Annotated in this window: 41 protein-coding genes, 1 tRNA gene and 2 pseudogenes (2 of these 44 running past the window's edge); 23 read left to right on the top strand and 21 right to left on the bottom strand. The window is 45.0% G+C overall.

Features of this window, described 5'->3' with window-relative positions:
• The 3 genes from AAIR98_RS07965 to AAIR98_RS07955 form a co-directional block, all read left to right on the top strand.
• Positions 1 to 139: the 3' portion of a hypothetical protein gene (locus tag AAIR98_RS07965; RefSeq protein ID WP_423971660.1), read on the top strand. Its footprint begins 122 nt before the window's first position; the window shows 139 of its 261 coding nt (coding positions 123–261); its start codon lies beyond the left edge, outside the window; the stop codon is at positions 137 to 139.
• Positions 136 to 633 carry a D-Ala-D-Ala carboxypeptidase family metallohydrolase gene (locus AAIR98_RS07960; RefSeq protein ID WP_423971659.1) on the top strand — a complete coding sequence of 166 codons (498 nt, stop codon included), beginning with the start codon at positions 136 to 138 and terminating at the stop codon, positions 631 to 633. Before AAIR98_RS07965 ends, AAIR98_RS07960 begins: the two co-directional genes overlap by 4 nt.
• A gap of 63 nt (positions 634 to 696) precedes the next feature.
• Positions 697 to 978 (top strand): hypothetical protein, encoded by a 282-nt coding sequence (locus AAIR98_RS07955; RefSeq protein ID WP_423971658.1) that lies wholly within the window; start codon positions 697 to 699, stop codon positions 976 to 978.
• Between the two features lie 115 nt (positions 979 to 1093).
• Here AAIR98_RS07955 and AAIR98_RS07950 read toward each other — a convergent pair whose 3' ends face one another.
• The 3 genes from AAIR98_RS07950 to AAIR98_RS07940 all read right to left on the bottom strand — a co-directional run bounded on the left by AAIR98_RS07950 (position 1094) and on the right by AAIR98_RS07940 (position 3311).
• Positions 1094 to 2269 carry a nucleoside recognition domain-containing protein gene (locus AAIR98_RS07950; protein ID WP_423971657.1) on the bottom strand — a complete coding sequence of 392 codons (1176 nt, stop codon included), beginning with the start codon at positions 2267 to 2269 and terminating at the stop codon, positions 1094 to 1096.
• On the bottom strand, positions 2155 to 3048 hold the full coding sequence (locus AAIR98_RS07945) for a FeoB small GTPase domain-containing protein (protein ID WP_423971656.1): 894 nt from the start codon (positions 3046 to 3048) through the stop codon (positions 2155 to 2157). The genes AAIR98_RS07950 and AAIR98_RS07945 overlap by 115 nt, the downstream gene beginning before the upstream one ends.
• An 89-nt stretch (positions 3049 to 3137) precedes the next feature.
• Positions 3138 to 3311 (bottom strand): indolepyruvate ferredoxin oxidoreductase subunit alpha, encoded by a 174-nt coding sequence (locus AAIR98_RS07940; RefSeq protein ID WP_423971655.1) that lies wholly within the window; start codon positions 3309 to 3311, stop codon positions 3138 to 3140.
• Positions 3312 to 3629: 318 nt separating this feature from the next.
• Between AAIR98_RS07940 and AAIR98_RS07935 the strand changes: the two genes are divergently transcribed.
• Together AAIR98_RS07935 and AAIR98_RS07930 are read left to right on the top strand one after the other, a co-directional pair.
• Positions 3630 to 4607, top strand: a complete 978-nt coding sequence (locus AAIR98_RS07935) for an ankyrin repeat domain-containing protein (protein ID WP_423971654.1) — start codon at positions 3630 to 3632, stop codon at positions 4605 to 4607.
• Between the two features lie 68 nt (positions 4608 to 4675).
• A complete protein-coding gene (locus tag AAIR98_RS07930) occupies positions 4676 to 5503 on the top strand; it encodes a prohibitin family protein (protein WP_423971653.1) in 828 nt (275 codons plus the stop codon).
• Positions 5504 to 5812: 309 nt separating this feature from the next.
• On the opposite strand, the gene AAIR98_RS07925 is transcribed toward AAIR98_RS07930, so the two are convergent.
• Genes AAIR98_RS07925 through AAIR98_RS07915 form a run of 3 tightly spaced genes read right to left on the bottom strand, consistent with a single transcriptional unit; the run spans position 5813 to position 10375 of the window.
• Complete coding sequence (locus AAIR98_RS07925) at positions 5813 to 7255, bottom strand: FGGY family carbohydrate kinase (RefSeq protein ID WP_423971652.1); 1443 nt, start codon at positions 7253 to 7255, stop codon at positions 5813 to 5815.
• A 2-nt stretch (positions 7256 to 7257) separates the two neighbouring features.
• The gene (locus AAIR98_RS07920; RefSeq protein ID WP_423971651.1) at positions 7258 to 9180 is read right to left on the bottom strand and encodes an LTA synthase family protein; all 1923 of its coding nucleotides are present in this window, start codon (positions 9178 to 9180) and stop codon (positions 7258 to 7260) included.
• Between the two features lies 1 nt (position 9181).
• Positions 9182 to 10375, bottom strand: coding sequence for a RecB family exonuclease (locus AAIR98_RS07915; protein WP_423971650.1), 1194 nt, complete (start codon positions 10373 to 10375; stop codon positions 9182 to 9184).
• A 65-nt stretch (positions 10376 to 10440) separates the two neighbouring features.
• Here AAIR98_RS07915 and AAIR98_RS07910 point away from each other — a divergent pair, with 65 nt between their 5' ends.
• Positions 10441 to 10941: a DNA-deoxyinosine glycosylase gene (locus tag AAIR98_RS07910; protein WP_423971649.1), complete on the top strand. Its 501-nt coding sequence runs from the start codon at positions 10441 to 10443 to the stop codon at positions 10939 to 10941.
• On the opposite strand, the gene AAIR98_RS07905 is transcribed toward AAIR98_RS07910, so the two are convergent.
• Positions 10932 to 11414 (bottom strand): type IV pilin protein, encoded by a 483-nt coding sequence (locus AAIR98_RS07905; RefSeq protein ID WP_423971648.1) that lies wholly within the window; start codon positions 11412 to 11414, stop codon positions 10932 to 10934. The genes AAIR98_RS07910 and AAIR98_RS07905 overlap by 10 nt on opposite strands.
• Positions 11415 to 11576: 162 nt before the next feature.
• On the opposite strand from AAIR98_RS07905, the gene AAIR98_RS07900 reads away from it, so the two are divergent.
• Positions 11577 to 11651 (top strand) — tRNA-Arg (locus AAIR98_RS07900).
• Between the two features lie 57 nt (positions 11652 to 11708).
• On the opposite strand, the gene AAIR98_RS07895 is transcribed toward AAIR98_RS07900, so the two are convergent.
• From AAIR98_RS07895 to AAIR98_RS07875, 5 genes and pseudogenes are all read right to left on the bottom strand, one after another.
• On the bottom strand, positions 11709 to 12842 hold the full coding sequence (locus AAIR98_RS07895; protein ID WP_423971647.1) for a hypothetical protein: 1134 nt from the start codon (positions 12840 to 12842) through the stop codon (positions 11709 to 11711).
• 29 nt (positions 12843 to 12871) lie between these two features.
• Positions 12872 to 14680, bottom strand: coding sequence for a DNA helicase RecQ (recQ, locus tag AAIR98_RS07890; protein WP_423971646.1), 1809 nt, complete (start codon positions 14678 to 14680; stop codon positions 12872 to 12874).
• 336 nt (positions 14681 to 15016) lie between these two features.
• Positions 15017 to 16068, bottom strand: a pseudogene (locus AAIR98_RS07885) (MalY/PatB family protein).
• Between the two features lie 474 nt (positions 16069 to 16542).
• Positions 16543 to 18537: a vWA domain-containing protein gene (locus tag AAIR98_RS07880; protein WP_423971645.1), complete on the bottom strand. Its 1995-nt coding sequence runs from the start codon at positions 18535 to 18537 to the stop codon at positions 16543 to 16545.
• On the bottom strand, positions 18534 to 19028 hold the full coding sequence (locus AAIR98_RS07875; RefSeq protein ID WP_423971644.1) for an RNA polymerase sigma factor: 495 nt from the start codon (positions 19026 to 19028) through the stop codon (positions 18534 to 18536). Before AAIR98_RS07875 ends, AAIR98_RS07880 begins: the two co-directional genes overlap by 4 nt.
• A gap of 244 nt (positions 19029 to 19272) precedes the next feature.
• Between AAIR98_RS07875 and AAIR98_RS07870 the strand changes: the two genes are divergently transcribed.
• The 5 genes from AAIR98_RS07870 to AAIR98_RS07850 all read left to right on the top strand — a co-directional run bounded on the left by AAIR98_RS07870 (position 19273) and on the right by AAIR98_RS07850 (position 26817).
• Positions 19273 to 21690: a hybrid sensor histidine kinase/response regulator gene (locus AAIR98_RS07870; protein WP_423971643.1), complete on the top strand. Its 2418-nt coding sequence runs from the start codon at positions 19273 to 19275 to the stop codon at positions 21688 to 21690.
• A gap of 5 nt (positions 21691 to 21695) precedes the next feature.
• On the top strand, positions 21696 to 22850 hold the full coding sequence (locus tag AAIR98_RS07865; RefSeq protein WP_423971642.1) for a carbohydrate porin: 1155 nt from the start codon (positions 21696 to 21698) through the stop codon (positions 22848 to 22850).
• A gap of 328 nt (positions 22851 to 23178) precedes the next feature.
• On the top strand, positions 23179 to 23847 hold the full coding sequence (locus AAIR98_RS07860; protein ID WP_423971641.1) for a heavy metal response regulator transcription factor: 669 nt from the start codon (positions 23179 to 23181) through the stop codon (positions 23845 to 23847).
• A complete protein-coding gene (locus AAIR98_RS07855) occupies positions 23834 to 25246 on the top strand; it encodes a heavy metal sensor histidine kinase (protein WP_423971640.1) in 1413 nt (470 codons plus the stop codon). The genes AAIR98_RS07860 and AAIR98_RS07855 overlap by 14 nt, the downstream gene beginning before the upstream one ends.
• A 35-nt stretch (positions 25247 to 25281) precedes the next feature.
• On the top strand, positions 25282 to 26817 hold the full coding sequence (locus AAIR98_RS07850) for a mechanosensitive ion channel family protein (protein ID WP_423971639.1): 1536 nt from the start codon (positions 25282 to 25284) through the stop codon (positions 26815 to 26817).
• Here the strand turns inward: AAIR98_RS07850 and AAIR98_RS07845 are convergent, their stop codons facing one another.
• Positions 26818 to 27270, bottom strand: a complete 453-nt coding sequence (locus tag AAIR98_RS07845; protein WP_423971638.1) for an Rrf2 family transcriptional regulator — start codon at positions 27268 to 27270, stop codon at positions 26818 to 26820.
• A 315-nt stretch (positions 27271 to 27585) separates the two neighbouring features.
• Between AAIR98_RS07845 and nrdG the strand changes: the two genes are divergently transcribed.
• The 6 genes and pseudogenes from nrdG to AAIR98_RS07815 all read left to right on the top strand — a co-directional run bounded on the left by nrdG (position 27586) and on the right by AAIR98_RS07815 (position 36190).
• A complete protein-coding gene (nrdG, locus tag AAIR98_RS07840; RefSeq protein WP_423971637.1) occupies positions 27586 to 28101 on the top strand; it encodes an anaerobic ribonucleoside-triphosphate reductase activating protein in 516 nt (171 codons plus the stop codon).
• A 15-nt stretch (positions 28102 to 28116) separates the two neighbouring features.
• Positions 28117 to 30537: pseudogene (locus AAIR98_RS07835) on the top strand (anaerobic ribonucleoside triphosphate reductase).
• Between the two features lie 4 nt (positions 30538 to 30541).
• Positions 30542 to 32212, top strand: a complete 1671-nt coding sequence (locus tag AAIR98_RS07830) for a formate--tetrahydrofolate ligase (protein WP_423971636.1) — start codon at positions 30542 to 30544, stop codon at positions 32210 to 32212.
• Between the two features lie 239 nt (positions 32213 to 32451).
• Positions 32452 to 33750 carry an MATE family efflux transporter gene (locus AAIR98_RS07825; protein WP_423971635.1) on the top strand — a complete coding sequence of 433 codons (1299 nt, stop codon included), beginning with the start codon at positions 32452 to 32454 and terminating at the stop codon, positions 33748 to 33750.
• An 82-nt stretch (positions 33751 to 33832) separates the two neighbouring features.
• On the top strand, positions 33833 to 35494 hold the full coding sequence (locus AAIR98_RS07820; RefSeq protein WP_481128623.1) for a PTS transporter subunit EIIC: 1662 nt from the start codon (positions 33833 to 33835) through the stop codon (positions 35492 to 35494).
• Positions 35495 to 35737: 243 nt separating this feature from the next.
• Positions 35738 to 36190, top strand: coding sequence for a GNAT family N-acetyltransferase (locus AAIR98_RS07815; protein ID WP_423971633.1), 453 nt, complete (start codon positions 35738 to 35740; stop codon positions 36188 to 36190).
• Positions 36191 to 36403: 213 nt separating this feature from the next.
• Here the strand turns inward: AAIR98_RS07815 and AAIR98_RS07810 are convergent, their stop codons facing one another.
• From AAIR98_RS07810 to AAIR98_RS07785, 6 genes are all read right to left on the bottom strand, one after another.
• Positions 36404 to 37768 (bottom strand): MFS transporter, encoded by a 1365-nt coding sequence (locus tag AAIR98_RS07810; RefSeq protein WP_423971632.1) that lies wholly within the window; start codon positions 37766 to 37768, stop codon positions 36404 to 36406.
• Positions 37769 to 37822: 54 nt separating this feature from the next.
• Positions 37823 to 38182 (bottom strand): MGMT family protein, encoded by a 360-nt coding sequence (locus AAIR98_RS07805; protein WP_423971631.1) that lies wholly within the window; start codon positions 38180 to 38182, stop codon positions 37823 to 37825.
• Between the two features lie 9 nt (positions 38183 to 38191).
• Positions 38192 to 38947, bottom strand: a complete 756-nt coding sequence (locus AAIR98_RS07800) for an ATP-binding protein (RefSeq protein WP_423972043.1) — start codon at positions 38945 to 38947, stop codon at positions 38192 to 38194.
• Between the two features lie 17 nt (positions 38948 to 38964).
• Positions 38965 to 39960, bottom strand: coding sequence for a histidine kinase dimerization/phospho-acceptor domain-containing protein (locus AAIR98_RS07795; RefSeq protein ID WP_423971630.1), 996 nt, complete (start codon positions 39958 to 39960; stop codon positions 38965 to 38967).
• A gap of 11 nt (positions 39961 to 39971) precedes the next feature.
• Positions 39972 to 41132 (bottom strand): FIST N-terminal domain-containing protein, encoded by a 1161-nt coding sequence (locus AAIR98_RS07790; protein ID WP_423971629.1) that lies wholly within the window; start codon positions 41130 to 41132, stop codon positions 39972 to 39974.
• Between the two features lie 175 nt (positions 41133 to 41307).
• Positions 41308 to 45621 (bottom strand): response regulator, encoded by a 4314-nt coding sequence (locus AAIR98_RS07785; protein WP_423971628.1) that lies wholly within the window; start codon positions 45619 to 45621, stop codon positions 41308 to 41310.
• Between the two features lie 140 nt (positions 45622 to 45761).
• Between AAIR98_RS07785 and AAIR98_RS07780 the strand changes: the two genes are divergently transcribed.
• Positions 45762 to 46649: an SPL family radical SAM protein gene (locus AAIR98_RS07780; protein ID WP_423971627.1), complete on the top strand. Its 888-nt coding sequence runs from the start codon at positions 45762 to 45764 to the stop codon at positions 46647 to 46649.
• A gap of 250 nt (positions 46650 to 46899) precedes the next feature.
• On the opposite strand, the gene AAIR98_RS07775 is transcribed toward AAIR98_RS07780, so the two are convergent.
• Positions 46900 to 50883, bottom strand: a complete 3984-nt coding sequence (locus AAIR98_RS07775) for a response regulator (protein WP_423971626.1) — start codon at positions 50881 to 50883, stop codon at positions 46900 to 46902.
• Positions 50884 to 50989: 106 nt separating this feature from the next.
• Complete coding sequence (locus tag AAIR98_RS07770) at positions 50990 to 51889, bottom strand: NAD-dependent epimerase/dehydratase family protein (protein WP_423971625.1); 900 nt, start codon at positions 51887 to 51889, stop codon at positions 50990 to 50992.
• Between the two features lie 122 nt (positions 51890 to 52011).
• On the opposite strand from AAIR98_RS07770, the gene AAIR98_RS07765 reads away from it, so the two are divergent.
• The 4 genes in view from AAIR98_RS07765 to AAIR98_RS07750 are tightly spaced (at most 13 nt apart) and all read left to right on the top strand, a layout consistent with a single transcriptional unit that may run on beyond the window.
• Positions 52012 to 53934 carry an aconitate hydratase gene (locus AAIR98_RS07765; protein WP_423971624.1) on the top strand — a complete coding sequence of 641 codons (1923 nt, stop codon included), beginning with the start codon at positions 52012 to 52014 and terminating at the stop codon, positions 53932 to 53934.
• Positions 53935 to 53947: 13 nt separating this feature from the next.
• On the top strand, positions 53948 to 55165 hold the full coding sequence (locus AAIR98_RS07760; protein ID WP_423971623.1) for an NADP-dependent isocitrate dehydrogenase: 1218 nt from the start codon (positions 53948 to 53950) through the stop codon (positions 55163 to 55165).
• Position 55166: 1 nt separating this feature from the next.
• The gene (locus tag AAIR98_RS07755) at positions 55167 to 56411 is read left to right on the top strand and encodes an ATP citrate lyase citrate-binding domain-containing protein (RefSeq protein ID WP_423971622.1); all 1245 of its coding nucleotides are present in this window, start codon (positions 55167 to 55169) and stop codon (positions 56409 to 56411) included.
• A 1-nt stretch (position 56412) separates the two neighbouring features.
• A protein-coding gene (locus tag AAIR98_RS07750; protein ID WP_423971621.1) for a citrate/2-methylcitrate synthase crosses the window boundary here: on the top strand, positions 56413 to 57671 show its 5' portion. Its footprint extends 571 nt past the window's final position; the window shows 1259 of its 1830 coding nt (coding positions 1–1259); it begins with the start codon at positions 56413 to 56415; the stop codon falls past the right edge of the window.

Genomic DNA, 57671 nt, shown 5'->3' with positions numbered 1-57671 from the left:
TACCCCTAAAAGACTGGATAATATAGAACAGCGCCTCAGCCAGGTTGAGCGCAGTTACGCCGCTATCAACGCGCAGCTTACAAGCTCGTCCGAAGATATACGGGATATAAAAAATATTCTTATGAGGGAAAGAAAATGACAAACTTTCCTCTGTCAGAAAACTTTAGTTTTTTTGATTTATGCCCTACTAATACTTCCCTCCTTGAAGTAAACAAGCAAGAAGCGCTGGATTATGTGATTCCTTTAAAAATTTTGGCCGACACCCTTCTGGAGCCTGCCGCGGATATTTTAAAAACAAAAATAACCGTAACGTCAGGCTTTAGGGGCGGCAGTTTAAACAAAATTTTAAAGGGGTCACCGCGCAGCCAGCATACGCTTGGCGAGGCGGCCGATATTGTAGCGGCAAATTTAACCGCAGCGCAGGTGTTTGAGGCGTTGCGCGCGGCCAGGCTGCCCTACGGGCAGCTTATTTTAGAAGAAGAAAACGGTGTGACCTGGGTGCATATAAGCCTGGGCTACCCGTTTAGAAATTTAAATAAATCCCTTGAGTCTTTTACTTTAAAACAAGGGATTGTAGGAGATTATGTTAAAGAAAATAATTATGATTCTTTTCAAAAGAATTTTAGGAGGTAAAGTATCTGTTTCCGTTACAAGACCTATTAACGGTACCGGATACAGAGCCCCTAAGGAGAAACAATGATTAATAAAATATTTGGTTTTTTAGCCCCGTCAAAACTTATTAACGCCGTAAAAGGCGTAAAAGGTTTTTTGGCGGGGAAGAAAACTTACCTCGCGGGCGCTATAGTATTGTTAGAGTCCCTTTCAATGCTTGTAGAGCAGTTTTTAGGTATGGAGGGGGTAGCGGATATTGTTGACGCGGCAAAAAATTTTGCCACCAACGACGGCTTGCTGCGTATGGCGGAGGCGTTTGCTATTTTTGGCATACGTGCTGCACTTCCGTTCAATAAAAAATCCTAGTTGTAATTGTAATAAAGCCCCGCCGTTAGGCGGGGCTTTTCTTTATTGTTTTTCTATTCCTTATTCCACGGCGCTCCAGCTTCCAATTTTAGCTTTTTCTTTATTAATAATTTTTTTAAAAAGCTGCGAAAGCAAAGTGTGTCAGCGACGCTATTATTGTGGCCAGTATTAAACACAACGCCACAATTTTAAATGTGTCTTTAACGCCGGATTCTTTTAACATTACAAAGAACGTGGCTATACAGGGTACGTACATTGTCATAAACACACACGCCGTTACCAACTGCGCGGCGGTAAGGTTAAAGGGCTCCAGCAGCGCTATAGAAACGTCTTTACGTAAAAAGCCCAGTATCATTATAGACGCTGTCTCTCCGGGTAACCCGAATAAAAACGTAAGCGGCTTTTCCGTATGTCTTGTAATAAAATTAAGCAGGCCAAGCATCTCCGCTATATTAATAGCCAGCACGCCCAGTACGATAAGCGGCACCGCGTCCAGCAAATATTCTTTCATGCGGTACCATACTTTGGTGGCCCATTCTTTAGGCTTTGGCAGCTGCCAGGCGGGTATTTCCATAAACATTTCAGGCGGGTTGCCTTTCATTATTTTATTAAGCATGGCGCCGGCGGCAAGCCCCGTGGCCAGCAATATGCCAAACACTAAAAATACATAACCTATACCGTGCGGGGAGAGTATGCTTATTATCATAGCGCTTTGCGATATGCACGGCGCAAGCAGCAGTACAAGTACTACTGCTATTATTTTTTCTCTTCTGCTTTCAAGGGTTCTTACGCCCATTACGGCGGGCACTTTGCAGCCCATGCCCATCATTATAGGTATAGCGCCGTAGCCGTGTATGCCTATTTTATGCAGGAAGGAATCGAGCAAAACAGAAAGCCTGGGCAGGTAGCCAAGGTCAGCCAAAAACTCTAACAAGGCGTAGAATACAACCACGTAAGACATAACGTCTATTAAAGCTATTTGCAAAGCGTCCGTAAGTATACCGAAGGAGTTTTCCGTGCCGCCGCCCACAAGTATTTTGGTTATAAAGCCGTCGCCATTAAATATGCCCGTGATAAACGGCACATAGTACCCTTCATATAAAGGCGTAAGCAAGTCTATCAGCCCCTCACCTATTGTTCTTACAAGATAAAAACAAACCGCCAGCACTATAAGCGCTATTGGCAGGCCGGTAAGGGGCGGGTGGAAAGTTCGGCCATTCTTTCTAAAATGCTTGGGTGTTTGTGTTTTAGGGTTTGCGCTGTTTTGGATATTTCGCCTATCAGCTTCCATTTACCTTCGTCGGTTTGGGGGATGTCTTTGGGTACAAAAAGTTTTACAAAGTGTACCATTCTGCCAATGGCGCGCTCGGCCTTTTTAAAGCCTTCGCCGGTTAACGCTTCTACCGCCGCTACAGGCACGCCAAGCGTTCTGTGCAGTATTTTAGCGTCTATGGTAATACCGTTTCTTTTTGCCGATTCAGCCTTGTTTATTAAAAATATAATAGGCTTTTGCAGCCCCATAAGCTCAAGCGCGAAAAATAAAGAACGCTCCAAATGCATAGCGTCCAGCACGCATACTATAAGGTCATAGTCTTTGTTCTTAATAATGTTTACAGCTTCTTCGTCCGCTTTAGAGTTGGCTTCCAGGCTGTATACGCCGGGTACGTCATATACAATAAAATTTTTGCCGTCTATTTGGGATATACTTTGCTTAAGCGATACAGTTGTGCCGGGAAAATTGGAAGATACCGCTTTTACGCCAGTTAAGCGTGAAAATACCGCGCTTTTACCCACGTTAGGGTTACCCACAAGAACAATCTTTTTTACTTCAAAATCTACTTCCACCAGGCTTGCCATTTTTTTGCCAAGGGCCACCTCGGTGCCGGCAACTTCCAGCACCATAGGGTTACTTGCTTTTTTTACTTTTATGTTTGCGCCGGAAACTATGCCCATAGCGGCAAATTTTTTAATAATTTTGTTGTCTTCTGTATTAATTGCGGATACTGCGCATTTGTCGTCAGATTTAAGGGAGGAAAGCTTCTTTTTTATATTGGTGCTAAAGTCTGCCATTATAGTTAACCTATTTTAATAAAGTAAGTTCTGTCTAACTTGATTCTAACATAAAAGCCGCAACCTTGTCCAGGGCGGCCTTTAAAGTGCTAGGCGGCGCTTATGCAGCTGACGGGGCAGCTGGATACGCAGGCACCGCAGTCTATGCAGACAGCGGCGTCTATAACTCTTTTGCCGTCTTTCTCAGATATCGCGCTAACCGGGCAGGTGCTTTCGCAGGCGCCGCAGTTAATGCAAACAGCAGCATCAATTTTATGTGGCATACTAATTCCTCCTAAATAATATTATTTACATTATATCATTTATAAGCATTTATGTTCGGGAAAATAAAAAAGTTAGGCGTTGGGGCATAAAAAAGGACCAGAGGGGGTAAGTTCTGGCCCTTTATAAGATCCCTTCGGGGGTAAAGAACGAAGGGTCTGTGGGTAAAAATTGATAATATTATAATAACATCTATAAAGGCAAAATGCAATAAAATAATTAATTATAACTAAATAACAAAATTTAGTTAGTTAATTATTATAGCCTTACTCTAATGTTTGCTATAATTATTATAACATTAACAATAATTAGGGGGAAGTATGAAAAAATATGTTTTAAGTTTGCTTGCCTTAACAGTTGCGTCGGGCGCGTTTGCCCAGGGCACCGTGCTTGGCAAAACCTTAAATTATGAAACTCAAAAGACAGACGCCACGGAACAGCCCTACCAGGCCTACCCCAGCACGCAAGTGGGGGAGAAAAGCGGTGTGGCGGGTAAGTTTGTGTATGAAACCTCTTTAATGCGCGCCGTAAGCGGCAAAGATGTTGATAGTGTAAAAACCTTATTACGCGCCCGTGTTGACCCTAACGAAAAAAACGAGGAAGGCTTTACCCCATTATACAAAGCGGCTGAAAACGGCAGCCTTAACATAGTTCAGGTTTTAATTGAGGGCGAAGCCAAAGTGGATGAAGCTAACTCTTATGGCATTACGCCTTTAATGGCCGCCGCCGCTAACGGGCACAGTAACATTGTGGCATATTTGCTTAACAATGGTGCCGATGTTCACAAAATAGACGTTTTAGCTAAAAGCGCGTTGCACCACGCGGCAGCGGGCGGTGACGTTAAAACAACGGATGAACTTTTAAGATACGGCGCCCGCCTGGAAATGCCGGACAGATATGGCGAAACCCCTTTAATAATAGCGCTTAAAACTAAAAATGATTTGGTGGCGGCTGACTTTATTAAAAAAGACGCCAACCTTGAAGCCGCTGATTTAAACGGTGTAAGCGCGCAAAACCTGGTGCTTGCTTATAGCCCTAAAACGGAAGCCAGAAAAACTTATAATAATAAAGTAAAAGCGCAGGCGCAGGCCGCAAAGAACAAGGCCAAAAATAAAGCCGCCGACACAGCGGCCAACACCAAAGCCGCCGTACGCGGCGCGGTGCCCGTGGCGCATACAAATACGGCCAGCTTAAATTATGAAGATAATGTGGCAACGCAAAATAAACCCATGGCGCACAGCAGTCTTGTGGTGGAAAAGGTGGAAACGCCAAAGACAAAAACTAAGAAAAAGAAATAAATTTAAAATCCCTGAATTAATTCAGGGATTTTTTATATCATATATAAAAATAAACCCCGGAGGAATGAATGAGATTAAACGGAAGCCTTATATTTTTTGGTGTAATATTACTGCTTGTTATAGCTGTAATTTCGTCCAGTTTTGTAGTTGTGCAGCCTAATGAAAGAGGCGTTGTTGTAGTGCTGGGTAAAGCTAAAGAAACGCCTATCGGCCCCGGCCTTAACTTTGTTATGCCTATAATATCAAAGGTGCATAAGGTCAAAACAGCAAACTATAAATACAGTATAAAAACAATGGCGTTCTCGCAGGACTTGCAGAGTGTGGCCATGGTTGTTAACGTGGTAGGCCGCGTAGTGCCTGAACGCGCTGTAAGCATAGTGGTGGATTACAGAGACAGTTTATCCGATACGATTTTATTGCCGCAGCTTAGCGACACTATTAAAGAAGTTACCGCGCAGTACACCGCGGAAAAGCTGGTAAAATCACGCGAGGCCGTGCGCGCTAAAATTATGGAAATTTTAAAACAACGCCTGCAGCAGTATAATGTTTATGTTATTGAAGATGTTGTTATAGAAAATATAGACCTTTCCGACGTGCTTGAAAGAGCCATTGAAGAAAAAATGGTACAAGAGCAACAGGCCGAACGCGCCAAATTTGCCCAACAGCAGGCGCGTATTGAGGCGGAAACCAAAATTATAGCCGCCAAAGGCGAGGCCGAAGCGCTTAATTTAAGAGGCAGAGCCTTGGTAAATAATAAAGAAATTGTTGCCCTTAACGCGGTAGAAAAGTGGAACGGCGTAATGCCCACCACCTTGGTTACCGACGGGTCCGGCGGTATAGCCAGCATATTTGTAGGCGGCACACCCGGTACGCAGAGCTCAACAGCAAGAAGATAGTTTTAGTAAAATAAAATTATGTATAACAAAAAGCCCCGCCATACGGCGGGGCTTTTGTATGTTGTTATAAAATAAGGGGCCGTTAACTCAGCGTAGCGTGAAGGTCCCAAGCAAACGCAGTTATAAAAAAGATATTCTTAATATTCGTAAGGGTGGTATAGTGTTGTTGCAAAGCGAAGACATAAGAGGTATTTAACAAGTGAGGCGTTATGTTACACAACACATTTTGCTTGGGACCCTCACGCTCATACTTCGCTGAGGGAACGGCATTTTTTCTAATAGCACTTTTTACTAGTTGTTAGATATTTACTATTTAAAGCTGCGGCACCAGTCGAAAAACTTGCGCCATGCCATGTAGTCGGCCTGCGCCTCTTGCGGGGTAATTTGCGGCGTAAACTCACGGCTGGAGGTAAAGTTGTCCCATAGTTTTATGTCTATATTTTCATGCTGGGCCATTATTGCTACCGCGCCTAACGCAGTTGTTTCGCTCTCGCAGGTTTGTATAAGCTTTTGCTGTAAAATGTCTGACTGAAATTTAAGCAGACTGTGGTTTTTGGCAAACCCGCCTGATACCTTTATACCGCCCGTGTTTATGCCGTGTTGTTTAATATAGAACACAATATCGGCAAGCATAAAGCCAAGGCTGCGTACGCCGCCCGCCACAATGTCTTCCTTTTTAGTGGCGGTGGTAAAGCCGCTCATAACTGTTTGTGTGGTAAAGTCCCAATACGGTGCGCCTATGCCGCCAAACGCCGGCAAAAACCAAATTGGCTTTTGCGCTCTGGCAAACAAATCATCTATCTCGGTGGAGTCAAAACTTAATCCTACCCCGCCAAGCCACTGGAATATTGCGGCGGCCGCGTTAACCGGGCCCTCTAGCATAAAGTTTCTGTTTTGCTGAGCCGTTGTCGCGCCTACTGATGTTAATATGCCCGGTATACTGCGTAAATTGCTGCCTGTGTTGACAAGCAAAAACGCGCCCGTGCCGTAGTTTATCACGGCGTCGCCCTCATTGGCTACGCCTATGCCAATGGCGGCGGACTGCTGGTCCCCAATGCAAACTTTTATGGGTACGCCGTTGTAATCGCCGTAGTCATCGTAAGTATTTTTAATTTGCGGGAGACACTCTTTAGGTACGCCGAAAGCGGTTAAAAGTTCGTCGTCCCAGTTAAAGGTATTTATGTTAAAAAGTAAAGTTCTTTGCGCCAAAGTAGGGTCCGTAGCAAAAACTTTGCCGCCTGTAAGATGCCATATAATGTAGGTGGCCACAGGCGCTATAAGCAGGTTGCCATTGGCGGCGCATTCTTTGACCGCTGGGATATTGTTGAAGCACCAGGTTATTTTGGAAGCTGAGTAAAAGGGTGTTTTATAAAGGCCTGTTTTTTTATGTATTTCCTCTTGCGGCATTGCCACAGCCTCGGCCTCTTTATAGCCTCTGCCGTCCTGCCAGGTAAGCACGGGGGCCACGGCGCGGCCGGTGGTTTTGTCCCACAAAACTATAGTTGAACGCTGCGTGGTAACGGCTATGGAGGATACTTGGTTAGGCAAGTTTTCTAAGGCTTCTTTAAGCAGGGTGAGCTGGGAGTCAAGTAATTCCTGCCCGTCGTATTCCGCCAGGTTTAGGCCTAGGTGCTTGGAAACTATTTCTTTATGCTTTTTTAGCACAATCTCGCCGCGCTCGTTAACTAAAAATACGCGCGACCCGCTGCTGCCTTGGTCAAGTACCGCAAAAAGCGTTTTGTGTTTATCCATATTTAGTCCTGTTTAAACCACTTATTATCTTTTATTAAAACTGTTGAGGCCTTTTCTAAAGCTAAGGCCAGGTCAGCCGCCTGGGCGGCGTTAAATTGCGCATTATCGGCCTCTTCTTTTACTATAGTTTTGCCGTTGTGCATAATAGCGCCGTTGTCATTTATTATACCTATGTTTGTGCCCTCTGAAAAGAACGCGAAGCGGTTGGCGTCCGCGCGTAAGGCGCTTTTACCAAAAGCGGCATACGGGTCGCTTATATTAGCCAGGTCGTAAATAGTTGGCAGCAGGTCCATTTGTGAGACGGTGTGGTTAATAACCTGCGGTTTTAATATTTTGGGCGCGTACATTACAAAAGGTATGCGGTAGCGGTTTTTAAGCGTGCCGCGGTTAAGGTCGCCGGAACTATGGTCTGAAAGAAAAATAAAAATTGTGTTATCAAACCAGCCTTCTGTTTTAGCTTTTTTAATCAGTTCGCCTACTGAATAGTCAGCGTAATAAAGCGAATTTAAATAATCGTTTTCCCACGATACGCCCCTTGGGTACGCCTCAAACTGCGGTAAGGTAACGGTAAAAGGGTCATGCGTGATAGCGGTAAATGTAAGGGCCAAAAAATTCTTTTTATTTTTTAATTTGTCGGCGGTAAAAATAAGCGCGTCATAGTCAAAACCAAAGACGGCCTTTTCTTTATAAGGCAGCATCTCGGGCATGTCTTCACGCCCGTAACTGCCGCCAGTGCCTATTACGCCAGACGCCAGCGCGCACATGCGGTAAGAGTCGCGGTAAGAAGCCTGTGAAAATATTGTGTAGTAACCGTATTTATTAAACGCCGTGCCCATGCCTGTAAACTGGGAAAGTTCCAGCCCGTACCCCAGCATAGGCATGCCCGGCAGCATTGGTATGCCCAGGAACGCGCCGCTAAAGCCGAATATACTGCGCAGCCCCGCCGAATAGGCGTTTGTAAATACAACGGAGTCTTTAACAATAGCGTCAAACTCCGGCGTAACCTTAAATTTGCCGTTGCCTTCTAAAGAGTCCACATAATACGGGCTCCAGCCCTCTAAAAGTACCACGTAAAAGTTGTATCCGGTGCGTTCGCCTTTTACATTTAATGAGCGCATTAAAGGGTAGTCGGCATTGGGCACGGTTTCGTAATCTGTTATTAAATTTTGTTTGGCTATAGTTAGCGCGGTATCAAAAGGCATGGCGTTGTCAAACTCCACTTTGCCTTTGCGCAGCGTATGGTAAGAAGTAAAAATACCGTTAAGCGTAAGCGCGGCTTCCTCTGGCGAGGAGGCGTATGCGTACACATCGCCTATGCCTATGGTTTTGTGGGCGAATATCCTGCCCCTTATGCCAAATACCGTTACAACTGCTATTACCAAAAGCACCGCCGCTGTTTTTGCCCAGGAAAGGTTATCTTTAGCGGGGTCATAATATTTGTTAACAAATTTTATTATTAAAAATATTGCCGCGCCGTACGACGCAAGCAGCAGTATAAGGGGGATAAGTGCTGACGTTAAAGTGTATTTGACCAAAAAACCAACGTCGCTGGCTATTACCAAAAGTTCCTCTGCCATATGGCGTTTAACATAGTCAAAATAAATAAAATCGCCAACCAGTGTGCCCGCCATGATTATAAAGATGGTCGCCAATATTATAAGGAATGTTTTTACCCAGACTTTTGATTTTACGGGCAAATTAAGCAGCAGCACAAACACCATGGCAAACGTGCCAATCATTGACATGTCAAACCGTAAGCCGTTGGTAAAAGAGGAAAGTATATCAGCCCCGCTAAGCCCGGTAAATACACCGTGGTAACGCACAAAAATAGCCAGCCTGAAAAGCGTGAATAAACATAAAAAAAGGCCCACTGTAACTATGGAAATTTTTAGTTTAAAGTTGCCTTTTTTTAAGAATGAAAACATATTATTTATCCACTTTTTTAATTTGTAAATCCTGCGTGGTAACGGTGCGGCTCATGGCGCGCAGTTTATCTTTAACGTCTTGCGGTACGTCAGAGTCCGTAAGTAATGCCTCTATGGTGGACTGTGTGGGCACAAGCGTTTTTTTAAGCAGATTGCTTGCTTTAAGCATATCAACTACGGCTTGTTTATCTTCAAAATCAATAGCCTGTTTTTGCACAAGTTCCACTTTGTAATCGGTGCCAAAATGCTGGTTGTAGTTGCGTTCCTGCATTATGGCTATAATTTCTTTTTTAAGCGCGGCGTAACTTTGGCCGATTTCGGCCAGTTTGTCTATTTTGGCAGACAGCACGTCCTCTTCCATTTTTGGGGTAAGCATTATAGACGGCTTAGGCGTTTTGGCAAACTCTTCATACTCAACGCCCGTAAAAACGGGGCACATGGATTTATAGTCGCAAAATCTGCATTTGGATTCAGACGGGGATGGGGTGTAAACTTCCGCGCGTATTTCGTCGGCTGTTTTTAATACTCCGTCCCAATATACTTTTATTTCTGCCTCGGGGGCGGGGTCAAAATCCATTGCTTTTAGGGTGGGTAAATGGTAGAAAGACATGCGCTCAACTTTAACTTCTTTGGCGGAAGAATCTTTAGCCATTACCATGTTTTTAAGCACCGGCGAGGCTTCCATAACCTTTTGGTACATATAAAGCTGGTCCGGCTCACGCGCGACGGTTTTGCCTGTTTTGTAGTCTGTTATTGCCACGCGGCCCTGGCCAAGATAATCCACACGGTCAATAATGCTGATAAGTGAAAGCGAGTCTATAGCCAAAGTTGTGCGGAACTCCACCGCCAGCGGTACAAAAAGTTCTTCTTTATGCTTTTGGTAGTAGGAAACTAAAATGCGGCGGCCCTCGTCGTAGCCTTCAAGCTCTTTGGATATACTGGCGTAGCCTTTGTCTTCATAAGAGGTAGCGCGCCAATCGGCGTCAAAAAAGTCCAGCACCTGCTGTAATGTGGGGAAGGGGGGCTGCGATACACCGTAAAGATATTCCAGCGCTTTATGCATGGCATTGCCGAAGGCAAAGTAATACTTAGGCGCTTCCGGTATTTTGTGGATATAGCGGAATTTAAATTTTTGCGGGCACTCACGGTAGAGTGACATTTTGGAATATGAAAAACTGAGACTCTTTTTGGTCATTTTACTACCCTTATATAAGTTACTCTATTCTATCATTTTTAGAATATTATTTATAATATAAGAATATGAAAAAATGCTTTGCGCCGCTAACGGCCCCAAACCCTAAAATACTTATACTTGGCACTATGCCGGGGGAGGACTCTCTTGCTATGGAGGAATATTACGGGCACGGGCGTAACGCGTTTTGGCCTATCATGTTTAAGTTTTTTGGCGCGGAGTTTAGCGCAGATTATAATGTTAAAAAACGTTTGATAACGGGGGGCGGCCTGGCGCTGTGGGATACCGTGGCCTCGTGCAAAAGGGAAGGCTCTTTAGACAGTGATATTAAAGATATTGCGCCCAATGATATAAACGGGTTTATTAAAAAACACCCGTCTATAAGACAGGTGTTTTTTAACGGTAAAAGCGCGGAAAAGTTTTATTTTAAATATAATACCCGGCTTGAAGGTGTGGAGTATATCCCGCTGCCGTCTACCAGCCCGGCGTACGCCGCCAAAAGCTTTGACTTTAAGCTAAAAGCCTGGAGCGCGGCACTATGCAAAGGCTTGAGTAAAAACTATTTATAAGCGCCGCAAACCTTAGAAAGCGCACCTGTTTTGCTGGGGTAACATTTTACGGAACCGTCCGCGATGTTTTGTTCAAAATAATATTCCGGGTCGGGCGATTCCATATCGGCGTCGGTGCATGTGCCGGTGCATCTTAAGGCGCTTACATTGCCGCCCTGATAAAACGGTAGATATATAAAATGCTTAGTGCGGTACCCCCAGCCACAGCAGGTAGTATATGTCCAAGAGTTGCCGCCGCTTAAATCAATATCCCATACGTCTGCGGGGGAGGTGTTTTCATCAAGCGCGTTTGTGTTGCCCTGTGTAAGGTTGTATATGTTTATAGCTTTTACCATATTGCCCATATTAAGCACGGCTTCTGCCATGCGGGACTTTTCTACCGCTTTTGTATACTGCGGCAGCGCGATTGCGGCAAGTATGCCTATGATTAGAACTACCACAAGCAGTTCTATTAACGTAAAACCTCTTTTCATAACTCCTCCTTTAAACTTTATATTTTTATTATACCTAAATAGGCCGGGCGCGGTGAAAATAACTTTTATGCAAAAATAATTCAGATTTTGTAAAATATATATGTAGTTCGAGTCCAGCCCGGGGAGCCGGGCTTGCGCACAACAATAAATTCAACAATTTTTGGCCCCATAGCTCAATGGATAGAGCATCTGCCTTCTAAGCAGGTGATACAGGTTCGATTCCTGTTGGGGCTACCATTCAAAGTTACAGCGGCAGATTATATAATCTGCCGCTGTTTTTGTAATTGTTAAAAGTTATTTTACTATTACGGGTGCGGTGCCTTTCTTTATAAGGTATTGGTAGAACGCGCTGTCTGTTTGGCTGGTGGAGATGGGTAGATCATATTTTTTAATAATCTCTTTTGACCTTTCAGAAAAAAGTTTGAAGTCAGCGTTGTTATCAAAATCCTTCCACAAATCATACACCTCATTAAAAAATTTATCATAAACGGCATTGTTTTTAGTAGAGGAATCTATTTTTAAAAGAGCCGCCAGTATAGGCGCCTGCCCCTTATCAAGAGCTTCTTCATATGTTTGTGTGGCAAGTAAAAAGGCTAGCATCTCATTGTTTCTTAAAACAAGGTCCTCTTCTATAGACGCAAACGCCCACTCTTTTAAATATTTTGAAAGCAGTTCCAGCGGCGGGGTATTTATGTTTGAGTTTATATATGAGTCCACATTTTTTCTAAATTTTTTATCAGAAAAATACTGCGCGTGTAGAACCTCGTGGGAAATGGTAAAGATATAATCTCCGTTAGATATTGCGGTTATAAGAGTGTAATTATTTGCAAATTTATTTTTTATAGTCTTGAGGAAAGACAAAAAATCTTCTTCCTGTTTGGCGTAGATTTTTGTTTTTGCGTCTGTAAGCGCGGGCTTGGTGCTGTCGTTGTCATTGAGGGTTAAAAACATATTAATTTTTTGCCCCGGCAAATCATAGCCCCTTGCCCCGTAGTGTTTGCCGCCGTTGCCCAGCATTTCATTAATATAAGTTCTGGTAATGCCGCTTCTGTTAAATTTTTTGTCAGAATAAAAATCTTTTTTTGAAATATATTCTTTGCCGTCGGTATCTTCAACATAGATATTGGTTCTTAAAAGCACTTGGTTCATGGTTTTCTGGCTGTTAAAAACACAAATAACCGTGCTTTTTATTTCTTCAACTTCAAAGCATTTAACAAAAGATTCATGCTCTAATGGGTTAAAATCCCACGCGTTAATTACGCCGTAAGAAGCGGTTTGGGTGTATACTTTATCCAACACAGCTTTTTGTGTTATAGGCAGCGCTTCGCCGTCGTTATAATTTATTTTTAATGGCAGCGGATTGGCGAATAAAAATACCGATAATAAATAAGCGCAATTTAAGCTAAAAAATAATATTAGTTTTTTCATAATTCCAATATACTTTATTTTTGGCGTTATTACACTTCCGCGTTGATTTCTTCTAAAAAGACTTCTGCGTATTTTTGCAGTTTAAACTGGCCTACGCCGTTGATATTGGCAAAGTCCTCGGGCGTTCTGGGTTTTATGGCGGCCATTTCTATTAGCGCTTTATCGCTAAATACTACATAGGGCGGTATATTTTCCTCTTCAGCCAGTTTGCGGCGTAACTTTCTAAGTCTTTCAAAAAGTTCATTGTCAGCGGCCGGCATGGCGGCGTATTTATCTTGCTTTTTTTGTTTCTTTTCTTTTTTGCCTATTGGTTTTTCCAGTTTACGCAGCTGTACTTTTTCGGTGCCCTTTAGCACGGGCCATGCGGCGCGGCTAAGCGTGAGGGTGGAGTGTTGCGGGTCCATGTCGGCCAGCCCCATTACAATTGCTTGCCGGGCCAAAAACTTCCATTCGTCCTCGGCAGTGTCTTGGCCTATGGCGTAGGTGGATAGCTTATCGTGGCCAAACTTTTCTACTTTATCTATTTTTTTACCCAGCAAAATATCTATTATATGTTGCGTGCCAAAACCAAAGCCGCCGCCCCCCGTGCGGTAAACGCAGGAGAGGAACTTTTGCATATTCAGCGTGGCGTCGTAAGTTTGCGGCGGGGTAAGGCAGTTGTCGCAAGCGGGGCAGGACGCGGCGCCCTTTTCGGCAAAATAATTAAGCAAAATTTGCCTGCGGCAGGCCGAGCTTTGCGCGTACGCCACCAGCATATTTAGCTTTTGGCGTTCCACAATTTTTTGCTGCTCCGGCGCGGAGGACTGCTCTATAAAATTTCTTAACTGCGCTATGTCTTTAGTGCCGTAAAACAGCATTGCGTCAGAAGGCAACCCGTCACGGCCCGCGCGGCCGGTTTCCTGGTAGTAGGCCTCTACGCTTTTGGGCAGGTCCATATGCACAACAAAGCGTACGTCGGGCTTATGTATGCCCATGCCAAAAGCGTTTGTGGCGCACATTATTACGCCCTCTTTTTTAATAAAAATATCTTGGTTGCGGCGGCGGGCGTCCGCGTCCATACCGGCGTGGTAGGCAAGCGCGTTAAAGTTGTGTTCGCACAAAAACTCGGCAAACATCTCCGCGCGTTTGCGGCTGAGGCAGTAGATAATGCCGGAGTCACCCAGATGTTTGTTTTCTATAAAATTAATAAGCTGCTGTTTCTCTTTGTCTTTAAGCTGGGCCGAATATGTTATATTAGGGCGGTCAAAGCTGGCTATAAATACCTGCGCGTTTGGTATGTTTAGGTTTTTAATAATATCCTTTCTTGTCATTGCGTCCGCCGTGGCGGTAAGCGCTAGAGTGGGGATATTTGGAAAGCGCTGCCTAAGTACGGCCAGCTGCATATATTCCGGGCGGAAATCATGGCCCCATTGCGATATACAGTGCGCCTCGTCAATGGCAAAAAGCGATATTTTTATACGGGTAAGCACATCTAAAAAATCCGGCGTGACCGCTTTTTCGGGCGATACATAAAGCAAAGTTAACTGGCCGTTTACAAATTGTCTGAATGTTTCTCTGGATTCGCTGGCGGGCATAAGTGAGTTTAACGCCGCCGCTTTCACGCCCAAATCTTTTAAGGTGGAAACCTGGTCCTGCATAAGCGATATTAAAGGGGAAATAACTATAGCGGTACCGTTGGAGCACAGCGCGGGTATTTGGTAACAAAGTGATTTGCCGCCGCCCGTAGGCATAAGCGCAAGCGCGCTGTTGCCATGCATAACAGCGTCTATAATTTCTTTTTGTAAGCCGATAAACGAGCGATACCCGTAGATTTTGCTAAGCGCTTCTTGTGGTGTCATTACTATATTAAAGCATTTATTGAATACTGTTAAAAGGCAGGTGCCGGGGGAGTTTTTCGCTTTGGGGTTCTTGTAGGAAGGTGTTCGCTTCGTGTTTCGGGCATGCGTTTGGACTATTTCTCCTCTCCCTCTTAGGGGAGAGGAAGTTTTGCCGCGTTGTTTGCTACGCAGTAGCTGTGGCAAAGCAGGTGAGGGTGCTATTCTTATTTCAACATAAGTTTTACAACAAAATGTTTGTGTACATTACCCTCACCCTACCCTCTCCCCTAAGAGGGAGAGGAAAAAATTTAAAATCCTGTGAAATTTATTTATGCAACGGTATTGATAATGGCTTTTTTATTTAACGGCTTGCTTTAGGTTGGCCATGGCTTTGGCAAGCGTGGCGCGCGGGCAGGCTATGTTCATACGCATAAACCCAGCCCCGCCATTGCCAAAACTTACGCCTGTGTTTAGCCATATTTTAGCTTTGTTTGTGAAGAAGTCTTCCAGCTCTTTGTCATTTAGTTTTAAGGCGCGGCAGTCCAGCCACATAAGGTACGTGGCTTCGGGCTGTATCAATGATACACCGCAGTTAAGCTCTTTGAGAGATTTGTCTAAAAAATCCACGTTAGTTTTAAGGTAATCACGCAGCCTGTCCAGCCACTGTGCCCCATGTGTGTACGCGGCCTCTGCCGCTACGTAACCCATGGTGTTTATCATATGGTAGCCGGTGCCTTCGCACTGCTCTTTAAGCGCTTTTCTTAATACGGGGTTTTTGATAATTGTGTTGGAGTTTTGCAGCCCCGCCAGGTTAAATGTTTTGGTAGGCGCGGTAAGCGTGATGGTATTATCGGCCGCGTTTTCTAAAGAGGCTATTGGCGTGTGGGTGACGCCCGGCATAGTAAGATCGCAGTGTATTTCGTCGGATACTATCATTACATTATGTTTGGCGCAAATGTTTGCTATATTGGAAAGTTCTTCCTTCGTCCATACTCTGCCTACGGGGTTATGGGGGAACACAGCACGAACATTTTTACATTGTTTTTACGGATGTCGTTTTCAAAAGCGTTAAAATCAATGTAATACTTGTTGTTTTCAAGTTTAAGGTTATTAATAACAAGCGTTCTTTTTGCGCCTAAAATAATTTGCTCAAAAGGCGGGTAAACGGGCTGGCATATCATGACGGCGTCGCCGGTTTTTGTAAACGCGTGTATGGCGGCAGTCAGCGCGAAAAGCACGTTTGGCGTTTGCACGTTCCAGCCGGGTTTTATGTTCCAGTTATGTCTGGTTTTAAACCAGTTGCATAATGCTGTATCATACTCAGACCCGCTGTGCGAGTAGCCAAAAATTGCGTGCTCCGCGGCGGTTTTAAGCGCGGCGGTTACGGCGGGCGGCACCTTAAAATCCATGTCGGCCACCCACATGGGTATAATGTCAGCCGGTTTGCCAAACATAGCGGGGGCGTATTTAATAGAGCCCGTGCCCGCGCGGTTTATTATAGTATCAAAAAAGTCATCAGGTATTTGGTTATTCATATTGTTCCCCAGAAGTAATATTAAATTAATTTTAACATTATTTGCACATAAAAAATGCGCTCAGCACTCCTGCGGACTGCTGCTTTGCATCTTCCAAAAGTTGCTCTCTGCGCTCGCTTAAATTTCAATAAAAGGAAAAGAATTTCTTCGGTTTTTGGCGGATTTTGAACTTTTCCGCTTTCGCCACACCCACCGTGTTGTCCGCACCAAGTGTGCCGAAAACGGAAAAGTTCAAAATCCACTCAAAACCCTGTGAAATTCACTGCTATAACGGCACTAATAACGGCATAAAAATATCCCCCCGGTATTTCTGGGGGATATTTACTGATGTTTAGTTAGTTGTGTTAGTTACAGGTTTGCCTGGCTTAAATCAACTATTCTTATAAACTCCGCTCTGTAGCCTTCGTCATCTGTGCCTTTGGCTTTTTTGGCGGTGTCTAATACTTGTTTTACAGTCATGTCGCCTTTGTACTGGCTGCCCTTAAGTATTTGGCCAAACTGGGCCACGCTGGCTGCAAAGCGCATATCGTCTGATGACTTGTCAAAAGCTACGTAGGAATTTGCGTCAAGTTCTTTCTCCATAAGTTTGCTTTTGTCTGAAGAGGGCTCTTTATATCTTATTTTAACGGTCAGTAATTCACCGCTGCCAATGCCGTCTGATTTTTTGGCGTATTTAAGCGTGTCTATGTCAGGCGCAAGCTCGCTCTTTACGTCAACGGGGATAACCTCATACAGTATGGTTACGGTGTGCCCGGCGCCCATTTCTGCGGCGTCTTTTTTGTCGTCGTTAAAGTCCTGGTTTTCCAGCTTTCTTTTTTCATAGCCTACTAAACGGTAAGCGGCTACGTTTGCGGGGTTAAACTCTACCTGTACTTTAACGTCTTTAGCTACGGTAAACAGCGTTGCGCCAAACTCTTTTACAAGCACCTTTCTGGCTTCAAAAAGGTCATTGATATAGGCGTAGTTGCCGTTGCCTTTGTTGGCCAGTGTCTGTACTTTGCTGTCTTTGTAGTTGCCCATACCAAAGCCGAGTACGCTTAAAAATACGCCTGAGTCTTTGGCCTTGGTAATCTGTTCTTCCAGTTCGGCGTTGGAGCGGGGGCCTATGTTAAAGTCGCCGTCCGTGGCAAGTATTACTCTGTTATTACCCTTTCTTATAAAGTTCTTTTTAGCCGCTTCGTAAGCTTTTTCCAGCCCGCCCGCGCCGTAGGTGCCACCGCTTGCGTTAAGTGCGTCAATGGCTGTTAATATTTTTTCTTTATTAGAACCTTTTACGCCTGAAAGAACTTCATTGGTGCCGTCCGCGTAAGTTACTATTGATACGGAATCTTCTGCGCGCAGCTCATCTACCAACATTCTTAAGGCTTTTTTAACCAGCGGCAAGCGGTTGTCTGACGCCATGGAACCTGACACGTCTACCAAAAACACCAGGTTGCTGGCGGGCAGTTTGGCCTTTTCAATATCTTTGGCTTTAAGGCCTATTTTTACCAGTTTAAGGCCTTTGTTCCAGGGGGAATCGGTATATTCCATATTTATGCTTACCGGGTCTGAACCTGTGGGCTGAGGATAGTTGTAATCAAAGTAATTGATAAACTCCTCAATTCTAACAGCGTCCGGGTTAATACGGCGGCCGCTTTGTATGTCTCTTTTGACCATGCTGTAAGACGCTGTGTCAACGTCTGTAGAGAACGTGGACAGCGGGTCCGTGGCGGTGGAGAAGAACGTGTTTTCCACGTACTTGGCGTAGTCCTCGTCCTGCATGGCGTTGTAGTCAACATAAGCTGTTTGCGCCGCTATTATGCCCATGGGGGCTGGATGGCGGGCTTTAACCATTGACCCTCCGGCGGCATATGTAGAAAGTTTGGTCAAACGCATATCTTCTACCCTGCGCTCAGGTTCGGCCACGCTAGTTTGAAAGCGGTGCGCCGCTACAGCTTTATTAGAGGCGGATGCTTCTTTATATACCGGCGCCTGTGCAGGCGTGGCTTTGCTTTCCCCTTTGACAAGAACAGCGCTATTGCCTTGCGGCGGGGCCGCAAGTTCTGCAACGCGCAGTTGTTCTACGGTTAAACCGAAATATTCGTCTATCTCTACTGTGCCACTGCCGCCGAGTATTTTTTGTTTAGTGCTGTCCATAATCTCAGGCAACATATTTTTGCTTACAAAAATACCTGCCAGCAGTACCACGCAGAAGCTGGCCGCGAAGGCCAGTTTACGGCCGGGGCGGTAAGATTTTTTAGCGGGTGTTTTAACACGGTTTAAAACTTCCGCCTGTTTAGCGCCGTTTGCGTCAAAATCGAACTTTTGAAAGCGTTCTATAATGTCTTTATCTGTGTATTTCATTTTGCCTCCAGTGAAACTCTCAGTTTGCCAAGCGCACGGTTCATTATTGTGCTTACGTTGGTCTCGCTTATATTTACGGCCTGTGCTATTTCTTTGCCGCTCATGCCTGAGTAAAACTTAAGCGATACTACGTCACGCTCTTTGGCGTTTAGGCCGTCCATCGCGCGCAGCAGAGTTTCCTTTTCCTCATTGTCTATAAGAGACTGCGCCGCGTCTTTTTCTTTGCTTTGGCTGTTGTCCTCAAAGCCCGTAAGAGATAAAAACTTTTTTACGTAGTATAAACGGTGGTGCGAGTTTATCTCATTACGGGCTATGGTAAAAAGCCATTGGCGTATATTGCCCTTAGACTCGTCGAACGAGTTTAGGTTTTTGAGTACCTTCTGCCATGTTAGGGCGGCCAGGTCCTGGGCGGTGCCGTCGTCGCGCACCCGCATTATTATATAGGAGTATATAATCTTAAAGAATTCGTTATATATCTGTTCAAACGTCATGTTTACCTCTTTAAGTATAGTTAGTTGATATCAGCTCTACACTAATACTACGCATGGAAGTTGAAAATGTCACAAAATATTTTAGTGCCGTTAATAGCAATTATATAAACAATTATATAGCCGGGGTAAAAAAAGAAAATTAAACACCCTTTTATATAGCGCAAAACAGGCTTAATAAACTGATACTTTTTTGCCGATTATTATTGTATGATTTAATTAATTGTGTTATAAAGGAAATGAAATTATGCGTTTACTGAAAAATAGGACAATTTTTACAATTATTTTAGTGTCATGCTTACTCTCACTTACAATACCGTTTATACTTCTGTCTTATTTTGCCACAGCGCTTTTACATAACGAATCGGCCGCTACCGCCAGAAAAAACGCCGTTTTAGTTTCTGATTCTGTTTCAAAATCCATAAAATATTCTTTAACAAATACTACGGAGCTAATCTCTTTTGCCGCCGACGCGCTTGCCGCGCTGGACCCGCAGGACCCGGGTTCCGCGCCGAGAGCGTCTAATATTCTAAACACATTTATTTATACCGACGACGGTATTTACGACGCCTGGTTTATATTTGAGAAAGGCGTATATGGCGACGAATATTTTGCCCAGGATTTTATAAGAGAAGACGGCAAAGTTATACCTTTTGTGGATAATACCGAAGAACGTCTGGCGGACGAAAAGGGCGCGCACTGGTATTACAGGCCGCTAAGAAGCGGGCAAATATATTTTGACAACGAGGGCTCTTATGATTACGGCGAGGGGGATGTGGACGTTTTTACTATAAGCACGCCTATCAAAAGAGACGGCAAAATCGTCGGCGTAATAGGTATGGACATAATGCGCAGGCATTATTACAGGGTTATAAGTGATTTTAGAATAACCGGGGAAAGGGAAATATTGATGCTGTCCCAAAAAGGAAAGGTGCTCTATTCACCGGACGAGTCCCAGGACGAAAAATCAATATTTATTAACGCCGGCGCCGATAAAGAACGTATTCTAAATATAATAGCCTCTAATAAAAACTCTGTTGTTGAAGGTATTTCCCCGTTAACGGGTAAGCCTTCTCTTGTTTATATAAAACCGCTGGACCTGCCCAATGCCCAGCAGCCGGCTTATCTCTATTTAGAAATGTCTTCCGATATTTTGTACGCTAACGCCAATAAAATTATGTGGACAATTATTTTGGCCGCTGTAATAGCCGGCGGGCTGTTGTTTGTGGGGGTATTTTATTCCACCAAAAATATAGTGGGTATACTTAAGGAGCTTACCGCCGCCGCTAATGATGTGGCAAAAGGGAACTATAATGTAAAATTCGGCAGTGATTTTACCGGTAAAGAAAATACCCATAACGAGCTTTTCCTTTTACAGCGCTCTCTTAAAACCATGATTGTGCAGCTTAAAAATTATATTAAGGAACGCCAAGAATTTTCTAACACGCTTGAACAAAAAATTGAAGAACGCACCCAAGCTCTTACCCTTATGACGGCCGAATCTGAAAAAGCTAAACAAAAAGCCGAGGAAGCCAGCCGCGCAAAAAGTGATTTTCTGGCGCGTATGAGCCATGAAATAAGAACGCCTATCAACGCTATTATGGGTATGACAGCCATAGGCAAAAACGCCAAAGATATTGAAAAGAAAGACTATTGTTTTGGCAAAATAGACAACGCTTCCTCACACCTTTTAGGTATTATAAATGACATTCTTGATATGTCTAAGATTGAGGCTAATAAGCTGGAGCTGTCTTTTGCGGCGTTTGATTTTAGCGGGATGATTGCTAAAGTAACAGACCTTATAAAAGTAAAAGTGGACGAGAAAAAACAAACCCTTACCGTTAATTTGGACGAAGGTATAGCGCCGTATATAATATCGGACGAGCAGCACCTTTCCCAGGTTGTTTTTAACCTTTTATCTAACGCCGTTAAGTTTACGCCAGACGGCGGCAATATTTCCATACACGTCAGCCAGCAAAGCGCCGGCGCGGGCAAAGTTGCCCTTAAAGTTGAGGTGCGTGACAGCGGTATAGGCATAGCCAAAGAACAGCAGAGCGCTTTGTTCCAGTCTTTCCAACAGGCGGACAGCAGTATATCGCGCAAGTTTGGCGGCACGGGGTTAGGTTTGGCTATATCTAAACACATTATAAAGATGCTGGAAGGGGAAATTTGGGTGGATTCCGCCGCGGGCCAAGGGTCTGTATTTAGTTTTGTATTTAAGGCTAAAGTGGCTGAAGGCGCGGCGGCCGCCGCGCAGCCAGCCGCGCCGTCCACGGCAAGTTTTAAAGGTAAAAAACTTTTGCTGGTGGAAGATATTGAAATTAACAGGGAAATTGTGATATCTCTTCTTGAAGACACGGGTATTATAATTGACACCGCGGATAACGGCACAGACGCTGTGGATAAAGTAGCGCTTGCCCCCGGCGCCTATGACATGATATTTATGGATATTCATATGCCAGGCATTGACGGGTACGAGGCTACGCGCCAAATAAGGGCGCTGCCCGCGTCCGAGGCCAAAACCGTGCCTATAGTTGCCATGACGGCAAACGTTTTCCGTGATGATATTGAAAAGAGTATTGCCGCAGGCATGAACGCGCATTTAGGCAAACCTATAAATATAGAGGAAGTTAAAAAAGTTCTTGCCCAATATTTACTTAAATAAACATTATGATTAAATTAAATAAAGTTTTAGTTTTGTTTTTGGCGGCGTTATTTTCCGTGCCAGCTTTTGGCGCGGGGGGGAATACCGCCGGCTTGTTGGAAAAATATTCAGGCTTTAAAGAAAATCTTGAAAACGATTATGGCATAATGTTTGGCGCAAGCGTATCCTATATGGCGCAGCGCGCCGCCCCAAGCGGCAAACAAACCGCTTGGCAGACAATGTACTTTCCGTATTTAGAATGGAACTTTTTGCGTGACGGGTCTTTAGGCAGCGGCACGCTTGCGCTAAGCGATATTTTTGTGCACTATTGGGGCGCAGACGCCGCCGCTTTGGAGGAGCGTATTGGCGTGGCCAGTTATATTAACGATTATTCAGAAAATTCTAACCTCTTTTACCGTTTTACTTACTCACATACTTTACCCGGGGCTATGGACTGGCTGAGCGTAACGTTTGGGCAATACTCGCTGTTTGATTTTGACGGCGGCGCTTATAATAATGACCAACAGGTTTCTTTAATAAACTACGCTATGTCGCAAAATGCCGCGGCTACTTACCCGTGGGCTTCATTGGGCGCGTATGTTACGGTTGCTCCGTTTGAAGGTATTGAGTTTAGCGCGGGTTACCAGGACGCTAATAATATGAGCGGCAAGCAGTTGGACGCCGACACCGCCTTTGCCGGCGAGTATCTTGGCTTTGCTTACGCAGCTTACTCTAAAGATGATAGATATAAATATTCTTTTCTTACTTATTACCAGCCTTCGGTAGAAGAGCAGGAGCAGTACAGCGCGGGCTGGTCTTTAAACGCGGAGCAAAGCTTGTCTGATAAAATAGTTGTTTTTGGCCGCGCGGCGGGCACAAAAAATACTCCGGCGCAAATAAAAAATAGTTTTATGCTTGGCATGGCTTATAAAGACCCGCTTAACAGAAGTGAGTTTGACTCTATTGTCTTGGGCGCTTCTTACAACAGGCTGGAAAGGGCGAATATGGAAGAAGACGCCTATTATAGAACAGGCGAAACCGTGGCCGAGGTTCAGTGGAACTTTGCCCCAATAGAGCGCCTTATAATAACGCCGGACTTACAAGTTTTCCCGCGTGCGGGGCTTAGCGGCAGTGACAGCTGGGTGTTTGTGTCCTCACTGCGTTTTACGGTTGTTTTGTAAAAATAATTTTATCCAAGCCAAACACACCCCCGCTTATCACGGGGGTGTGTTTTATTACAAAAATGTAATCTTTTTGAAATAATTCTGAGCGGCCAATATTTCTATACTATCAATATAAAGAACTAACTTTTCTTCTTTTTAATACGATATCTCCTTGAAGATAAAGTTAAGACTACACGTCCCCCGCGTTCACTCTAGCGCGGGGGACATTTTAATATAAAGCTGAAATTCACTTTAGCAGCGGCACTTATAACAGCGTAAAATCCCCCTGCAATGCCCGGGGTAATCTTATTTGCCTTTTAGGCGGGAAAATAGTTAAATGGAATATATGAAAATACTTCTTGTTGAAGACCACTGCCCAACGGCCTCTTTTATTGTAAAAGGTTTGAAAGAGGCGGGCATAAACGCCAAAACCGTGGCCGACGGCGCTGCCGCGCTTGACACCATGATAAGTGAGGACTTTGACTGTATAATTTTAGACATAATGCTGCCCAAAATAGACGGCGTAACACTGCTTAAAACCTTCCGCGCTTCCAATAAAGCGACGCCTGTTCTTATGCTTACCGCTAAAGACACCGTGGAAGATAAGGTTGCCGGGCTTGCCAGCGGGGCGGACGATTATTTAGTAAAGCCGTTCGCGTTCTCTGAACTTCTTGCCAGGCTTAACGCCATTACCAGGCGGGCCGCGTCCCGCGCGCCGCAGCCCACGCTTGTTATAGAAGACCTTAATATAGACTCTATCAGGCACACCGTTACACGCGGCGGCAAAACTATAGATTTAACTAAAAAGGAATTCAGCCTTTTATGGCTGCTTGCCTCGCATAAAGAGGAAGTACTTAGCAGAACCTATATTTCAGAGCGTGTGTGGGATATAAATTTTGAGAGCGACACAAATACCGTTGACGTAGCAGTCAAGAGACTAAGAACAAAAGTAGACGACGGCTTTGACCGTAAGCTTATTCACACCATAAGGGGTATAGGCTATGTTCTCCGTTGAAGAAAAAACCTTGCCGTTATCCTGGCGTTTGGCGCTTTCCACTTTTTTAATATCACTTTTTACGCTTATAATAATGCTGTTTGTAATTTTGCACGCCAACGCGGCTAATTATAAAAAAGAACTTTTCTCACAAATGAAGTCCTACATAACAGAACTTAACGTTCTTATGAATGAACTGTACGAAATTACCACCCCCGAAGAAGACGAACTTTTATACAAATGGTTGGAAAGCGGCCTTAATAACAGAAATTATGAGACCATGCTTTTATACAGCGACCATAGTATTATAGACACTAGCCAAACATTATCGGTGCCGTATACGCAGTTTATGGAGGTTCTGCCAGAGGACTCACCAGGCGTATTTTGGACTGATGAAAACTGCAACCCGTACCTGCTGGCAAGGTCTACCGTGTATATAGAGGGGGGAGTGTTTGGTTATATTTTGGTGGCCAGAGATTTGGACGAGGGGTACGCTAAAATAAAGTCGCTTAAAATGGTGCTTTTTTGGATTTCAGTGGCGGTAAGTTTAGCTATATCAGGCCTGAGTTTTGTGTTTTCTAAAGCAACGTTAAGGCCTGTCAGCCAAATAAGCGGTTATATTAACACTATCGACGCTTCTGACCTGCACAGGCGCCTTAACGCGGCCGACTGGCCCAGAGAGCTGCGCCCGATAGTAAACTCCTTTGACAAAATGTTAAACCGTTTGGAGGACAACTTTGTGCGCCTTAACCAGTTTTCCTCAGACTTGGCGCATGAGTTAAGAACGCCTATCCACCAGCTAAAAATAGCGGTGGAGGTAACCCTTTCCAAAGACAGAACTCCGCAGGAATATACTGAAAGTTTAGAGTCCGTGCTTGACGGCGCGGAGCGTTTAAACAGAATTGTGGAAAACATACTTTTTATAGCCCGCGCGGAAGACCGCAAGACTGCCATCACCACCCAAGCGGTTGACACCGCCGCGCTGGCCGCCAGAGTAAAAGAGTTCTTTCAAATAGTGGCTGAAGAAAAGCATGTTGATATCAACACGTCCTCTGTCTCCGGCATTATAAACGCGGATGAGCAAATGCTTTCCAGAGCCTTAGTAAATATTGTGGGCAACGCCATGCAGTATGTAGGCGACGGGGGGCATATAGATATCGGCAGCCGCAGCGCAGAAGATAACTTTATAATATCTATTACAAACGATGGCCCCGCCATAGCGCCCGAACATATAGAAAACTTATTTGACAGGTTTTATAAGGCGGACTATTCGCGCGGAAACGGCGAGGATTACCAAGGCAGCGGGCTGGGGCTGTCTATAGTAAAATCTATTATGAAGCTGCACGGCGGCCGCGCGCAGGCGCGCAATTTGGACGGCGGCCACGGCGTAGCGTTCGATTTAATATTTCCGTTAAAATAAAATACAATATCTTTTAAGCTTTACTAAGGGGATTTATGAAAAAAATATTTTTATGTTTTGTTTTTATTTTGTTTGCCGGGCTTTCATTTGCCCAGGAGAGCGGCACCGTACATGGCGCGGGCGTGGCGCCGTTTGGCAAAACATTATTTAATATTTACGGCGGTATAGGCGCTGTGGATTCCCGCACCCGCGCGGAAGTGGTGGAGGCTAATATTCAGGCTTTGGCCGGGGACGTTTTGTTCGACCCCCAAGACCTTAAAATAACTCAGCAAGACGATGTTGAAACAATAATCTACCGCGGTAAAGTAATAGCCGGCATAACGGACTACCAGGGGCAGATAGAGGGCTTGCATAAAGCTGATCTGGCCAGAAAATACCGCGACGTTATACTAAGCGCCGTGCGGGAAGAGCAGGCCGCGCTGCAGTCAACACACCGGGTAAGAAAATATGTTATGGGCGGCGTGGTGTTTGTGTTAATGCTGTTGGCTATATGGGGCATATGCAAAGGGGCCTCTAGGCTTAAAGATTATATTATTGCCAAACAGTCCGCACAAAACGCTTTGCTTAACAATATTATAGATTCCCGCAGCAGCAGGACGTTTTTTATTTACATGCTTACCGCGCTTAAGTATGTTTTAATTATCACAGTATTTTACGCCGGCGCTCTTATTGTGCTTGAACTGCTGCCGCAAACGCGCCATTTTGCCGCCGCCTGTATAGAGTACCTTTTGATTCCCGTTAAAAAAGGCGCGTTGGCTTTTTACCATTATATACCAGACCTTCTTGATATTATATTTATAGTGGTGGCGTTTGCGCTGTTGCTTAAATTGCTGCGTAATTTAGCTAAAAAAACGGCCGAGGGTAAAATAAAACTTATGGGTTTTCACCCTGATTGGGCTTTACCCACTTACCATATAGCACGCATTATAATGGCGGTGTTTGTTTTTATATTAATTTTTCCGCATTTACCGGGGTCCGGGTCGGACGCGTTTAAAGGCGTTTCTGTATTTTTGGGCGTATTACTTTCACTGGGGTCAACGTCGCTTATCAGCAATATAATGTCAGGCCTGGTTATTACTTATATGAGCCCGTTTAAAGAAGGCGACTATATTAAAATGGGTGATGTGACGGGTGAAGTTGTTGAAAAAAACACTCTTGTCACCCGCATAAGAACCTACAAAAATGAAGTGGTAACAATACCAAATTCTAAGGTAATGACTTCGGACACTATTAATTACAGCAACTCCGCCAAAACAGGCGGCCTTATATTACATGTAGACGTTACCATAGGTTATGATGTTGACTGGAGGCTTGTGCAAAAACTGCTTTTAGAGGCGGCCGCCAAGTCAGAAGGCGCAGCGCAAACGCCGCCGCCTTTTGTTTTACAGACGGAGCTTGAAAATTTTGCCGTAAGGTACGAACTTAACATTTACACAGAAGAACCCTCACGCATACCCAAAACATATTCCGCACTGTATTCTAATATACAAGATGTGTTTAACAGAGAGAATATAGAGATTCTTACCCCGCAGGTTAACGTGCTGCGCGGTATTAACGGCGGGCAAAAGTAGCTACTGCCTTATAAACGGGCTTACCATAAGCATTTCTTTTTTGGTTATGGGCCTGGTTATATCCTTTAGAGAATATTTGGCTAAAGTTTTCTCAGCCGACGAGGCCGCGTCCTGCAAAGGAGCGTGGAGGGCGGAGTGTATATTGGCGCCTATAAAGCAGGCGGCGCTTGTATTTTTGTGCGTGGGAAACAGTGTGTCCGCTGGCGTTTTTACCGCTTGATATACTTCTAAGAGAGATATTGTTAACGGTGTGCGTGTTAACGCTATGCCGCGCGCGCCGGGGCGTATTTCAACCAGCCCTGCCTTCTTAAGCTGCGAGAGCATTTTGCGTACCACAACCGGGTTTGTGTTAACGCTTTTGGCTATGGTTTTAGAGGTGTTGGCCTCCTTTTTATTAAGCGCCAAAAAAGCTAAAATATGTAGTGCTACGGTAAAGCGTGTGTTTGTTTTCATAGTGTTAACCTGTAATTATTATAGTTACATATTAAAGTTTTGTCAATGTTTTTGCTTATTATTTAAGCAAAATTAAAATGAGTTAAGACATGTAACAAATAAAGTTACAGTTTTGCGCGTAAAATTACAATTTTTAAAACTAATAAAAAGTGATAATAAATTAAAATTCTTAGACGGTAAAGCTTAATTTTAAGCGTTAAAAAAATAAATTTCTCCTCGTGATTTGCTTTTTTGCTTTTTTTATGTAAAAATAGTAAAAACGCTTACTGGTCAGCGGGGTAATAAGCGTGTTGTAAATGAAGTTGACGGGGTAATATGAAAGAAGACTTTGTGTTGGTTTCCGGAATTATTGAGGAATCTGTAGTAGATGGCCCGGGGTACCGTTTTACGGTTTTTACCCAGGGCTGCCCGCACAGCTGCCCCGGTTGCCACAACCCCCAAACACATTCGCTTGACGGCGGTACGCTGGTTAATATTAACCAGTTGTTTACCTCTTTCCAAAAGAACCCTCTGCTGCGCGGCATTACGCTTAGCGGCGGGGAACCTTTTATTCAGGCGGAAGTGGCGTCTAAACTTGCCAAAATGGCGCATGGTCTGGGTAAGGATGTTGTTACGTATACAGGTTATGTATATGAATACCTTGTGGCAGGGGCAAGTAAAGAAAACGGCTGGCAAAAATTGCTTGATGAGACGGACTATCTTATAGACGGCCCGTTTTTAATCAAACAAAAAAGCCTTACCCTAAAATTCCGCGGGTCCAAAAACCAGCGTATTATTGATATGAAGGCCACCCGCCTGGCGGGCCGCGTAGTAACAGTAGAAAACTTTTAAGGAGTATATTATATGATGGCAACAAAAGTAAGAACCATTACCAAAAGAGACGGCAGGGTAGTATTATATGACGAAGCCAAAATTGCAAACGCTATTTTAAAAGCACTCACCGCCGCCGGTACGGACGACGCCGCCGCGGCCGCGCGCCTGGCCAACGAAGTGGGTACAAATTTATCTAAGGCAGACAAAGAAAACTTTTTTATTGAAGACGTGCAGGACGAAGTGGAACGCGTGCTCATGCACAACGGTTTTGAAGACGCCGCCAAACGTTACATTCTTTACAGAGCAAAACGCACCAGAGTAAGAGACTCCAACACCGCCCTCATGCAGGAATGCGACGAGATTACAAATGCCGACGCCAGAAACTCCAATCTTAAAAGGGACAACGCCAACGTTGACGGCAACACCGCCATGGGCAGCATGCTGCAGCTTGGTTCCGCCGCCGCCAAGTCATATAATAAAGCGTATCTTCTTACCGAGGAGCAGGCCAAAGCGTATGAAGAGGGCTGGATACATATTCATGATTTTGATTTTTATTCTTTAACCACAACCTGCTGCCAGATTGACGTGGACAAACTATTTACAGGCGGTTTTAACACCGGCCACGGCCACCTTAGAGAGCCACAGGATATACTTAGCTACGCCGCGCTTGCGTGCATTGCTATTCAATCAAACCAGAACGACCAGCACGGCGGGCAAAGCATACCAAACTTTGACTACGCGCTTGCCAAAGGCGTTGCCAAAAGTTACAAACGTATTTTTACAGACAATATATATAAAGGTATTAAAATTTTAGCCCCCGCCGTAAGCGTAACCAAAGACGTTGCCAAAGAAATTGTAGCGGCTGCGGAAGCAGAAAGCGGCGTTAAACTTTCCATGACCAAAAGCGAAAAGTACGAGGCCGTCTTACTTAACAAAATTGCCGCGCTTACAGACGCCGATACAGCGCGTAAAGTATTAGATTTTACGCTTTCAACTTCTGAGGAAGAAATAGACAAGCGCACGTACCAAGCTATGGAGTCTGTGGTGCATAACCTTAACTCCATGCACTCCCGCGCCGGGGCGCAGACGCCGTTTTCTTCTATTAACTACGGCACCGATACCTCGCCCGAAGGCCGCCTGGTTATCAAAAATATTTTGCTGGCTACGGAAGCGGGCCTTGGCAAAGGCGAGACGCCTATTTTCCCTATTCAGATTTTCAAGCTTAAAAAGGGCGTTAACTATGATAAGCAGGACCCTAACTATGATTTGTTTGAGGCCGCCTGCCGCTGCAGCGCAAAGCGTTTGTTCCCCAACTTTAGCAATCTTGACGCGCCGTTTAACCTGCAGTTTTATAAAGAGGGCGACCCTAAGACAGAAGTTGCCACTATGGGTTGCCGCACAAGAGTTATCGCCAATGTGCACGATAAAAATAAGCAAACCACTTATGGCCGCGGCAATTTATCTTTTACTTCTATTAACTTGCCCCGTTTGGCCATAGAAGCTAAAGGCGATGAGAAAGCTTTTTATAAATCTTTAGACAGCATACTTGACCTGGTTGCCCAGCAGCTTATGGACAGGTTTGAAATACAGGCCAAAAAAACTGTACGCAACTACCCGTTCCTTATGGGTGAGGGCGTGTGGATGGACAGCGACAAGCTTAACCCCGACGATGAAATAAGAGAAGTTTTAAAACACGGTACGCTTTCAATAGGTTTTATAGGCCTGGCGGAAACCTTAGTTTCACTCTTTGGCAAGCACCATGGCCAAAGCGATGAAATGCAGGAAAAGGGCCTTGCCATTATTAAACACATGGACAACTTTTGCAAACGCAAAGCGGCCGAAACGGGGATGAACTTTACCCTGCTTGCCACACCGGCGGAAGGCTTGTCCGGCAGATTCATAAAAATTGACAGGAAAAAGTACGGTAATATCGAAGGCGTGACGGATAGAGAGTATTATACCAACTCTTTCCACGTGCCCGTATATTACGAAATTTCCGCCTTTGAAAAAATTAACAAAGAAGCGCCGTACCACGCCCTTACGCCCGCCGGCCACATAACATATGTGGAAATGAACGGCGACCCGCTCAGCAACCTTGAGGCTTTTATGTCAGTCATACGCTATATGCATGATAAGGGCATAGGCTACGGCTCTATCAACCACCCTGTGGACCGCGACCCTGTTTGCGGCTACGTGGGTATTATTAACGACGTCTGCCCCCGCTGCGGCAGGCGCGAAGGCGAGGAAGCTTCGCACAGCGCATTTAAATAAAATTTAGAAGTACCTAAGGAGATATATATGGAAAACACAACAGAACAATCATTACGCGGCAAAGGGGTAGGCTTTGAACGTATAAGACGTATTACAGGTTATTTGGTAGGCACCATGGATAAATGGAACGACGCCAAAAAATCAGAAGAATGCCAGAGAGTTAAACACGGTATCACCAAGTAAACTTATGCTTACCGATATTGAAATAGCGCAGGCCGCCAAAATGCAGCCCATAACCAAGGTTGCTGGCGGCCTGGGCATTAAAGAAGACGACCTTGAACTTTACGGCAAATACAAAGCAAAAATATCTTTGGACTTTCTAAAGAAAATTGAGAGTAACCCCGACGGCAACCTGGTACTGGTTACCGCCATTACGCCGACATCGGCGGGAGAGGGCAAGTCAACCACTACTGTAGGGTTGGCCGACGCTCTTATGCTGATAGGCAAAAAAACCGTTGTAGCTTTGCGCGAACCTTCCATGGGCCCGTGCATGGGCATGAAAGGCGGCGCCGCGGGCGGGGGGTACGCCCAGGTAGTGCCTATGGAAGATATTAACCTGCACTTTACCGGCGACATGCACGCCATAACGGCCGCCAACAATTTGCTTTCGGCCATGCTGGACAACCACATACACCAGGGCAATACGCTTGGTATAGACGTAAGAACAGTTATGTGGCACCGTGTTATGGACATGAACGACCGCGCGCTGCGCAGCATTGTGGCCGCGCTTGGCGGTAAGCCAAACGGGTTTCCAAGGGAAGACAGTTTCGATATTACCGTAGCCTCTGAAGTTATGGCGATACTCTGCCTGGCCGAGGGGCTGGAGGATTTAAAAGACAGGCTTTCTAAAATTATAGTCGCTTACGATTTTTCCGGCGACGCCGTGACTGCGGGTATGTTAAACGCATCGGGCGCTATGGCGGTGCTTTTAAAAGACGCTATTAAGCCCAACCTGGTGCAAACGCTTGCCAACACACCGGCCATTGTGCACGGCGGCCCGTTTGCCAATATAGCGCACGGCTGCAACAGCGTTACCGCTACTAAAGCGGCCTTAAAGCTGGCTGATTATGTGGTGACCGAGGCGGGTTTCGGCGCGGATTTGGGCGCGGAAAAGTTTTTTGATATCAAGTGCCGCTACGCAGGTTTAAAGCCCAAGGCTGCTGTTATTGTGGCCACTGTGCGTGCTTTAAAAATGCACGGCGGTATGCCTAAAGACGCGCTTTCCATGCCCGATACTGATGCTGTGGTGCGCGGCCTGGCCAATCTTGAAAAGCATGTTGAAAACGTTAAAAAATTTGGCGTGCCCCCGGTAGTAGCCATAAATATTTTCACGCAGGATACCAAAGAGGAAATTGACGCCGTGCTTAACAGCTGCGCCAAACTGGGTGTGCCTGTGCAGCTTTCTAATGTCTGGGCCAAAGGCGGCGAAGGCGCCATAGACCTGGCAAAAAAAGTTGTAGAGATTGTGGAGGCTAACAATACGCAGTTTAGTTTTATCTACGACCTGGAAGACTCTTTAGAAAAGAAAGTGGAAAAAATAGCCACGCAGATTTACGGCGCTAAAGACGTGTTTTTTGAAAAGAAAGCGCAAGACGCCATTAAGAAATACGAGAGCATGGGTCTTGGCCATTTACCCGTATGTATAGCCAAAACGCAGTACTCGTTTTCCGACGACGCTAAGCTTTACGGCCGCCCCTCGCACTTTACTATAGAAGTGCGCGAGGCCAGGATATCTGCCGGCGCCGGCTTTGTAGTAATGCTGACAGGCAATATTATGACAATGCCCGGCCTGCCCAAAGCGCCCGCCGCTGAGAAGATAGACATCAGCGCCGACGGTGTGGTAAAGGGATTATTCTAAAGTTAACATTATAAATTATTTCCTCTCCCTTCTCGGATGGGAGAGGAAGTTTTTATTTAGCTGTAAAGCTAAATAAAAGCAGGTGAGGGTGGCTATAGTGTTAATAGTAAAGATAAAATTTATTTTAAAATTTACGGCACATACCCCCTCACCGGTTCGCTGCGCGCACCACCTCTCCCGCAAAAGAGGGGAGAGGGAAGCTATCTATGAAAATTTCCATAAATGTTAAAATTTAAATGATGAACAGACAAATATTAAACCTTGCCATTCCCAATATTATTACCAATGTCACCATACCGCTTTTAGGCATGGTAGACAGCGCTATAGCCGGGCATTTGGAGTCTGAACTTTACATAGGCGCCGTTGCTGTGGCTGCTATGATTTTTAATTTTATTTATTGGAATTTCAGCTTTCTGCGTATGGGTACAAGCGGGTTTACGGCGCAGGCGTACGGGGCGGATAATAAAAAAGAAACCGTTAATATTTTGCTGCGTTCGCTGTTGGTAGCTTTTGTAGCGGGCCTTATTATAATTATGCTGCAGCCGCTGCTTTTATGGTTGGCGTTTTTGTTTATCAAGGCTACGCCGCAAACGCAGGCCTACGCCGCCCAGTATTTTCATGTTTACATATGGGCCGCGCCCTTTGTGCTGGGTACTTACGCTATGACGGGCTGGTATATTGGCATGCAGGACGCTAAAACGCCTATGTTTGTGGCGATAACAACCAATCTTATAAATATTTTACTCAGCGTTATTTTTGTATTTGTTTTTAATATGCAGCTGCGGGGGCTGGCGCTGGGTACGGCGCTGGCGCAGGTGTGCGGCTTTGCCCTTACCGTGATACTCTGGAACAAAAAGTATTCTCATCTTAAACAGTACCTTTCCTCGCATTTCATTAAAAACCTGGCGGACTTTAAACCGTTTTTTAAGGTTAACACAAATATATTTTTAAGAAGTTTGGGGCTTATACTTGTGACGGTGTTTTTTACCTCAGCCTCGGCCGCTATGGGGGATATGACGCTGGCGGCTAACAGCCTGCTTATGCAGTTTTTTATGTTGTTTAGTTTTATGATGGACGGCTTTGCCTACGCGGCCGAGGCGCTGGCCGGCAAATATTTTGGCGCGCGTGATAAGGCCGGGTTTAATACAGTTATAAAATATATTTTTATGTGGGGCGGCGGGGTAACGCTGGTGGCCACGGCAATATACGCTTTGTTTATGCCAAATGTGCTTGCCTTGCTTACAGATAAAGTTAATATTATCGCCGCCGCGCAACAATACCGCTGGTGGGCCGTTTTTATACCGCTGGCCGGGTTCGCCGCGTTTTTGTGGGACGGAATATTTGTGGGCATAACTGCGTCGCGCCAAATGCGTAACGCTATGTTTGCCGCTGTCGCGTTGTTTTTTATACTTTTTTATCTGCTTTCACCGTATATGGGCAACAACGCGTTATGGCTGGCTTTTATATGTTACCTGGCCGCGCGCGGTGTTATGCAGACGCTAATGTTTCGCCGTGTAAAAAAACAAGTCCGCCTATAGTAAATTACTCTATTTACTAACCCCTCTTTATATGATAAAACTACAGTGTTGCGTAATTTACCGCAGTACTGGAGGCAGTAACATGTCCGGCCCGCAGAAAACTAACAAGATATTTACAGTTGTCCAAAAAATAGGCAGTTCATTTTTATTACCCATATCAATATTACCCGTGGCAGGTTTACTGCTGGGGATAGGCGCGTCATTTTCTAACCTGTCCACCGTAGAGCAGTACGGCCTGGCGGGCATTATGGGCGACGGCACAATACTTAACTACACGTTCCAGCTTATGAGTTCCGTAGGCGGCGTGGTATTTGCCAACTTACCGCTTTTATTTGCCATGGCGGTCGCGCTTGGTATGGCTAAAGAAGAAAAGGCCGTGGCCGTGCTTTCCGCCGCGCTTTCTTTTATTATCATGCACACAACCATTAAGTGCTTGCTGCTGTTCTCCGGCCAGATACTTGCCGACGGCTCTGTCGCCCCGCATGTTGTTGCAGGCACGCTTACCACGGCGCTTGGCATACAAACGCTTGAGATGGGTGTGTTTGGCGGTATTATAGTGGGCCTTGGCGTGGGTTATTTGCATAACAGGTTTTATAAAATAGACCTTCCTACGGTGTTGTCATTTTTTGGCGGCGTAAGGTTTGTGCCTATTATTTGTACATTTACTTTTATCATAGTGGGCGCCATACTTTTTAAACTGTGGCCTTTTATACAGTTAATTATTTTAAAAAGCGGTGCGCTTGTGGTAAAATCAGGCTACGTAGGCACGTTTATATTCGGTTTTATGGAACGCGCTTTAATACCGTTTGGCTTGCACCACGTTTTTTACATGCCGTTCTGGCAGACAGGTTTGGGCGGCTCGGAAATAGTGGACGGCGTGACGGTGTATGGCGCGCAAAATATTTTCTTCGCGCAGTTAGCTTCGCATAACGTGCAGCATTTCTCAGTAGAAGCGGCCAGGTTTATGAGCGGTAAATACTCTATCATGATGGCGGGTTTACCGGGCGCCGCGCTTGCTATGTATAAAATGGCGAGACCTGAGAAAAAGAAAATTGTCGGCGGTCTTTTATTCTCTGCCGCTTTAACATCTTTTATTACAGGTATTACGGAACCTATTGAGTTTACGTTCCTGTTCATCGCGCCGTTACTGTTTGTTGTGCACTGCGTGTTTGCGGGTATATCATTTGTGCTTACGCATGTGCTTGATATTGCAATTGGCACCACGTTTTCCTGCGGTTTGATAGACCTTACCTTGTACGGCATATTGCAGGGCAACGCTAAAACAGGCTGGCTGCGCTTAATGCCTATATTTGCGGTATACTCTGTGGGCTACTATTTCTTCTTTAAATTCGCCATACAGAAATGGAACCTTATGACCCCCGGCCGTGAAGCTGACGAGCAGGAAACCAAGCTTTACACCAAAGCGGATTATAAGGCAAAAACAGCCGCCGCTGAGCAAACCGGTGAAGCTGGGCCCGCCGCCGCGCCCGTCGCTAAAACAGAGGATTCCCAATCCGCCCTTATCACAGAGGGGTTAGGCGGAAAAGACAACATTGAGAACGTGGACTGTTGCGCCACAAGATTAAGACTTAATGTTAAAGACCCGTCTAAAGTTAACAAAGATATTCTTAAGCAGTCCGGCGCGTTAGGCGTGCTTTTAAGCGGCCAGGCAGTGCAGATTGTATATGGCCCTAAGGTTAGCGTAATAAAGCCAAAGCTGCAAGATTATTTAGCAAGCTTATAAGTTTAAACATAAAAATACTCCACAGTTAACACTGTGGAGTATTTTTATGTTTCCCCAAATCTTTGGCGGCTTTTACATTTTTCTTGCTTTCAACACACCCCGTCCGCCCTTTGGGCTCCTCGCGCAAGTGTGCTGAAAGCAAGAAAAATGTAAAAGCCACTCAAATCTTTGGGGCCCCTTAATATGACGGCGCTTATTAACGGAATAAGCGGCATATAACGGCACTTATGATAAAATATAGGTATGGAAAATAAAATTGTTTGGCATGCTTCGCAGTTTGATGAGCTGGATATAAAAACTCTTTACGCTATTTTAAGGCTTAGGGCGGAGGTTTTTGTTGTTGAACAAAACTGCCCTTACCAGGATTTGGATGATAAAGACCAAAAAGCCTGTCACGTATACGGCATATTTGAGGGCGATGTTGTTGCCTACTGCCGCGTATTTAAGCCGGGGGATTATTTTGAAAACGCTACTATGGGCAGAGTAATAGTGGCGCCAAAATACCGTGGTAAAGGCCTGTCCCCGGTACTTATACAAAAAGCTTTTAAAGCGGTTAAAGATATTTATAAAACCGATATTGTTGAAATAAGCGGCCAGCACAGGCTGCAAAGGTTATATGAGTCATGCGGGTTTAAACAAGAAAGCGGACTGTACCTGGAAGATAATATTTTACATATTAAAATGGTTAGAAGATAAAAACCAATGTGCTGCGCACATTTTTTGCGCTTCGCGTTCCAATTATAGCGCTCTCTGCGTTCGCTTGGGTTTCATCAGCGGTATAAATTTTCTTCGGATTTTGGCGGATTTTTGTTTTTCTTTACACTCACCGTACGCTTCGCCTTAAGTAACCTGTTCGCGCAAAGAAAAACAAAAATCCACTCAAACTCTTGTGAAAATTTTCTTCTATAATTACAAATGTTTCTTTTTATTTTCAATCCAATTTTTTGTAAGCATCAGGCCGATGGGCGTTATACACGCTATTATTGCGTATACCAGCCACATTGTGGCTGGGTCTTGCGGGCCGTCTTTAGGCAGGAAATGCGTTAGCATGGTGCCGGAGTAAAGGCCTGTTGTAAACTTGGCTAAAAACCACGGTATCCCCGCCAGCCCCATATACGCGCCCACCTGCCCCACGGGGGCAAGTTCTGAAATATGCTCGTAGTATCTAGATGACCACGAAGCCTCGCCAAGAGAAAATATAACTACATACGTAAGCAGCGCGGCCAGACTGGGGGAAGAACTTACCAGCAAAAATGTTGTAAGCGCGGACAGCGTGGTACCCGCTATAATCATTTTCATAACATTTATCTTGCGTGTGAACAGCGCGATTGTGGGCACGAAAATAACTATGATAAACGGGTTAAGGCCGCTTATCCATTCAAATTTATCGGCCACTTCCTGCGGGAACATGCGGAACACATAGTCCGGTATAGTTAAAAACTGGTGCGCGAACAATGTGTGCACAGGCATAAGCAAAAGTAAAAAGCACATAAAACGCAAATCTTTAAAAGGCATTCTGGCAAAGCGTTCTTTCCAGGTAATGTTTTTGCCGGCCTCGTCGCTTTCAACGGCCAGACGGTATTTGCTTTCTATTTTTTTAGTGAACAAAGACATGTGCGCCAGCAGCACCAGGCCCGTGATAGAAGTGCACACCAAATACACGCCCATTATGCCCCAGCCAAGCCCCTGCACATTACCTATAAACGGCGCGTTGGTACGGATAAACGGGGATATAAAGTGCTCGCACACTATGCCCAGGTTCATAATGGCGTAAATTAAACTGAACGCTATTGCGGACACTTTTGGGTTGGCGTATTCTTTTGCGCCGGCGTAGAGCGCGGGCTGTAAAATGCCAGAACCTAACGCCATTATAAATATGGCTATCCAAGAAGTAACAAAACCAAGCTGTGGTATACCCATGCCGGCGGGCAGCGCGGAAAGGCTTAGTATTATTCTGCCTGTAAAAAGCAGCGTTAGCGCGATGGCAAGCGCTTTTCTTACGCCGTATTTATCGGTTACAAAGCCGCCGCCAAACATAAACAGTGTTACCAGGCCCGTAAACGTGGACACGCTTACCCCGGCCATAGCGTCGCCCATGCCAACGGTGCCGCCTAAAAACAGCGTCATCAGCGTAAGTATGCCAAAGTAGGCTATGCCGTCGCTAAAGTTAACTAAGTTAACAAGCCAGAATGCTCTGGAGGAAGAAAATATTATTTTAAGTTCTTCTTTAATAGAGGTTGTCTCTTGTGGTGATGGGGTATCGTTAGTGCTCATTAGATTATTATATGATTTTCTTTTTTATAGGCGGGATAGAAAAAAGACCTATTTTTACATGCCGTAATTTATAAAAGCCTGTTCTTCAAGTTCACGCGCGGGCCAGGTGTGGCGGGCCATTTTTACCTTTTTTTCTTTGGTAAAGGTCACGCTCTCTTTACGCAGCAGTGTATATTGGCGGTTTTTACCGTTTACTATAAAAGCGCGGCTTAGCGTGCCGTCTTTAAAAAGTACTCTGTGCGCGGGCACGTCGCCGGGGCAGGCGGCAAGCGCGTAACCTACGGCGCGCGACGCCCGGTAATTGCCCGCCAAATGCGCCACATTGCCGTAACTTAGCACATGGCCAAAAGGTATTTGGCGCACAATATCATAAACACGTTGGTTAAAGTTTTTGGTTTTTTTAGGCGGGAGCATAAAACTCCCTTACCTTTTAAGATAGGTTATGGCGCTTTGCGGCAGCCATTTTACCAGGCAGGCGGCAAGAGCTGATTTATCTATAGGTTTGGAAAGAAAACCGTTAAACCCGCTGGCCAAAAACATATCTTCCGCGCCGCTGACAGCGTTGGCTGTAAGCGCGACAACGGGGGTAAAAGCTTTTTTACCCTCCATGGCGCGTATGTTTTTGGTGGCTTCCACGCCGTCCATCTCGGGCATCATGTGGTCCATAAAAATAAGGTCATAGTCATTTTTCTTAACCAGCTCAAGCGCTTCCACGCCGTTAAGCGCGGTGTCGGGCTGTATGCCGTATTCTTCCAGCAGTGATTCCGCCACCATAAGGTTGATATCAATGTCGTCTACCAGAAGTACTTTTGCTCTTGTGGCGGTAAACTCGTAATCAATAATATTTTCTTCTTGAACGTCTGTAATTTTGCCTGAGGCAAGCGGTAAATGTATGGTAAACTCTGAGCCTTTGCCGTACTCGCTGGTTACGGTTATGTTGCCGCCCATAAGTTCGGCCAGGCGTTTGGTTATGGCCAGGCCAAGGCCTGTGCCTGTAACTTTTTTGTTTTTAACTTTATCAAATTGTTCAAACGCGGTAAAAAGGCGCGGCAGGTCCTCTTTCTTCATGCCTATGCCTGTGTCTTTAATAGAGAAAGCTATTTGCCCGCCGGCTTTTTCAATGGCGGCGCTGAAAGTTACCGTGCCTTCATTAGTGTATTTATAGGCGTTGTTAAGCAGGTTTGTTATAACCTGGCCTATTCTTTTTTCATCACCCAGTATGGCGGGGGGAGAGAGGCGTCAAACTCGCAAACAAGCTTTAGGCCTTTTTGCGCGAACATAACCTGAAATACAGACTGAAAGTGGTAAAGAAATTTATTTAAATCAAAATATTCCTCAATAAGTTCCAGCTTGCCGGCCTCTATTTTTGAAAAATCTAAAATATCATTAATTAAGTTAAGCAGCATTTGTGAGGAGTTTTGAATATTACGCAAATAGCCTTGCTGTTCTTTAGTAAGGTCAGTCTTTTTCATCATGTCGGCTATGCCTATAACGGCGTTCATAGGCGTGCGTATTTCATGTGATACCGTGGCTAAAAAATCAGATTTAGCATTGTTTGCCTGCTCGGCCGTTTGCTTGGCTTTTATAAGATCAGTTAAATCATGAAAAATTAAAAGCGACCCGCTTTCCTGCCCTTTATCGTCACGCATAGACGCTATTTGTATGGTATAACTGCGCGGATTGCCGCCGCTGATATCCACAACTTCATCTATAGAAACGGAGGTGTTTGTTTCAGACGCGGTTTTAAGCGCGGCCTCTATGCGGGAGATGAAATCATCGTCCGCAAAGGTCTCAAATACTTCACGGTAAGTTCTTGCGGTAATTTGGCTGAAGCTTTGTATTGTGGATACTTTAAGAAATTCATCCGTACAATAAGAAAAACGGCCGTGTTGGTCCAAAAGCATAATAATATCCGGGCAATACTGCAGCAGCATGCCCAGGTATTTTTCATGTTTGGTTCTGTTAGCGGCTATAACGGCGCTTAGGTTAGACTGCGCGCTTATAATAAGCTTGTTGCGGTCAAAAATGCTTTGCATGTTTGACAACTGTCTTGCCAGTTTTTTGTTTTCTTTACGTAAAGAGGCCAGTTCTCCGTCTTCGGCAAACTGCCCGCCGTCCTGTTGGGACGGGGAAAGCTCTGCCTGTACGGTTTGTTTTAGAATTTTGGCTTTATCTATGGCGTCTTCCGGCATTACGGTCTCCGTTAAAATGAACAGGTTATTATAGTGTCGTTATGAAAGCGGTTTACAAGTTTGCCGTTTTCACCCGGTACGGGGCAGATTTCGCCGCCGGAGTAACTCATAATATAAGGCGTTTTAGCGCCAAGAATATCACGCACGGTTTCCATTTCCGCCATAACGTCAAAACCTAAAACTATATTGCGCACCACGCAGGAAAATATAATTAACCCGTTGTTCTGGTTGGACTGGGCAATTTTAGTTATAGATTTTTTTGTAGTCGCAATTACTTCGTCATGGTCTATTGAGCCTATGCCAAGGGTGGTGTTTACAGGCATAATGCCGCCGCATACGGCGTATCCTTCAGGCGTTAACGCGAACATTGCGCGCGCCACGGGTTTGGTGCCGTCGTTAAAATCTAAAATAAACGGGATAACGTTAAGCCCGTCAATTTTTTTATTTGGCGCCAACCCTATGGATTGCAGATATTCTATAACAGACACGTCGTTCACACCCTGCAAAATGTTGCCTTGGGATGACGTGATAATAGCTTTTTGCCCCAATATTTTTTCGTCCGAGACAGATTCTATTGAAAACGCCGGGTTAACCGGGCCGGAAAACACTACCAGAGACAGAGCGTCACGGTAGGTTTTGCCGTTAAAAATTGTTTGCGCTGTATGATAATCAGTAGTATGGTCCACCGCCAAAGTGCCAAAAATGGGCGTTTGGTTTGAGGCTTTGTCCAGCATATCAACCACATGGTCGCCGGCTATGTTAAAGCCAAGCGGCGCGAAGGTTATAATAAGAGACGGCTGCCCGGGTAAAACTGCGGCCGCGCGCTTATAAGCGGTTTCTATCTGGGTTGAAAGATTGTCTGGTGTAAGTGACTCTGTAGCGGCGGCGGAAAATGAAACGTCATCACTGGTAAGCACGCTTATGCCAAGCATAAGCTGGCCCATTTCATCGGGCACCGCTGTTGAAAGAGTGGTAGCCCCTACGGTGCTGAAGGGCAATTGTTTACAAAGTTCATCCACTACGCCTGTTTGCACAAAGTCGGAGTGGCAGGTTATAAAACCCACCGCGTTTTTTAATAAATTTTTATCTAAATTAAGCTGCTCAAGGATTTCTGACACAGCTAAAGAAACGTCGTCTAATTCTTCTGTGTGGGCTGTTAATGTTTTTATCATATGAAATACCTTTGCTTTGGGGGTTAGGATAATATACTTAATTTTACTATATTTGAAAGGTAAGAATTATCATTTAAACCATGTTTTTTAAATATATTTATATTTACTATACTGATAGCGTAATTAGGTTATATAGAAGTATAAGATAAAAAGCCCCCGGTGAAGGGGGCTTTTTTTATTTGTCTTGTGACAGGTCTTTGATAAGCTTTAGCGTTGTGCTCATAGTCTCGTTAAACGGATGTATAAGGCCGCTTATTTGCGCTATTTCAATTTTTACTTTAGCCTGGGATTCTATTTTAAGAGAGATATTCTTAAGCTGTGTAAGCCCCAGGTTAGCCGCTACGCCTTTTATAGTGTGCGCCGCCCTGATAACGGCGTCATAGTCCGCGGCGTTAATACTGTTTATAAGTTCCGCCGCCATAGTGTTGCCCTCAAAGCGGTTAAGCAGCTTTATGTAAAGCGCCTTATTGTTGGCCACCCTGCTAAGGCCGTCGTGAATGTCAATAAAGGGCATAAAGCGGGAATAGTCAGTATGTTTAAAACCGGCGCTTTTAATATCGTGCGCCACTGTGTCCACGCCGTGTTTTTGCGGCAGATAAGTGCGCAGTTTTGAAAACATGCTGTCTAAGTTTACAGGCTTGCCAAGGTGGTCGTTCATACCAGCGGCAAAACATTTTTGTATATCTTCGGCGAACACATTTGCCGTCATGGCTATTATGGGAATGGTGTTAGCTTTTTCTGTGTTCAGCGCGCGTATAGCCTGCGTGGCTTCCAGCCCGTCCATTTCAGGCATTTGTATGTCCATTAGTATGGCGCTGTATTTTTGCTGGTCTGCGGCAAATTTATCCAGCGCTTCTTTACCTGTGAAGGCAAAGTCAATTTTAACGTTGGTGCCTTCAAGAAACGCTTCCATAATTTCTCTGTTGATATCAACGTCTTCGGCCACTAGCAGCGTGTGCCCCTCAAGGTTGGGTTTGGTTACGTCCATTTTAAGTTCCGCCGTTTCTTTGGCGTGCGATACGGCGCCGGTGGTGCACTCGTTAATAGCGTTGATAAGTGTGGAGGGGAACAGCGGCTTACCTATAAAGCGGTCTATGCCGGCTTTGGTGGCTTCCTCCTCAATCTCGCTCCACTCAGACACTGAAATCATGATAATGATGGATTTGTTAAACTTATTTTCTTTTATTTTTTTAGCCAGTTCCACGCCGTTCATGCCAGGCATCATCCAATCTACAAAAATTATGTCATACGGGGCGTCGGCGTTTTTTTGTATAAGCTGTAAGGCTTCTTCACCGTCGGCCGCTACGTCGCACTTAAGCGACAGCATACCCATAACGTTAAGGAAGTATTCTCTTATTTCTTCAGAATCATCCACCGCTAAAATGCGTATATTATCTATATTTACGCCTTTATCAAGTTTGCTGGCTTGTGACTGTGAACCTTTGTGCACTTTGATTGTGAATGTAAAGGTGGAGCCTTTGTTAGGTTCGGACTCAACGGATATTGCGCCGCCCATAAGCTCAACAATACTCTTAGATATGGCCAGCCCTAAACCCGTGCCGCCAAATTTGCGCGATATCGTGCCGTCAGCTTGCTCAAAAGATTTAAACAATCTGGATTTTTGCTCGTCCGATATGCCAATGCCGTTGTCTTCCACCGATATTCTAAGCGTCATTAATGTGCCGTCTTCATCAATTTTTCTTACTGACAATTTTATAGTGCCAAGTTCCGGGGTGAACTTGGTGGCGTTGGTAAGCAGGTTTGTTATAACCTGGTTAAGGCGCAGCTCGTCGCCTATGACGGTGGTGGGGACGTTTTTGTCTATGGTTACAATAAGGTTTTGCTTTTTTTGGTCTATGCGGTAGTTGGCCACATTGGTAACTTTTACCAGCATTTTTTCAAGGTCAAACTCGCTGTTTAAAAGCTCCAGTTTGTTTGCCTCAATTTTTGACATGTCTAAAATATCATTGATAAGGCCAAGCAGATGTTGCGAGGCGGTGTCAATCTTTTCAAGGCAGTAGTCTTTTTTGGTAATTTCGCCAGAGCCTTTGGCAATGTTTGTCATGCCCAGTATTGCGTTAATAGGCGTGCGTATTTCGTGGCTCATGCGCGCCAAAAAGTCGCCTTTGGCGCTGCTGGCCTGCTCGGCCGTTTCTTTGGCCTGTATGATTTCTTTTTCCAGGTGTCTTTGCGCGGTAATATCGGTGCCTATATTGCCTATGTCTTCTTTTCCGCCAGGTATTACAAAGCTGGAAAAGGACATTATTTTATCTTTACCGTCTTTTGATTTAAACTGCAGTTCAAAATTATATTTGCCTTGCTTAACAATATTATCTATGATAATATCCTTTTTTTCTTTTGTAACGCCAAAGACTGATACGCCCATTTGGTTAAGCTCCGCGCCCTCGCGCCCGGTTATTTGCATGGTGGCGGGGTTAAAGTAAGTAAAGTTGCCCTCTGTATCAACGCAGGAAATATACTGCGGGGAAGAGTTGACTATTGACGCCATTCTGTTAAGTAAAACTTCTACCTGCGCCCTTGTTATGGCGCCCGAGAATATGCTGCCCATAAGCCTGCCCAGGTAACGGTCGCTGTCTGTCCAGGTAACAGGAGCGGCTGACGATTCAAACTGTATAAGCCCCCAGAAATTTCCGTTTGTAAATATAGGTACTGCCATAAGAGCGCGTACACCTATTTTTATTTCATTTTGGTAAAGGGTGGGGTTTTTCTGCGTGTCTTCAACGGTGAAAACTTGTTCGCCGTTTTTTACAAGCGTATCATAAATTACATTTCCCTCTTTAAAAGACGCCTTTGTGCCAAGGCCCGCGTTCTGTTTAATATTGGGTGAGAGCCACTTGTTTACAAGTTCTATTTCCTGGCGGTCTTTATGGTATTTGCACAGAATAGTGTTTGTCAGGCCCATAAACGCGCCTACCTTTTCAAGCGCCTTATATGATTGCTGTTCTATAGGCTGCTCTGAAATAAATATTCTGGAAATATCTGTCATGAGCTGCTGTTGCCCAACACGTTTTTTAAGAGTATCTTCAGAGGCTTTTCTTTGTGTTATGTCTATGCGGTGGTGCAGGTGCGCTTTTTTGCCGCCGACCCATTCTATCAGGCGGTCGGTATTGGCGTAATATTTGCCTGTAATACCGCTAAGTTCTTCCCACTTAACTTCCTGCGCCGGGTTTTGGGCAAGTTTGTATATAGGGCAGAAAGAACATTTTTCCGTCTGGTCCTTTTGAAATACCTTCCAACAGGTAGAGCCTACCCCATCCTCCGGTTTAAGGTTAAAGTCCTTCCTCATTTTTTCATTAATAAAAAGTATTTTATCGGTCTGCGGGTCGGCCACGTAAACATAGGTGTCCATACTGTTTAAAATATTTTCAAGAATGCTGACTGATACTTTTGTTTTTTCCTGTTCCGCGTAGCTAAGCAGCAGCCTTTTAAACATTGTGTTTACAGATGTGGCCAGAGTGTGGAATTCCTGCGTTAAGAAAATTTCTTCATTCACGCAGTCTGACGCGCTGGCAAGGCCGCCGATTTCTTTACTAAGGCGCGTAAGCGGGCCAACAATAAACTTACGTATGACAATAAACAGCGTAAGAATAAAAAATAGAATTACCAGCGCAAGCACAAGGCCTGTGTTTATGGTAAATGACATGCCCTCCAGATATTCCGTGCGGGGGCTTTTTATTTGTGTTACTATGCTTCTGTCTCCCGCGTAGCCGGGCAGCATTTTATAAATAAAAACATCCTGCGGCCCCTCTACTTCAATCACGCCTTTTTTTGATTTAAGCAGTTTATCGTAAATACCTTTTATTTGGGGGGAATTTTTGGTAAAAACATTTAACCCTATGCCTGTAACCTCGGCAATTTCTTCCATATCTTCCTGGTCAAACTTGCGGCCAAAGAAAAACACGCCCACAGTTTTGCCTGATGAGGGGGAGATAATTGTTTTAGAAGCTATGTAGTACGGGGTATTGTTGAAAACAAAAAACCCTTTTCTTTGCTGGTCCGCGCTGTTTAAAAGCTGTTTTGAAAAACCAGAAAGGATATCGGTAAATCCGTCGGGCGCTTCGTACGTGGAGTGTGTTTCAAAATTATAAAATTGCGTAAAAAGGTTGTCTCCGCCGGTATTGAAAATGGAAACCAGGTCAGCGTCGCGCCTTTGCATGAGTTTATTTTTTATCCAGAAATCTTGCGTGTAAACCGGGTTTGTCCCCTCCACAAACTGCGCTGTTGCGGGCCATTGTAAAAACAGGTTTATATTCTGCGGTAATTGGTTTAAAGACGCCTGTAAAGATCTTTCAAAACGCGCGGTTTGTTCCTGCAGGGTTTTCTTTTCCGCCTTATCAAACATATTAAACATGGCGTAGAGAAATATTAATATAAAACAAGCTATAAAAATTAATGCCGCCAGCGCCACTGACAGCCCAAGAACGGTGCTGATTGAACGGCGCTTGCTTGTTTGAGGCTGAGGGGTCATAAAAATCTCCAAAGGTTAGGGTGTTTAAAAAATTAAAATTTATACATATACTTTTATATTATACTGTTTTTATACTGTTGTCCAGGCGTATATCTGTTTAGCGCCGGCTTCTGCCAATAAGCTTTTTGTATACTTTAATAATGCAATATATAAAAGCTAAAACTATAGTAACTAATATTAAGCCCTCACCTTTTTGGTTTATGACCGACTATAATATGAACATATACCGCGGCTGCTGCCACGGGTGTATATATTGTGACTCCAGGAGCGACTGCTATCGTATAGATAATTTCGACCAAGTTAAAGCCAAGCAGGGCGCCCTCTCCTTAATAGAACGTGACCTTAAAGGCAAACGTAAAAAAGGAGTTGTAGCTACTGGCGCCATGAGCGACCCTTATAACCCAGCAGAAGAAAACTTGCTTTTAACCAGAGGTTCACTAGAACTGGTGGATAAATACCGCTTTGGCCTGTCCATGGCCACCAAAAGCCCGCTTATAACAAGAGATAAGGATATTATTAAAAGGATAGCCGGCCACTCTAATGTAATAATAAAGGTTACCGTAACAACCGCCGATGACGCGCTGGCGGCTAAAATAGAACCCGCGGCCGCTTCAACCGCCCTACGCTTTGCCGCTGTTAAAGAGCTGGCGGATGAGGGGATATTTGTAGGAATATTGCTGATGCCCGTGCTGCCTTTTATTAATGATACTGTAGAAAATATAACAGGTGTTGTGCGCGGCGCTGCCAGGGCGGGGGCAAAGTTTATTTACGCGTCTTTTGGCGTTACGCTGCGCGCTAACCAGCGCGATTATTATTACGCGAAACTGGATAAATTATTCCCGGGGGTAAGCGCGAAATACAAAGAATATTACGGCGATGCGTACTCTTGCGTAAGCCCGCATGTAAAAATGCTTATGGCAGCCTTCAAAAAAGAGTGTAGGAGATACGGTATTCTTTATGAGATGAAAGATATTATAGCGGCGTATAAAACAAAATCTCCGCCCGCGCAGCTGAGTTTGTTTGAGTAATTTCTCGTGATGAGTTAACGGGGGAAAAGGTTGTCCGGCAGGACAGCCGTATCAATTGGTTAAGAATTTAAAACCCCCGCCGGTAGTTTGGCGGGGAAAAGGTTGTCCGGCAGGACAGCCGTATCAATTGGTTGGGAATTTAAAACCCCCGCCGGTAGTTTGGCGGGGAAAAGGTTGTCCGGCAGGACAGCCGTATCAATTGGTTGGGAATTTAAAACCCCCGCCGGTAGTTTGGCGGGGGTTTTAAATTTTACATTATGTCAGTGAGTTCTTTAATTTTACTTAACGTGGTTTCTGTTTCGTCACCCAGAACCATGGTAAGTTTTTTTATTTCGTCTAAGTCTGCGTCCATTTTGGCTTGAGACTCTATTTTAAGCGCAGTATCCTGAATCTGCGTAAGTCCAAGGTTTGCCGCCACACCCTTGAGCGTATGGGCTGTTCTTGTAATATCGTCGTAATTGCCGGCGTCTACGGCGTTTATTATGTCCAGCACCATTTGTTTGCCGTTAAAACGGTTAAGTAGCTTTATGTACAAAACCTTATTATTTACTACTCTTGATAAACCGTCCTGCACGTCAATGAGAGGCAGAAATACCGAGTAGTCTAACGGCCCCGCTGCTTTAGGCAGCGCTGTGTTGTTATTATCTGTCATATTTTTTGATCCTAAGTATGTGTTTAATTTAGTAAACATAGCTTCTATGTTTATGGGCTTGCCTAAATGCCCGTTCATGCCGGCGGCTATACACTTTTGTATATCTTCCGCAAATACGTTTGCAGTCATAGCTATTATGGGCGCATTTTTTGCTTCCGCCGTGCCAAGCGCGCGGATAGCGCGGGTGGCCTCAAATCCGTCCATCTCAGGCATTTGTATGTCCATAAGTATGGCGCTGTATTTGTTAGGCGCGGCTTTAAACATTTCTACCGCTTGCAGCCCGTTAAACGCGAAGTCTATTTTTACTTTAGTTTCTTCTAAAAACGCTTCTATAATTTCTCTGTTGATATCAACGTCTTCCGCTATTAATATTGTGTGTCCTTTGAAGTTTGGCTTTTGGCTTGCGGGTACGTTTTGCGCGCTGCTTTTGGCGTGCGATACTACGCCCGACACACTTTCATTAATAATATTAATTAACGCCGATGGAAACAGCGGTTTGCCTATATAGTGGCTTACGCCGGCCTGTGTGGCTTCTTGCTCTATCTCATTCCAGTCCGCTATGGAAATCATAATTATAACAGACTCGTCGTCTTTATATTCTTTTATCTTTTTTGTGAGCTCCACACCGTTCATACCGGGCATCATCCAGTCTACAAAGATGATATTATACGGGTTATTTTTGTGTTCCTCTATCATTTTAAGCGCTTCTTCGCCGCCGGCGGCTACGTCGCAGTTAATAGATAACATACCCATAAGGTTAAGAAAATATTCTCTTATCTCCGGCGAGTCATCCACCGCTAAAATACGCAGGTCTTTAATGTTTATTCCCGCGTCAAGCTTAGCGTTTTTATGCATGCTGCCTTTATGTACTTTTACATAGAAAGTAAAGGTTGAGCCGCGGCCTATTTCAGATTTAACAGATATAGTGCCGCCCATAAGTTCCACAATGCTTTTTGATATCGCCAGCCCCAGGCCTGTACCGCCGTACTTGCGCGATATACTGCCGTCCGCCTGTTCAAAAGACTGAAACAGCCTGGCCTGTTGCTGCTCAGATATGCCTATACCGTTGTCTTCCACATCTATTTTAAGAGTTACTTCCGAGCCTTTTTCCTCCACTTTTTTAACGCTTAGTTTTATGGTACCCATTTCAGGCGTAAACTTGCTGGCGTTGGTAAGCAGGTTGGTTATAACCTGGTTTAATCTTACCTCGTCGCCAATTATAGCGTGGGGGACTGTTTTGCCTATATTTACAACAAGCGTCTGCTTTTTTTGGTCTATACGGAAGTTTGCCACGTTGGTAACCTTTACCAACATTTTCTCTAGGTCAAACTCATTATCAACCAGCTCCAGTTTGTTAGCCTCAATTTTAGACATATCTAAAATATCGTTAATAATGCCAAGCAAGTGTGTGGAGGCGTTGTCAATTTTTTCAAGGCAGTAATTCTTTTTCTCAGTATCATTAGAACCTATGGCAATATTGGTCATGCCAAGAATTGCGTTAATAGGGGTGCGTATTTCATGGCTCATGCGCGCCAAAAAATCACCTTTGGCGCTGCTGGCGTGCTCGGCAGTTTCTTTAGCGTTAATAATATCGCGTTCCATATAATTTCTGACAATAACGCCCGAGAGTACCGTGCTCATCAGTTTGCCCAGGTAGGAGTCGCTCTCGCTCCAGGTTGTTTTTTTGTCGCAGGTGTCAAACAAAAGCATGCCCCATAATTCGCCCGACACTATAACCGCCACAGACATAAAAGAAATTATGTTTAACTTCTTTGCTCTGGCGTATTCTTGCGGCAGCTCTGCGGCATCGTCCACTTTAATTACCGGTTCGTTTTTAGTTACAAGAGTGTCATAAAAAAGATTGCCTTTGGTAAAAGTGATTATATTATCCAACGCCGCCGTGCAGTCTGTTTTTTCTGACGACCACCTGGAAAACGCTTTAAGCTCGGCGCTTTTTTTATCAAGTTCATAAAGGGCAATGTTGCTGATATCCATAAACTGCCCAACCATTTTAAGGGCGGAATAAACTTGTGTTTTTAAGTCTTCTTTAGAAATAAAGTTTCTGGAAATATTTGTCATCAGCTCCTGCTGTTTGACACATTTTTTCAGTTTTTCTTCCGCCATTTTTATATTGGTTATGTCCATGGAGTGCTGCAAGTGCACTTTTCTGCCGTCTGCCCATTCTATCATGCTGTCAGTGTTTTTATAATATTTACCGGTAACAGTGTTGTGCTCTTCCCAAATAACAGCTTTGTTGGGGTTGTTTTCCAACTTTGGTATAGGGCAGAAGGCGCAGCGCTGTGTAAAACCTTTTTGCAATACTTTCCAACAGACAGAGCCTACCCCCTCGCCTTTTTTAAAGCCGAACTGCTCTCTCATTTTATCGTTTATAAAAAGTATTTCGTCTGTCTTAGGGTCAGACACATACAAAAACGCGTCCATGCCGTTGAGTATGCTTTCCATAATTTCTATGGAAAATTTAGACTTTTCCTCAGCCGCGTAGCTTTGCTTCAGGCGTTCTATCATACCGTTAATGGACGATACCAGCGTACTAAACTCAGAACTTACCAGCACCCCTTGCCCCAGCGCGTAAACCGAGGGGGAAATCTCCTGCACTTCTTTACTAAGCAGCGTAAGCGGGCGCACCATAAACTTACGCACTATATAAAAAAGTACAAGCGTAAAACAAAGTATCATACCTATAAGCAGCGCGCCCGTTCTTATGGTAAGCGACATTCCGCTAAGGTAAGCTGTGCGGGGGCTTTCGGTACGCAGCACAAGGTTTAGGTCGCCTTTAAAACATTTGAACAGTGTGTAGAGTATTATTTTGTTATCGCTTTCCACTTCCATACGCCCGTCATGTTCTTGTGTAAGAGTGTCGTATACCGCGGAAACTTCGGGGTCTGTTTTTGTAAACAGTCCGGCTTTTAGGCCTATGGGGCCGGCCAACCCGGCCATAACATTAGCGTCATATATTCTGCCAAAGAAAAACACCCCTATAATTTTGTTGCCCGCTTCCGCATATATAGGCTGCGCGGTTATATAATACGGCGTGCCGTCAAACAGCGCAAAGCCTGATTTGCCCAGGTAAGAGCTGCTGTTTGCCAGGTGCGGGTCTTCAAGCAGGGCCTGCGCCATAGGGGTTATAAAATTATTAAAGCCCGCGGGTATGGGGGGATTGTCGTCTGTTTCGCCGTTATAAAAGCGGGTGTAGAGGTTATTACGGTTTATATCCTGTATAGCCACCAGGTTAATATTCTGTTGTTTAAATCTTTTATTATCTTTCCAGTATGTGTCTGGGTAAGCTGGCAGTTTGCCTTCGGTAAACTCCATTGTTCTTTTTGCCGCGCTGTACAGTTTTGCGCTTGTGGGTATTGTTGCGGTGGAATTATCTATTAAAGTTCTTAAAATTTCTACCTGCGACTCGACAGTCTTTTGTTCGCTGCTGTTAAGCATGCTAAACATAGAAAGCAGAAATACAGATATAAAGCACGCCGTAAATATTAACGCCGAAAGGCCTACAAACACGCCTATAATATTGCTTAAAGAAAAGTGTCTTTTTTTGTGGGCTTGCTGGGGCATAAGGTGTCTCCAAAAAAGTATAAAAACGTACTGTTTATAAGCATATCATTTATTTTTATTTATGCACAGAGGGGCGTATATTAATGTTATAAATAAAATGTATTTCTTAAGCGGAGAATTGTTTGTTATGCGTTAAAATAGTGTCTTTAAGCCATTTTTGTATTGGCGTGGGTTTCCAGTTTAACAATTTGTTAGCGTTGGTAAGTTTTAGCACATAATCAAAAGGGTTAAAGTACGGGTTGCGGGCTGCGGCGTCATATTTAAGTTTTTTTAATTTAGCGTAAGGCATGTTGATGGTATTTTCTTTTTTACCGCAAAATTTATAGCAGAGTTTTACAAATTGTTTTAAAGTAATAACTTCGCCGCCAAAATGCAGTGTTTTACCCTTAACACGGGCGCGGTTTTGTATGACAAGGGTCAGGGCGCGGGCGGCGTCGTCAACATAAATAAATCTTCTTTTATATTTGCTGCCGTCTGGCAGGATAACAGGGGCACCATTTAAAATATCACGTAAGTATACAGCCAGGCGGTCTTTAGGATCGCCGGGGCCGACAATGATGGGCAGGCGTACAATAGTATATGGTAAATCACTTTTGATAAGCGTTGTTTCGGCTTCATACTTACCTTGGCCGTAAGCGTCCGCCTTTTTTAACGGCGGCAGTTTATGCGCCAGAGTCTCGCTAAAAGGTGACTTCGCGCCTTTTACCGCCAGGTGCACGTCACCGCTGCTCATAAGAATATAATGTTTGGTGTTGCCTGTAAAAGTTTTTACCGCTTCCCGCATTTGGGCGGCGTTGTAGCAGATGTTATCAAACACAGCGTCCCACTTTGTATTTTGCAGGGCGGACAGGTCCCCGCGAAGGCCTTTAATTTGGTTTATTTGCTTAGGCAGGTCTTTTACCGGGCAGGCGCGGCTGAAAACCGTTACATTATGGCCCTTTTTTGCCATATCCAGCGCCAGTTTTTTGCCAAAAAACTTAGTCCCGCCCAGTATTAAAATGTTCATATTTTCATTATATAAATTAGTATGTAAAAAAAACTTAAATTTGCTAGACTGCTTGCATAGGACCACCGCAGTATACCACACACTTCGCAGTACAGTATTACATGCTTTTAGAGGAGAGGTTTATGAACATTGTAGAAAAAGTTCTAAAAAATCACTTAAAAGAAGGAGAGTACGTACCCGGCAAAGAAATAGCAGTAAGAATAGACCAAACACTTACGCAAGACGCAACAGGCACCATGGCCTACCTGCAGTTTGAGGCGCTGGGGCTAAAAGAAATTAAAACAGATTTATCGGTGTCATATGTTGACCACAACACAGTACAAGTGGGCTTTGAAAATAACGATGACCACCTTTACCTTAAAACCATAGCGGAACGCTATGGTATTTTTTATTCCCGCGCGGGCAACGGTATTTGCCACCAGGTACACCTGGAACGCTTTGGCAAGCCGGCCACAACGCTGCTGGGGTCGGACTCGCACACTCCCACAGGCGGCGGCATAGGGCAAATAGCAATAGGCGCCGGCGGGCTGGACGTTGCGGTCGCTATGGGCGGGGGCAATTTTTATCTTACCGCGCCAAAGGTATATAAGGTTAATTTAACTGGCGCCCTGCGCCCGTGGAGCAGCGCAAAAGACGTTGTGCTTGAAATGCTAAAAATACTTGGCACTAAGGGCAATGTGGGCGTTATACTTGAGTACGGCGGCGAGGGCGTGAAAACGCTTTCCGTTCCCCAGCGTGCCGTTATCACAAATATGGGCGCGGAAATGGGCGTAACAACCTCTATTTTCCCCTCAGACGAAGTTACTAAAGAGTTTTTAAAAGCGCAGGGCAGAGAGAAAGACTGGATAGAGTTAACCGCAGACAAAGACTCCGCCTATGAGCGTGAAATAACTATAGACCTTTCCTCTATAGAACCGCTTGCCGCCGCGCCCCACAGCCCCGGCAATATCAAAACAATTAAAGAAATTGAGGGCATGCCTGTTGACCAGGTTTGCATAGGTTCCTGCACCAACTCTTCTTACAGAGACATGATGATGGTGGGGGAAATACTTAAAGGTAAAATAGTAAATGAGGGTGTCAGTCTTGGTATCGCGCCCGGCAGCAGGCAGGTGCTTGAGATGATAGACCGTGACGGCGCCCTTGGCGCCATGATAGCGGCCGGGGCACGTATTATGGAGTCTGCCTGCGGCTTTTGCATAGGCAACCACTTTTCACCCAAAAGCGGCGGCGTAAGCCTGAGAACATCTAACAGAAATTTTGAGGGCCGCAGCGGCACTAAAGACGCGCAGGTTTATTTGGTCTCGCCGGAAATAGCCGCCCTGGCAGCCATTTATGGCAAAGTGGTACTGCCTGAAAATACGGATATTAAGTACCCTAACGTGGCCGAGCCGCAGGAGTTTTTGGTAGATGACCGCATGATTATTAAGCCGGATTCCAAACGTATGGGCCAGACGGAAATTTCCAGGGGCCCTAACATAGGCAAACCGCCTGTTAATGACCCTATGCCAGCCAAACTTAACGGCGAGGTCGCCATTAAAGTGGGCGACAAAATTACCACAGACCATATTATGCCCGCCGGGGCGCGCCTTAAATACAGAAGCAATGTTCCTAAATATGCCGAGTTTGTTTTTGAAAATATAGACAAAACATTCCCGGAGCGTTCGCTTAAAAATAAAGAGGCGGGTATTGCCAATATAATTGTAGCGGGTGACTCTTACGGCCAAGGTTCCAGCCGCGAGCATGCCGCCATGTGCCCAATGTACCTTGGCGTAAAAGCCGTTATAGCCAAAGGGTTTGAGCGTATACACGCGGCCAACCTTATTAACTTTGGCATACTGCCCTTGATATTCGCCAATCCCGCTGATTATGACGATTTACAGCAGGGCGATAAACTGACGGGCGACTTTGCGCCAGCAGTGGCTAAAGGCAAAATTACGCTTACCAACGCCCGCACGGGCAAAAAAATAGAACTGCTTTGCGAGCTTTCCCCCAGACAGCAAGATATTGTTACTGCGGGCGGGCTTTTAAATTACACGGTAAAATAAACAGGAGATTCTTATGGCTAAAATTAAAGTAAAAAACCCGATTGTTGAAATGGACGGCGACGAAATGACCCGCATTATCTGGGCCATGATTAAAGAAAGATTAATAATGCCCTACCTTGATATTGACCTTAAATACTATGACCTTGGCGTAAAACACAGAGACGACACCGACGATAAAGTTACCTTAGACGCGGCCGAGGCCATTGCCACATACGGCGTGGGCGTAAAATGCGCCACCATTACTCCTGATGATGACCGTGTAAATGAATATAAACTTAAGAAAGCTTGGCCCTCGCCAAACGGCCAAATCAGAAGCCACCTTGACGGCACCGTTTTTAGAAAGCCTATTACTGTCAAAAATATTAAACCGGCAGTGCGTTCCTGGAAAAAGCCCATAGTCATAGGCCGTCACGCTTACGGCGATATTTATAAAGCGCAGGAGCTTGTAGTCTCCGCGCCCGGCAAGGCCGAACTGGTGTTTACCACAGCGGCCGACGGCAACCAGGGCGAAACCAGAATTATTGTGCATGAGTTTAAAGGTTCCGGCGTGCTTATGGGTATGCATAATACGGATAATTCTATACGTTCATTTGCCAAGTCTTGCATAAAATACGCGCTTAGCGAGGGGCTGGACCTTTGGTTCGCCGCTAAAGATACCATAAGCAAAAAATATGACACAAGATTTAAAAATATTTTCGCCACAGAGGTTGTGGCCGCTATGGAAGACTTTCAAAAGGCGGGTCTTACCTACCGTTACCTTCTTATAGACGACGCCGTGGCACAGGTTATGAAGCATGAGGGCGGCATACTCTGGGCTATGAAAAACTACGACGGCGACGTGTTTTCAGACATGGTCGCTGCTGGCTTTGGCTCGCTTGGGATGATGACCTCGGTTTTAGTTTCGCCTGACGGTAAATTTGAATATGAGGCCGCGCACGGCACAGTTAAACGCCATTATTACCAGCACCTTGAGGGCAAAGAAACTTCTACCAATTCCGTCGCGTCAATATTCGCCTGGACAGGCGCCATAAGAAAACGCGGCGAGCTGGACGGCACTAAAGACGTTGTAACCTTTGCCAACAAACTTGAAAAGGCGGTGCTTGACTGTATAGAAGACGGGCTGGTAACCAAAGACCTTATACCTCTTATGGATAACCCGCCCAAAAAACCGCTTAACACCACAGAGTTTATAGACGCTGTTGTAAAAAAATTACAGGCGGCAATGAAATAATATGGCAATACGCGGCATTAGAGAGTACGACGGTAAAAAAGTATTGTTTACATACTTAGGAGACGGCGCGAGGGCCAAGGCCCTCGCGTTAGTCACGCCCACAACTAAAGAGCGTGACCTGCTTAAACAAAACCCCTGGCTTACCAAAGCAAAACTGGTTGCCAAGCCGGACCAGCTGTTTGGCAAACGCGGTAAACACGGTCTTTTGTGCGTAGGCAAAAGTTTTAAAGAAACCTGGAAGTGGATACAAGACAGAATGAACAAAAAAGTAACCGTAGGTTCCACCATAGGCACGCTGACGCACTTTTTAATAGAGCCTTTTACCCCGCATAAGGATGAATATTACGCCGCCATAAAAAGCACACGCGAGGGCGACACAATTTACATCTCAAACCAAGGCGGTATTTATGTGGAAGAAAACTGGGATAAAATAAAAGAAACTTTCGTCCCCGTACTTGGTGATATTAATAAAGTTAAGCTCAATATGCCTGACCTTGGCGCCAACAAAACGCAAGTAGAAAACTTTGTAAAAAAACTTTACGGGCTGTACATTGCCGGCGGCTTCAGCTACCTGGAAATTAACCCCTTTACCTTTGATAAAGGCGGCGTAGTGCCGTTGGACTTAGTGGCTAAAGTGGACGATACCTCTTTATTTGAAACAGGTAAACTGTGGGGGGATTTGGAATTCCCCGCCGCCTTCGGCTCGCACACAGAACCTGAGGAAGAGTATATTAAGGAATTGGACGAAAAAACAGGCGCCAGCCTAAAACTTACCATACTTAACCGCAAGGGCAGAGTATGGACAATGGTGGCAGGCGGCGGCGCAAGCGTAATTTACGCCGACACCGTGTGCGACCTGGGCTTTTCTAAAGAACTTGCCAACTACGGCGAGTACTCCGGCGACCCGTCTAAAGAGTTCACATATTTATACGCAAAAACGGTACTTGATTTAGCCACCAAGGAGCGTCACCCAAAAGGTAAGGTGCTTATAATTGGCGGCGGTATAGCCAACTTTACAGACGTGGCCAAAACCTTTGAGGGCATTATACAAGCGCTTGAAGAGTACGCCGCTAAAATAAAAAAGAATAATATAAAAATATTTGTACGCCGCGGCGGCCCTAATTACGAAGAGGGGCTGGCAAATATGCGCCGCGCGGGTGAGCGGCTGGGGCTGAACATAGAAGTATTTGGGCCAGATACGCACATTACGCGCATAGTATCGCTCGCGCTTGAGGGGGGCAAATAATATGAAACCTGAATTATTTACTAAAGATACTACGGCCATAATTTACGGCAACCAACAAAAAGCCGTGCAGCGCATGCTGGACTTTGACTATGTGTGCGGCCGAAAAACTCCGTCTGTAGCGGCTATTATTGACCCCGGTAAAAACAGCGTGCACAAGTTTTTCTTTGGCAAAAAAGAAGTGCTTGTGCCGTCCTTCGCCACCTTAGCGGCGGCGGTAAAAAAGTTTACTAAGGCGGACGTGGTAATAAATTTTTCGTCTTTTAGAAGCGCTTACAAAACTTCTGTAGAGGCGCTTAACGCCAAAACAATTAACACCGTTGTCATCATAGCCGAGGGCATGCCCGAACGCCGCGCGCGTGAAATAGCGGCCATGGCTAAGCAAATGAACAAAATGGTTATAGGCCCGGCCACCGTGGGCGGCATAAAAGCTGGTTGCTTTAAAATAGGCAATACGGCGGGCACTATAGATAATATAGTTATGTCAAAACTTAACAGGCCGGGCAGCGTGGGCTTTGTATCAAAATCAGGCGGTTTGTCTAACGAATGTTACAATATTATTTCCCGCAATACCGACGGCCTGTACGAGGGCATTGCCATAGGCGGCGACGCTTACCCAGGCTCAACTTTGCTTGACCATATTTTACGCTACGAGGCTATACCGCAGGTTAAAATGATAGCGTCACTCGGTGAGATTGGCGGCACGGAAGAGCTGCGTATTGTAGAAGCTTTAAAGGCGGGCAAAATTAAAAAGCCGCTTGTCATATGGGTGACGGGGACCTGCGCCAAGATGTTTCCCAGCGGCGTGCAGTTTGGCCACGCCGGCGCCAAGGCGGACAACTCGCTTGAAACGGCCGAGGCTAAAAATGAAGCCTTGCGTAAAGCGGGCGCCATAGTGCCAAACTCTTTTGACGAGTACGATAAACTTGTAAAAGAAACCTACAACAAACTTGTTAAAAAAGGCGTTATTAAGCCTGCGGCAGAAGTTCCCGCGCCAACAGTGCCTGAGGATTTTGCGGTTGCCTTAAAAGCGGGCAAAATACGCAAGTCAACTTCTTTTATCAGCACAATATCTAACGATAAAAAAGAAGAATTAGAATATAATAATGTCAAAATAACCAAGGTTATAGGTGACGACATGGGCATAGGCGGCGTAATAGGCCTGCTGTGGTTTAAAAAAGCTTTGCCCAAATTCGCCAGGCAGTATATTGAACTTGCCATAATGCTGTGCGCGGACCACGGGCCCGCCGTGTCTGGCGCGCA

Origin of the sequence: Elusimicrobium simillimum, assembly GCF_049639735.1 — a bacterium.
GTDB classification, from domain to species: domain Bacteria; phylum Elusimicrobiota; class Elusimicrobia; order Elusimicrobiales; family Elusimicrobiaceae; genus Elusimicrobium; species Elusimicrobium simillimum.
This window is presented reverse-complemented; position numbering and strand designations above follow the sequence as displayed.

Excerpts from the sequence above, each read along its gene's own strand:
- AAIR98_RS07960 (WP_423971659.1), top strand. The coding sequence starts at position 136 with ATGACAAACTTTCCTCTGTCAGAAAACTTTAGTTTTTTTGATTTATGC.
- AAIR98_RS07955 (WP_423971658.1), top strand. The coding sequence starts at position 697 with ATGATTAATAAAATATTTGGTTTTTTAGCCCCGTCAAAACTTATTAAC.
- AAIR98_RS07950 (WP_423971657.1), bottom strand. The coding sequence starts at position 2,269 with ATGGAAGCTGATAGGCGAAATATCCAAAACAGCGCAAACCCTAAAACA.
- AAIR98_RS07945 (WP_423971656.1), bottom strand. The coding sequence starts at position 3,048 with ATGGCAGACTTTAGCACCAATATAAAAAAGAAGCTTTCCTCCCTTAAA.
- AAIR98_RS07940 (WP_423971655.1), bottom strand. The coding sequence starts at position 3,311 with ATGCCACATAAAATTGATGCTGCTGTTTGCATTAACTGCGGCGCCTGC.
- AAIR98_RS07935 (WP_423971654.1), top strand. The coding sequence starts at position 3,630 with ATGAAAAAATATGTTTTAAGTTTGCTTGCCTTAACAGTTGCGTCGGGC.
- AAIR98_RS07930 (WP_423971653.1), top strand. The coding sequence starts at position 4,676 with ATGAGATTAAACGGAAGCCTTATATTTTTTGGTGTAATATTACTGCTT.
- AAIR98_RS07925 (WP_423971652.1), bottom strand. The coding sequence starts at position 7,255 with ATGGATAAACACAAAACGCTTTTTGCGGTACTTGACCAAGGCAGCAGC.
- AAIR98_RS07920 (WP_423971651.1), bottom strand. The coding sequence starts at position 9,180 with ATGTTTTCATTCTTAAAAAAAGGCAACTTTAAACTAAAAATTTCCATA.
- AAIR98_RS07915 (WP_423971650.1), bottom strand. The coding sequence starts at position 10,375 with ATGACCAAAAAGAGTCTCAGTTTTTCATATTCCAAAATGTCACTCTAC.
- AAIR98_RS07910 (WP_423971649.1), top strand. The coding sequence starts at position 10,441 with ATGAAAAAATGCTTTGCGCCGCTAACGGCCCCAAACCCTAAAATACTT.
- AAIR98_RS07905 (WP_423971648.1), bottom strand. The coding sequence starts at position 11,414 with ATGAAAAGAGGTTTTACGTTAATAGAACTGCTTGTGGTAGTTCTAATC.
- AAIR98_RS07895 (WP_423971647.1), bottom strand. The coding sequence starts at position 12,842 with ATGAAAAAACTAATATTATTTTTTAGCTTAAATTGCGCTTATTTATTA.
- recQ (WP_423971646.1), bottom strand. The coding sequence starts at position 14,680 with ATGACACCACAAGAAGCGCTTAGCAAAATCTACGGGTATCGCTCGTTT.
- AAIR98_RS07880 (WP_423971645.1), bottom strand. The coding sequence starts at position 18,537 with ATGAAATACACAGATAAAGACATTATAGAACGCTTTCAAAAGTTCGAT.
- AAIR98_RS07875 (WP_423971644.1), bottom strand. The coding sequence starts at position 19,028 with ATGACGTTTGAACAGATATATAACGAATTCTTTAAGATTATATACTCC.
- AAIR98_RS07870 (WP_423971643.1), top strand. The coding sequence starts at position 19,273 with ATGCGTTTACTGAAAAATAGGACAATTTTTACAATTATTTTAGTGTCA.
- AAIR98_RS07865 (WP_423971642.1), top strand. The coding sequence starts at position 21,696 with ATGATTAAATTAAATAAAGTTTTAGTTTTGTTTTTGGCGGCGTTATTT.
- AAIR98_RS07860 (WP_423971641.1), top strand. The coding sequence starts at position 23,179 with ATGAAAATACTTCTTGTTGAAGACCACTGCCCAACGGCCTCTTTTATT.
- AAIR98_RS07855 (WP_423971640.1), top strand. The coding sequence starts at position 23,834 with ATGTTCTCCGTTGAAGAAAAAACCTTGCCGTTATCCTGGCGTTTGGCG.
- AAIR98_RS07850 (WP_423971639.1), top strand. The coding sequence starts at position 25,282 with ATGAAAAAAATATTTTTATGTTTTGTTTTTATTTTGTTTGCCGGGCTT.
- AAIR98_RS07845 (WP_423971638.1), bottom strand. The coding sequence starts at position 27,270 with ATGAAAACAAACACACGCTTTACCGTAGCACTACATATTTTAGCTTTT.
- nrdG (WP_423971637.1), top strand. The coding sequence starts at position 27,586 with ATGAAAGAAGACTTTGTGTTGGTTTCCGGAATTATTGAGGAATCTGTA.
- AAIR98_RS07830 (WP_423971636.1), top strand. The coding sequence starts at position 30,542 with ATGCTTACCGATATTGAAATAGCGCAGGCCGCCAAAATGCAGCCCATA.
- AAIR98_RS07825 (WP_423971635.1), top strand. The coding sequence starts at position 32,452 with ATGAACAGACAAATATTAAACCTTGCCATTCCCAATATTATTACCAAT.
- AAIR98_RS07820 (WP_481128623.1), top strand. The coding sequence starts at position 33,833 with ATGTCCGGCCCGCAGAAAACTAACAAGATATTTACAGTTGTCCAAAAA.
- AAIR98_RS07815 (WP_423971633.1), top strand. The coding sequence starts at position 35,738 with ATGGAAAATAAAATTGTTTGGCATGCTTCGCAGTTTGATGAGCTGGAT.
- AAIR98_RS07810 (WP_423971632.1), bottom strand. The coding sequence starts at position 37,768 with ATGAGCACTAACGATACCCCATCACCACAAGAGACAACCTCTATTAAA.
- AAIR98_RS07805 (WP_423971631.1), bottom strand. The coding sequence starts at position 38,182 with ATGCTCCCGCCTAAAAAAACCAAAAACTTTAACCAACGTGTTTATGAT.
- AAIR98_RS07795 (WP_423971630.1), bottom strand. The coding sequence starts at position 39,960 with ATGCCGGAAGACGCCATAGATAAAGCCAAAATTCTAAAACAAACCGTA.
- AAIR98_RS07790 (WP_423971629.1), bottom strand. The coding sequence starts at position 41,132 with ATGATAAAAACATTAACAGCCCACACAGAAGAATTAGACGACGTTTCT.
- AAIR98_RS07785 (WP_423971628.1), bottom strand. The coding sequence starts at position 45,621 with ATGACCCCTCAGCCTCAAACAAGCAAGCGCCGTTCAATCAGCACCGTT.
- AAIR98_RS07780 (WP_423971627.1), top strand. The coding sequence starts at position 45,762 with ATGCAATATATAAAAGCTAAAACTATAGTAACTAATATTAAGCCCTCA.
- AAIR98_RS07775 (WP_423971626.1), bottom strand. The coding sequence starts at position 50,883 with ATGCCCCAGCAAGCCCACAAAAAAAGACACTTTTCTTTAAGCAATATT.
- AAIR98_RS07770 (WP_423971625.1), bottom strand. The coding sequence starts at position 51,889 with ATGAACATTTTAATACTGGGCGGGACTAAGTTTTTTGGCAAAAAACTG.
- AAIR98_RS07765 (WP_423971624.1), top strand. The coding sequence starts at position 52,012 with ATGAACATTGTAGAAAAAGTTCTAAAAAATCACTTAAAAGAAGGAGAG.
- AAIR98_RS07760 (WP_423971623.1), top strand. The coding sequence starts at position 53,948 with ATGGCTAAAATTAAAGTAAAAAACCCGATTGTTGAAATGGACGGCGAC.
- AAIR98_RS07755 (WP_423971622.1), top strand. The coding sequence starts at position 55,167 with ATGGCAATACGCGGCATTAGAGAGTACGACGGTAAAAAAGTATTGTTT.